Genomic DNA, 55,365 nt, shown 5'->3' with positions numbered 1-55,365 from the left:
TGTGGCGTGATTGCCAGCTGCATGTGAAGTTCAAGCATTTCAACGCCGGCCAGCGCTATCAGCTTGAGGCCGGCAGCATCGGTTTCCGCCCTTGGGCCAAGCTCTATGACGAACAGCGCAATGTGGTCGGCAAAGGCCTACCGGCGGGCTGCCAGCGTACCTGAAGGCGTGAATGGCGCTATGCTTGTGCTTTGTAGCCCGCACGCCGGAGTTCGCCATGCGCCAGCCTATGATGCTGCTCGCAATCAGTACCCTGGGAGCTTGCGCCAGCCCCCTGCCCCCTGTGGACAACAAGCAGGCCTGGGTCGACCTTTACACCATCACACCGGGCAAAGTGGTGATGGCCGAGCGGCTTGACGGAAAGCGCCTGACTGATGGTCGGTTCTTTCAGGTTACGCCCGGTGCCCACGAGCTGGTGGTGAGGTTCGATTATGAAATCTATTCCGGTGGGTTCAGTACCGACCCGACCGAGCGCACCTGCTACCTGACGATCAAGTTCGCTCACTTCAAGGCAGGGCAGCGCTACCGTCTGGAAGCCCGCGCCCCAGCCATGCAGCCCAGCGCCTACCTCTATGACGCCCAGCGCAACGTCGTGGCCGAAGAGTCGAACGACGTGTTCTGCACACCCTGACGCCTAGCGATCATTGTTCTGGTAGATGATCTTCTTGGTGCCGTTTTCGCAGCTGCCGACCACCATGTTCTGGTCTTTGACTTCATCATTGCTGACGATTTCCAGGGTGTAGGAACTCACGTTGTTAGCCTGGATCTTGGCTTCGATCTCAGCCTTGAGCTCTTCACAGTCTTTCGTCGCGGCCAGCGCGGACGTTGCCAGCAGCGAAGCCAGCACAGCGATTGCAACACGGATCATGGAACAGCTCCTTGTGACAGCAGACGTTTTAGCGACCCTCATTTGACCACAACAAGCGCACTACGGTTCTGCCTTAGCTCAGCAGCATCGCGTCCAGGCTGACCCTCGACGCGGGACGGATTACAACGCCTGGCATTGATTCCTGCAGATGTGCCCATACAGAGCTAGAAAGGCCGTTGGATTATTTCGGCCAATCGACTGCCCTGGAGGCTCAAACGCCCATGAAGCAACTTGCGGATATCAAGATCTCTACCCTTGACCTGGTGCCGGTACGTGCCGACAGCGGCCCAGCGCAGTCTCTACGCAACTCCCTGGACCTGGCGCAACACGTCGAAAAATTCGGCTACAACCGCTTCTGGGTGGCCGAGCACCACAACATGGACGGCATCGCCAGTTCCGCAACTTCAGTGCTGCTCAGCTACCTGGCCGGTGGTACGTCAACCATTCGTGTGGGCGCCGGCGGGGTGATGCTGCCCAACCATGCACCGCTGGTGATCGCCGAACAGTTCGGCACCCTGGCCAGCCTGTATCCCGGGCGTATCGACCTGGGCCTGGGCCGCGCGCCGGGCTCCGACCAGATGACGGCCCGCGCGCTACGCCGCGAACGCTCTGGCAGTGCCGACGATTTCCCCGATGATGTCGAAGAACTGGTGCGCTACCTGGGGCCGCGCACGCCCGATCAGAAGGTCATCGCCGTACCCGGGTACGGTACCGAGGTGCCCATCTGGTTGCTGGGTTCGAGCTTGTTCAGCGCGCAACTGGCCGGCATGCGCGGTTTGCCCTACGCCTTCGCCTCGCATTTCGCTCCGCGTTACCTGCACGAAGCGATTCGCGTGTACCGCAACCACTTCCAGCCTTCGGCCGTGCTCGACAAGCCCTACGTTATGCTCGGCGTGCCGCTGGTGGCTGCCGAGACGGATGAACAGGCTGATTACCTGGCCACCTCGGTGTATCAGCGCATCCTCGCCCTGATGCGCGGGCAAAGCCTGGTGCAGCGTCCGCCGGTAGCGACCATGGACGGCCTGTGGCTGCCCCATGAGCGTGAAGCGGTGGGCAGTTTCCTTGGCCTGGCGATGGTCGGGAGCCCGCAGAAGATCCGCGCCAAGCTTGAGGTGTTGCTGGAGCAGACCGAGGCGGATGAGCTGATCTTTACCTGCGACCTGTATGAGCATGCGGACCGGATTCGGTCGTATGAGCTGCTTGCCCAAACGGTTTTGGGCAGCTGAAAGCCCTATCGCGGGGCAAGCCCGCTCCTACGTTGGAGCGGGCTTGCCCCGCGATGGCTTCAACACAGTCACCCGCGCTTGTAGACGATTTCCTTGGTGCCGCCTTCGCAGCTACCCACGACCTTGCCATCCGCGGCTGCGCCCTTATCGACGATTTCCAGGGAATAGCCGCTGACACCCTTGGCATCGAGCTTGGCGGCTATTTCAGCCTTGAGTTCTTCACACGGCTTGCCAGCAGCCAGCGCAGTACCCGCCAACGTCATCAAACCAATCGCTACTACCAACTTCTTCATCGATCGCTTTCCTTGTTCAGATCAAAATAGAGAAGGGCGCCAGGCAGGCCGGGCGCCTCAGGACTGTGTAACGCAATTGACCCGCACAAGCCAGTATCACCGCTTCAGCTGTTGACGATGCGAAAACCCACCTTGAGCGTGACCTGAAAATGCGCGGCCTTGTTGTCCTTGATATGGCCACGGGTATCGACCACCTCGAACCACTCAAGATGCTTGATGCTCTTGCCTGCCTCGGCCAGGGCGTTGTTGATCGCCTCTTCAATGGAGGTAGGCGAGGAGCCGACGAGTTCGATTTTCTTGTAGGTGTGGTGATCAGACATGGGCAATCTCCTTTTTGAATGTCAGATAGAGCCTAGCAGCGCTGGGCTGTTTTACCTGCGAAGGGTAAATGCCACTAAAAGTTCGACTGCACTTTCTCAACACCCTGTAGTCGGAATCTACACAGCTCAACTCAACCTTGAAGGAGAGTCACCATGGCCAACACCTCGCTGCGTAAAGCTTCACTGCAAAGCATGGAAGCGGAAATCGAAAGCCTGCTCAAGTCACTGGAAAGCCTCAAGGACGATGCCTCGGATGAGTCGCGCAAAACCCTGAAGGCGCTCAAGAGCAATGCCGAGAATGCCCTGCGCCATTCACGCCACCTGCTCAGCGATGCCTACGAAGAAGTCAAAACCAAAACCCGCGAGACCAGCCTGGCGACCCGCGACTATGCCCAGGAACACCCGTGGACCACCGCCGGTGTCGCTGTCGGTGCCCTCGGCTTGCTGGCGGCGTACCTGCTGTGCAGACGCGGTAACTAAGCGGCCTGGCGCGCAAGTTCCGCGCGCAACCAGCCAGCCAATTGCTCGGCGCGCCCATCTGCGGCGCGTCGCGGCACCCACAGGGCCAGCGCCGCCTGGGTTTCACAAAACCCCCAGGGCGCAGCCAGGCGCCCGCCACGCAAGTCATCAGCGACCAGCGGCTGCGGCGCTATCGCCACCCCCAGCCCCGCCACTGCCGCCTCCAACAAGTAATACAGATGCTCGAAATCCTGCCCATAGCGCAGCGCCTGGGGGTCGATACCCTGCTGCACGGCCCAGTTTGGCCAGGCTTGTGGGCGCGAGGTGGTCTGCAGCAGCGTTTCCGCCAGTAGCGCCTGCGCAGGCGCCCGCTGCAAGCGGTTGAACCCGGGAAAGTGCGGGCTGAGCACCGGGCCGATGCGCTCTTGGGCCAGCACGTGCACCTGCATATCCGCAGGCCACGGCGGCTCGGCAAACACCAGTAGCGCATCCAGCCCGGGGCGGCGCGGGTCGAGATCACCTTCACCGGCGGACAGGTGCAGGCGCAGTTCTGGCAAGTCCGCCTTGAGCCGGCCCAGTCGCGGGATAAACCAGCGCGCCAGCAGGCTGCCGGAGCAACCGAGGACAAACGGCGCATCGGCGCTGCTCTGGCTGATTTCTGCACAAACCCCGCGCAAGCGCTCAAAAGCATCGCTGCTGGCATCGCGCAGGCGCACGCCGGCATCTGTGAGTTTAAGGCCGCGTCCTTCTTTGACGAACAGCGCCACGCCAAGATGCTCTTCAAGCACCTTCAACTGGCGGCTCACTGCGCCATGAGTAACATGCAGCTGCTCGGCTGCCTGGCTGACACTGTTGAGCCGGGCGGTGGCTTCAAAGGCCCGAAGGGCATTGAGGGGAGGCAGGTCCTGGCGCATAACGTGTGAGTTTTCCTGACATGTTGTCGCAATCTTATCGGTTTTCAGCTGCGCGTGTCGTGGTTAGAGTAAAGCCATTGACGACTTAACTACCGCCCTGGAGCGACCCATGACCCAGACCAACTTCCGCGCCGGCCCTGATGCCAATGGCCTGTTTGGCGCATTCGGCGGCCGCTACGTGGCAGAAACCCTGATGCCGCTGGTGCTGGACCTTGCCCGCGAGTACGAAGCGGCCAAGGCCGACCCGCAGTTCCTCGAGCAACTGGCGTACTTTCAGCGCGACTACATCGGCAGGCCCAACCCGCTGTACTTCGCCGAACGCCTGACCGAACACTGCGGTGGCGCGAAGATCTTCTTCAAGCGTGAAGAGCTCAACCACACCGGCGCGCACAAGGTGAACAACTGCATCGGCCAGGTGCTGCTGGCCAAGCGCATGGGCAAGAAACGCCTGATCGCCGAAACCGGCGCCGGCATGCACGGCGTGGCCACTGCCACCGTCGCCGCGCGTTTCGGCCTGCCTTGCGTGATCTACATGGGCGCCACCGACATCGAGCGCCAGCAGGCCAACGTGTTCCGCATGAAGTTGCTGGGCGCCGAAATCGTCCCGGTAACCGCCGGCACCGGCACCCTCAAGGACGCGATGAACGAGGCCCTGCGCGACTGGGTCACCAACGTCGACGACACCTTCTACCTGATTGGCACTGTAGCCGGCCCGCACCCGTACCCGGCAATGGTCCGCGACTTCCAATCGATCATCGGCAAAGAGACCCGCGAACAGCTGCAGGCCAAGGAAGGGCGCCTGCCCGACAGCCTGATCGCCTGCGTCGGCGGCGGCTCCAACGCCATGGGCCTGTTCCACGACTTCCTCGATGACGCCAGCGTGCAAATCATCGGCGTTGAAGCCGGGGGCCATGGCGTCGACACCGACAAGCATGCCGCCAGCCTCAACGGTGGCGTACCGGGCGTACTGCACGGCAACCGCACCTACCTGCTGCAGGATGCCGACGGCCAGATCACCGACGCCCACTCGATTTCCGCCGGCCTCGACTACCCCGGCATCGGCCCTGAACACGCCTGGTTGCACGAAGTGAAGCGGGTCGAATACGTCAGTATCACCGACGACGAAGCCCTGGCCGCGTTCCACACCACCTGCCGCCTGGAAGGCATCATTCCGGCCCTGGAAACCTCCCATGCCCTGGCCGAAGCGATCAAACGCGCGCCGACCTTGCCCAAGGATCACCTGATGGTGGTGTGCCTGTCCGGGCGCGGCGACAAAGACATGCAAACCGTGATGAGCCATATGGCTGCCCAGGAGAAACAGGCATGAGCCGTCTTGAACAACGCTTCGCCGAGCTGAAGGCCGAAGGCCGCTCGGCACTGGTCACCTTCATCACTGCTGGCGACCCAGGCTACGACGCCTCGCTGCAAATTCTCAAAGGCCTGCCCGCCGCTGGCGCCGACGTGATCGAGCTGGGCATGCCGTTCACCGACCCGATGGCCGACGGCGTGGCGATTCAGCTCGCCACCCTGCGCGCCCTGGAGGCCGGCCAGACCCTGGCAAAGACCTTGCAGATGGTGGGCGAGTTCCGCGTCGACAACCAGACCACGCCGATCGTGCTGATGGGTTACTACAACCCGATCCACCGCTTTGGCGTCGAGGCCTTCGTTGCCCAGGCCAAGGCAGTGGGCGTGGATGGCCTGATCATCGTCGACCTGCCACCGGAGCATGACGCCGAGCTGGCCACCCCGGCCCAGGCCGCGGGTATCGACTTCATCCGCCTGACCACCCCGACCACCGATGACGTGCGCCTGCCACGCGTGCTGGAGCGCAGCTCGGGCTTTGTCTACTACGTGTCGGTTGCCGGTGTGACCGGTGCCGGCTCCGCGACGACCGAACACGTCAGCAGTGCCATCGAGCGCCTGCGTCGCCACACCGACCTGCCGATCAGCGTCGGCTTCGGTATCCGCACCCCGGAGCAAGCCGCGGCAATTGCCAAACTGTCGGATGGTGTCGTGGTCGGTTCGGCGCTGGTCGACAAGATTGCCACTGCCAAGACTGCCGAGCAGGCCGTGGGTGATGTGCTTGAGCTGTGCTCGGCACTGGCCCAGGGTGTGCGAGGTGCGCGCAAGGCTTGATACCTGTGGGAGCGGGCTTGCCCCGCGATTGCGGTCCATCAGACAGATCGCAATCGCGGGGCAAGCCCGCTCCTACCCCGGAGCCGTAAACTACTTGAAGATCGAAAGATCCAAAGGCCGCACCGCCCCCATCCAGATCGCATGATCACGATGATCGGCCAATTCATCGCCGGTCAGCGGATGCAGAAACACCACCAACCCTCGGCGATACAACGCCAGCCAGGGCAACACCACCCCCACCACCTCAGGCCCGAACGCCAGTTGGCAGCTCCAGTCCGGATGCGGCCCGACCGGCTTCTGATGCATGCGCCCCATGGTCACCGGAAACAGCCGCGCGGCTTCTTCACACAGTTGCCGGGCCTGCTCCATGGTGCTGGCGTCATAGTAGATATGGGCGTGATAGCCTTTGATCCTTTGCACGAAAACTCCTGAATTACAACGAACCCGCAGGGTCTACACGGGTCAAATGATCACCCGCTGCCAATGGAGTGATCTGGTGAAAAATGCCGAAACCCCAGCGTTCAAACTGGTCCTGCTGGGAGGTTTGAGCAGCCTGGGCAGCGCCCTGATGGCCGAATTGCTCAAGCGCCAGCATGAGGTGATCGCCGTGGTCGATAACCTCAACAGCCTGGCGCCACGCCCCGGCTTGCACTTCAAGACTGGCGGCCTGGACAACCCCGATCAGGCCGAGCAAAGCGTGGCCGGTGGCTCGGCAGTGGTCTGCCTGCTGCCTGCACTGGCGCCCGACGACTTTGCCGCACAACTGCGCATGAGCCAGGCGCTGATCGCAGGCATGACCCGCACCACTATACGCCGGCTGTTGCTGGTGGGCGATTTCAGCGTGCTCGATCAGGGCGAAGGGCACAGCGAGCAGCAACGGGCCTGTGCCGACCAGATCGTCGACCTGTTGCAACGCAGCCCGCTGCACTGGACCCTGATCAACAGTCCGCAGCAAGTCGCCGGCCTGGGCATCGAGCACTTCCACCAGACGCATGGCACCCTCGAACCCGGTCTGGCCGAACCACTGCAGCGCCTGGCACGGGTGGCAGCCGCCATGGTCGATGCCCTGGAGCTGAAACTGCACCACGGTGAGCACGTGAACTTTGTCTTCTGACACGGCTTGCACCCGAGCGTCGGACATCGCACCCTGAACAGCTTCTGCCTGCGATAGAGAGTCTTCATGGCCTGGCCTGATCGCCACCGACTGCTGCCGTTTCTCACCTGGCTGCCGCGCCAGACCCGAGCCAGCGCGCGCCGTGATCTGTTGGTGGGTCTGAGCGGGGCGATCCTGGCACTGCCACAATCGATCGCCTACGCCCTGATCGCCGGGCTGCCCGCCGAGTACGGGCTGTACGCGGCGATTGTGCCGGTGATGGTCGCCTGTTTGTGGGGTTCGTCCTGGCACCTGATCTGCGGGCCAACGGCGGCGATCTCCATCGTTCTCTACGCCAGCGTCAGCCCGCTGGCGGTCGCTGGCAGCAGCGACTACATCACCCTGATCCTGCTGCTGACCTTCCTCGCTGGGGTGTTTCAATGGTTGCTGGGGCTGCTGCGCTTTGGCGCGCTGGTCAATTTTGTCTCGCAATCGGTGGTGCTGGGCTTCACCCTGGGTGCTGCGGTGGTGATCGCGCTTGGACAACTGCCCAACTTGCTGGGGATGAACCTGCCCAGCCAGGCCACGGCCTTGAAGACCCTGCAACACCTGCTGGAGCACGCCGGGGAGGTGGATTGGCCTTCGTTATTGCTCGGCCTGGGCACTGTGCTGCTGGGTGCTGCGGTAAAGATGCTGCGCCCGCGCTGGCCCGGCCTGTTGATAACGTTGACGCTCGCCAGCTTGCTGGCCTGGTCGCTACCAGGGCTATTTGGCCATGTGCAGTTGGTACCCGGCTTCATCGGCCAGTTGCCACCGTTGAGTCCGTTGCCACTGCTGGACCTGGAATTGATCCTGCGTCTGCTGCCCAGCGCCGTGGCGGTCGGCATGCTCGGCCTGGTCACCAGCCTGTCGATTGCCCGCTCGCTGTCATCGCACTCTGAACAGCTCATCGACGCCAATCAGGAGATTCGCGCTCAGGGCCTGTCGAACATGGTCGGCGGATTCTTCTCCGGCTATCTGTCGTCCGGTTCCTTCACCCGCTCCGGGCTCAGCTATGACGCTGGCGCCCGCTCGCCCCTGGCGGGGGTGTTTGCCGCCCTGTGGGTAACCTTGTTTGCGGTGACCGGGGCGGGGTTGATCGCGCATATCCCGATCCCGGCCATGGCTGGCAGTATCCTGCTGATCTGCTGGGGCCTGGTTGATCATCGGGCGATACGTGCGCTATTCCGGGTCAGCCGTTCGGAATTCCTGGTCATGGCCCTGACGGGCGCCGCCACCTTGTTGCTGGAACTGCAAACGGCCATCTACGCCGGGGTGCTGGCGTCGCTGTTCTTTTACCTCAAGCGCACCTCGCGACCACGGGTACAGCAGTCCCGGGAGGGCGATGCCGATGTACTGCGTGTAGGCGGTTCAATCTTCTTTGGCGCCAGTCATTACCTGCAGGTACGCCTGCAACGTTGCCAGGGCCCGCAGGTGGTGATCGATGCGCGGCAGATCAATTTCATCGACTATTCCGGGGTCGACATGCTGCACCGCGAGGCACGACGGCTAGGTCGCGCAGGCGGCAGCCTGACGCTGCAACGGGCGCGCCCGCAAGTGATCGAGGAATTGCACAAACTCGAAGGGGCAGCGAACTGCCCGATCCGCTTCGAGGATTAGCCGCGCGCCAGTTGGCGGCGCAATTCGTCCAGCACCGGGGCGGTGTCGGGACGCACGCCACGCCAGATGAAGAACGCCTCGGCGGCCTGTTCGGCGAGCATGCCCAGGCCATCCAGGACCTTGGCGGCCTTATGCTCGCTGGCCCAACGGCAGAAAGGCGTCGGCTCCTTGCCATACATCATGTCGTAGCACACGGTGTTACCCGGCTCGATCAGGCTGGCGGAGATGGGCGGCAGCTCACCGGCAAGGCTGGCAGAAGTCGCATTGATGATCAGGTCGACCGGCTCTTCAAGCCAGTCGAAACCGCTGGCAGCCACCGGCCCCAGGTCGGCGAACTCACGGGCCAGTTGTTCGGCTTTTTCCACCGTGCGGTTGGCGATCACCAGCGATGCCGGGTTGTGTGCCAGCAACGGCTCCAGCACCCCGCGCACGGCCCCGCCGGCGCCGAGCAGCAGGATGCGTTTGCCGGTCAGTTGCACACCGGCATTGACGGTAAGATCGCGGACCAACCCGGCGCCATCGGTGTTATCGCCCTGCAGGCTGCCGTCGACCAGCTTGCTCAGGGTGTTCACCGCCCCGGCGCGCTTGGCCCGCGGCGTCAGGCTATCGACCAGGCGATAGGCTTCTTCCTTGAACGGCACAGTGACGTTGGCACCCAGGCCCTGCTTGAAAAAGCCCTGGGCACACATGCTGAAATCATCCAGCGGCGCCAGCAAGGTGCTGTATTCCAACTGCTGGCCGGTCTGGTCGGCGAACAGACGGTGGATCAGCGGCGACTTGCTGTGGCCGATCGGGTTGCCGAATACAACGTACTGGTCCATTCACGCGGTTCCTGGGTCAAGGCCGGGCAGGCCCGGAAAGTTATCCACAGCAGCTCAATGGCTGGTCTTGGCCTCGCCAAGCCAGTCACGATCCTGCAGGAAATACTCGGTCAGGCGCGCTTCTTCGCTGCCTGGCGCGGCCTTCCAATCGTACCCCCAACGCACGTGCGGTGGCAGCGACATCAGGATCGATTCGGTGCGCCCGCCCGATTGCAGGCCGAACAGGGTGCCACGGTCGTAGACCAGGTTGAACTCGACATAACGGCCGCGACGGTATTCCTGGAACTCACGCTGCTCGGCGGTGTAGGGCTGATCCTTGCGGCGCTGGACGATCGGCAGGTAAGCCTCGACATAGGCATCGCCAATGGCACGGATGAAGGCAAAGCAGGTATCGAAGTCCCACTCGTTCAGGTCATCGAAGAACAGGCCGCCAATACCCCGTGGTTCGCCGCGGTGCTTGAGGTGGAAGTAGCGGTCGCACCAGGCCTTGTAACGCGGATAGACGTCGGCACCGAAAGGCGCACAGGCGCGCTCGGCAACCCGGTGCCAGTGCACGCAGTCTTCTTCGTTACCGTAGTAAGGCGTCAGGTCAAAGCCACCGCCGAACCACCAGACGGCTTCTTCACCTTCTTTCTCGGCAATGAAGAAACGCACGTTGGCGTGTGAGGTCGGTACATGCGGGTTATGCGGGTGGATCACCAACGACACGCCCAACGCTTCGAAGCCACGCCCGGCCAGCTCCGGCCGGTGGGCACTGGCCGATGGCGGCAGACCGCTGCCGAAAACGTGAGAGAAGTTCACCCCACCTTTCTCGATGACCTTGCCATCACCGATCACCCGGGTCCGCCCACCGCCGCCGGCCTCGCGCGTCCAGGCATCCTCGACAAAGCGGGCACCACCGTCTTCGTTTTCGAGGGCGGTGCAGATACGGTCTTGCAGGTCGAGCAGGTAGGCTTTCACGGCCTCGGTGCGGCTAGTCATCAGGTCACCTGGAAGCGGGCTAAGGCAAATTCGGCGCGTAGCATACCACCGGCGGCAGGCTGGCCGCAGTTGACGGCGATCAAGCAAAGGCGTCCGATAGGGGTTTTCCCGGTACCTTCAGGAGAGTGCAGATGGCCAAGCGTATTCAGTTCAGCCAGCATGGCGGCCCCGAAGTCCTCACCCTGGTCGACTTCGAGCCGGCGGCGCCCGGCCCGCAGCAAGTTCGCGTGCGTAACCAGGCAATCGGCCTGAACTTCATCGATACCTACTTTCGCAGCGGCCTCTATGCGCCGCCATCGCTGCCCTCGGGCCTGGGCACTGAAGGCGCCGGGGTGGTCGAGGCAGTGGGTGAGCAGGTCTCTGGGCTGAAAATCGGCGACCGCGTCGCCTATGCCGGCGGCCCGCTGGGTGCCTACAGCGAAGTGCATGTGCTGCCTGAAGCCAATCTGGTCAAGCTCCCCGACAGCATCAGCTTTGAGCAAGCGGCGGCAGTGATGCTCAAGGGCCTGACCGTGCAGTACCTGCTCAAGCAGACCTACGCGGTGCAGCCGGGCGATACCATTTTGTTCCATGCCGCCGCCGGGGGCGTCGGCTCGCTGGCCTGCCAATGGGCCAAGGCATTGGGAGCCAGGTTGATCGGTACGGTCAGCAGTGCCGAGAAGGCTGAACGGGCCAAGGCCCTGGGTGCCTGGGCAACCATTGATTACAGCCGCGAAGACGTGGTCCAGCGGGTACTGGAACTGACCGACGGAAAGAAATGCCCGGTGGTGTACGACGGCGTTGGCCAGGACACCTGGCTGACCTCGCTGGACTGCCTGGCGCCGCGCGGGTTGATGGTCAGCTTCGGCAATGCCTCTGGCGCGGTGAGCGGCGTCAACCTTGGCATCCTGGCGCAGAAGGGCTCGTTGTATGTCACCCGGCCAACCCTGGCCAGCTACGCCAACAATGCACAAAACACCCAGGCGATGGCGGATGACCTGTTTGCGATGATCACCAGCGGCAAGTTGACTGTGGATATCCAGCAACGCTATCCACTGAGCGAGGCGGCCAAGGCGCAGAGCGAGCTGTCGGCGCGCAGGACGGTGGGGTCGACGGTGTTGCTGCCTTGAATCGGTGATGAATTCATCGCCGGCAAGGCCGGCTCCCACAGGGCTCTCGGTAAACCTTGTGGGAGCTGGCTGGCCAGCGATCAGAGCATCAACCGGCCCGCACAACCTCGCCGGTCACCAGGTCACGAATCACACTCGGATTACGCCGCCCACCCAAGGCGCCACCGAGCACCATGTCCAGCTGCCCACGGAAGTACTGCTCGACCCGCAAGCGGGTCTTGGCGGCTGGGCGGCCTTGCGGGTTGGCCGACGTGGAAATCAGCGGCCCGACCAGCGCGCACAAGTCGCGTACCACCGGATGATCGCTGACGCGCAGGGCCACTGTGTCATGCACCCCGGTAATCCACTCTGGGAGCAGGTTCTGATGCGGCACCAGCCAGGTGTTCGGTCCCGGCCAGGTCGCAGACATGCGGTCCAGCCAGGTTTCGGGGAAATCCTCGAAAAGGAAGTCGAACTGGCGGATATTATCGGCGATCAGGATTAATCCCTTGTCGACCGAGCGCGACTTGATTGCCAGCAGGCGATCCACGGCTTCTTCGTTCCACGGGTCACAGCCCAGGCCCCAGACCGCCTCGGTCGGGTAGGCAATCACCGCACCGGCCCGAATTTCACGCGCGGCTTGTTGCACACGCCAACTGCTCACCATTGCTTTCACTCCGCATAAAGGCAGATAGCAGTGTACTTAGCCAGGCCGGGCAAACCAACGCCCAGCTTCATTGCAGACGCTGCCCGCCAGCTCCAGCTCAGTCAGCGCCGCCAACACCCTGGGCAACGGCCAGCCACTGCTGCTGGCCAGCCCCTCGGTGGTTTGCGGCGCAGCCAGCAACAGATCGACCAGTTCATGGCGGGGGGTGGCGGCCGCCTGCAAGGGCGGCAAGCGCTGCCAACCCTGCAAGGTCTCGACGATCTGGTCGACGGTTTCCACCAGCAAGGCGCCATCGCGGATCAACTGGTGACAACCCTTGGACCCTGGGTGATGAATCGAGCCTGGAATCGCATACACCTCCCGGCCTTGCTCGGCGGCCAGGCGTGCGGTGATCAGCGAGCCACTGGCAAGACTCGCCTCGACCACCAGCACGCCCAGTGACAGGCCGCTGATGATCCGGTTACGCCGGGGAAAGTTGCTGGCTGTCGGCCCGGCATCCAGCGGAAACTCGGAAATCACCGCGCTACCTTGCGCGATCATTGCGGCCGCCAGCGCCCTGTGACGCTGTGGATAAAGTTTTTGCAGCCCGGTACCCAACACGCCGATGGTCTGCCCGCCAGCATCCAGGGCAGCCTGATGCGCGGCGCCATCGACCCCCAGGGCCAGGCCGCTGGTAATGACAAAACCACCCCGGGAAAGACTGCGAGAGAAAGCCGCAGCGGTATCCAGCGCCGGCCTGGAAGCCCGGCGACTGCCGACGATCGCCAGCTGTGGTTTTTCCAGGATGGCCGGGTTGCCGGCAATGAACAGCAGCGGCGGGGCGTCCCCCAGTTCGGCCAGCAAGCCAGGGTAGCAGGGCTCGTCCCACATCAACAAATGCTGGTCACAAGCCTCTAGCCAGCGCATTGCAGCCGCCGCGCCATCGCGCACGCCAAGGCTGCGCCGGGCATCGCTGCTCTCTGCCGGTACCTGCAGCGCGCGCCAGGCCGAGGCCGGCGCGCTGAGTGCCGCCGAGGCATTGCCGAAGGCCTGGATAAGGGTGTGAAAACGCCGCGGCCCCAGGGACGGCAGCAAATGAAGACGCAAGCGCGCTTCGAGTTCGGCGGGTGAACACGCCGACGATAAGGGTTGCGACATAACGATCATCCTTGATCGGGCAGCCCGGGTCTGCCGTGAAGAAGCTGTGGATAACTCTGTTGATAATACTTTGACAACCGGTTGAAGGATTTCCCTCAAGGGCATTCCTTCAGGCTTGCAGGCACGGGTGCGAAAGCCCCCTGAAACCTTAGCTGACCTTTGCCAGGTGCCGAATGCGCCGAATCCCTTTATTATGTGTACTCATGTTTGTAATTCATCGCACAGTGCAGCTCATACGCTTATGGCCATTCTGAACATCCTCGAATTCCCGGACCCGCGCCTTCGTACCATCGCCAAACCGGTGAGCGAAGTCGACGACGGCGTTCGCCAGTTGATCGATGACATGTTTGAAACCATGTACGAAGCCCCTGGCATCGGTCTCGCCGCCACCCAGATCAACGTGCACAAGCGCATCGTGGTCATGGACCTGAGCGAGGATCGCAGCGAGCCACGGGTGTTCATCAACCCCGAGCTCGAGATGCTGACCGACGAAATGGATCAGTACCAGGAAGGCTGCCTGTCGGTGCCCGGCTTCTACGAGAACGTCGATCGCCCGATACGGGTCAAGGTCAAGGCGCTGGATCGCGACGGCAAGCCGTACGAGCTAGTCGCCGAAGGCCTGCTGGCAGTGTGCATCCAGCATGAGTGCGACCACCTCAACGGCAAGCTGTTCGTTGACTACCTGTCGACGCTCAAACGCGACCGAATCAAGAAGAAGCTGGAAAAACAGCATCGCCAGCAAGCTTGATCTCCTCTTCCCAAAGGCTTGCTCCGGCAAGCCTTTTTCTTTTTAAGCGAGAACTCCATGCGCATTGTCTTCGCAGGCACCCCAGAGTTTGCCGCCGAACACCTCAAGGCCCTGATCGACAGCCCCTATGACGTGGTGGCGGTCTACACCCAGCCGGACCGCCCGGCCGGTCGTGGGCAAAAACTGATGCCAAGCGCGGTCAAGCAACTGGCTGTGGATAACGGCATCCAGGTCCTGCAACCGCCGACCCTGCGCAACGCCGAGGCGCAAGCGGAACTGGCAGCCCTGCAACCGGACCTGATGGTGGTGGTCGCCTACGGCCTGATCCTGCCGCAGGCGGTGCTGGATATTCCGCGCCTGGGCTGCATCAACAGTCACGCTTCGCTGCTGCCTCGCTGGCGTGGCGCCGCGCCGATCCAACGTGCGGTCGAAGCCGGCGACAGCGAAAGCGGCGTCACCGTAATGCGGATGGAAGCAGGCCTGGACACCGGGCCGATGCTGCTCAAGGTCAGCACCCCGATCAGTGCCAGCGACACCGGCGGCACCTTGCATGATCGCCTGGCCGAAATGGGCCCGCCAGCCGTACTCGAGGCCGTTGCCGGTCTTGCTGCTGGCACCTTGCAGGGTGAAGTTCAGGACGACAGCCTGGCCACTTATGCACACAAGCTGAACAAGGACGAAGCGCGCCTGGACTGGAGCCGCCCGGCGGTTGAGCTGGAGCGCCTGATTCGCGCCTTCAACCCGTGGCCGATCTGCCACAGCACCCTCAACGGGGAAGCGGTGAAGGTCCTCGCTGCGAACTTATCCACAGGCTCGGGCGCCCCGGGTGAAATTCTCTCTGCCAGCAAGGACGGGCTGATCGTCGCCTGCGGTGAACAGGCGCTGTGCCTGACCCGTCTGCAGTTGCCTGGCGGCAAGGCACTGAACTTCAGCGACCTGTTCAACAGCCGCCGCGAAAAATTCGCCACCGGCACGGTGCTTGGCCAATGAATCCACGTCTGGCAGCCGCCCGCGCCCTGGCGGCAGTACTCAGTGGCAAGGCGTCGCTGAACAGCTCGCTGCCAAGCCAGCTGGACAAGGTCGAAGCACGTGACCGCGGCCTGACCCAGGACCTGGCCTTCGGCACCGCGCGCTGGCAACCACGCCTGTCGGCCCTGGCCGAGCGCCTGTTGCAGAAGCCGTTCAAGGCCGCCGATGCCGACGTCGAGGCGCTGCTGCTGGTCGGTCTGTACCAACTGCTCTACACGCGCGTCCCCGCGCACGCCGCCATCGGCGAAACCGTAGGCTGTGCCGAGAAACTGAAAAAGCCCTGGGCCAAGGGCTTGCTCAACGCCGTATTGCGCCGTGCGCAACGGGAAAGCAGCGAGATCTTCGCCGAACTCGAACGCGACCCGGTCGTACGCACCGCGCACCCGCGCTGGCTGCAAAAGTCGCTCAAGGCCTTCTGGCCCGAGCATTGGGAAGCCATCTGCGCCGCCAACAACGCCCATCCGCCGATGATCCTGCGGGTCAACCGCCGCCATCACAGCCGCGATGCCTACCTCGAACTGCTGCGTGAAGCCGGCCTTGAAGCGGCGCCCTGCCAGTTCAGCGGCGACGGCATCCTGCTCGCCGAAGCCTGCGATGTCCGCGGCCTGCCCGGTTTCGACCAGGGCTGGATCAGCGTCCAGGACGAAGCCGCACAACTGGCCGCCGACCTGCTCGACCTGGCCCCCGGCCAGCGCGTGCTCGACGCCTGCTGCGCCCCGGGTGGCAAGACCTGCCACCTGCTGGAAGCCCAAGCCGGGCTCGATGCCGTCGTTGCCATTGACCTGGAAGCCAAACGCCTGACCCGCGTGCGCGAGAACCTCGATCGCCTCGGCCTCGACGCCCAGTTGATCGCCTGCGACGCCCGCGACACCGCCAGCTGGTGGGACGGCAAGGGCTTCCAGCGCATCCTGCTCGACGCGCCGTGCTCAGCCACCGGGGTGATCCGCCGCCATCCTGACATCAAGCTGACCCGCCAGGCCGACGACATCGCCGCCCTGGCCAGCCTGCAAGGCGAGCTGCTCGACGCCCTGTGGCCAACCCTCGAGGTCGGCGGCATCCTGCTCTACGCCACCTGCTCGACCCTGCCGACGGAAAACACCGAAGTGATCGAGGCGTTCCTCGCCCGCACCCCCGGTGCGCGTGAGCTGGACCTGGCGACCCAGGCCGGTATCCGCCAGCCCCATGGCCGCCAGCTGCTGGCCCAGGAAGGCGGGCACGACGGCTTCTACTATGCCAAGCTGATCAAAATCGCCGCCGCGCGCGGATAACAAGAGAAGGGAACAGCGGATGAAGATCATCATCCTCGGCGCAGGGCAGGTCGGCGGTACGCTGGCTGAACACCTGGCCAGCGAAGCCAACGACATCACCGTGGTCGACACCGATGGCGACCGTCTGCGCGACCTCGGCGACCGCCTGGACATCCGCACCGTGCAAGGCCGCGCCTCCTTTCCAACCGTGCTGCGCCAGGCCGGTGCCGATGACGCCGACATGCTGGTGGCGGTGACCAACAGCGACGAGACCAACATGGTCGCCTGTCAGGTTGCCCATACCCTGTTCCACACCCCGACCAAGATCGCCCGGGTGCGCGAATCGGCCTACCTGACTCGCGCCGGCCTGTTCGACAACGACGCCATTCCGGTCGACGTGCTGATCAGCCCCGAGCAGGTGGTCACCCACTACATCAAGCGCCTGATCGAACACCCCGGCGCCCTGCAGGTGATCGACTTCGCCGAAGGCAAAGCCCAGCTGGTAGCGGTCAAGGCCTACTACGGCGGGCCGCTGGTAGGCCAGCAACTGCGCCAGATCCGCGCGCACATGCCCAATGTCGACACCCGCGTGGCGGCGATCTTTCGCCGTGACCGGCCGATCCTGCCGCAGGGCGACACGGTTATCGAAGCCGACGACGAAGTGTTCTTCATCGCCGCCAAGGCGCACATCCGTGCGGTGATGGGCGAGCTGCGGCGCATCGACGAGACCAACAAGCGCGTAGTCATCGCGGGCGGCGGGCAGATCGGCGAACGCCTGGCCGAGGCCATCGAAAGCCGCTACCAGGTGAAAATCATCGAGATGAACCCGGCCCGTTGCCGGCACCTGTCCGACACCCTGGAAAGCACCGTGGTACTGCAGGGCAGCGCCTCGGACCGTGACCTGATGCTGGAAGAGAACATTGCCGAAGCCGACATCTTCCTGGCCCTGACCAACGATGATGAAGCCAACATCATGTCCTCGCTGCTGGCCAAGCGCCTGGGCGCGCGCAAGGTGATGACCATCATCAACAACCCGGCCTATGTCGACCTGGTCCAGGGTGGCGAAATCGACATCGCCATCAGCCCGCAGCTGGCCACCATCGGCACCCTGCTGGCCCACGTGCGCCGCGGCGATATCGTCAGCGTGCACTCGCTGCGCCGGGGTGCGGCCGAGGCCATCGAGGCCATTGCCCACGGTGACTCGAAGTCGAGCAAGGTAATCGGCAAGGCCATCGAAGACATCGCCCTGCCACCGGGCACCACCATCGGCGCGATCATCCGCGACGAAGAAGTACTGATCGCCCATGACGACACGGTGATTGAAGCCGGCGACCACGTGATCCTCTTCGTTGTGGATAAAAAGTACATCCGTGACGTCGAGAAGCTGTTCCATGTAGGGTTGAGCTTCTTCTAAGGGGGGCCTGGAATGCGCGAATCACTGGAAAAGATGCTGGCCAAGGGTGTGGATAACGCCCTGTTGCGTTTCGGCCTGGGCAAGGCCTGGCTCGATGAGGGCAATGGCGCCGAGGCGGCCGTGCACTTGCAGCGCTGCGTCGAGCACGACCCGAAGTACTCGGCGGCGTGGAAGCTGCTGGGCAAGGCGCATCAGCTACAGGGTGACCTGGCGGCGGCGCGCAAGGCCTGGGAGCAGGGGCTGGAAGCGGCTCGCGCGCATGGCGACAAGCAGGCCGAGAAAGAGATGACGGTATTTCTGAAGAAGCTCGACAGGGCTGTTTAGGACCGCTTCGCGGTCCATCGCCGACAACGCCGCTCCCACAACTGATGGCCAAACTCGATCCTGTGGGAGCTGGCTTGCCAGCGATAGGGCCCTCAATACCAGCGTGGCTCACCCGCCGGGCGCTTCTTGAAGCGCTTCATGCTCCACATGTATTGGCTCGGATACGCCCGCACATAGCGCTCGACCACCTGGCTCATGGCCGCCGCCGAGGTTTCGGTGTCTTCGCTGTACATCGCCTCGGGCGCCGCTTCCAGAATGACCTTGAAACCGGAACCGTCCGGCAGGCGCAGGGCATGCAGGAACACCCCGACCGCCTTGCCGCCCGCGAGCATGTTCGGCACGAACTTGCTGGTCAGTGCCTTGGTGGCAAAGAATGGCACGAAGATGCCCGCCGATTCGGCCGGCTCCGGGTCGGCCGGAATCCCCACCTGACCGCCTTTGCGCACTTCCTTGATGATGCTCAGGATGCCTTCCTTGGTCGACGCCGCCACGCGGTTGCCCAGTTGCACGCGCTGTTCGCGCAGCAGGTCATCGACCGCCTTGAGCTTGGGCGGGCGGTAGAAAATGATCGGTTTGCACTGGCTGCAATAGAAGTGGTTGAGCACTTCCCAGTTACCCAGGTGGCTGGTAATGCCGACCACGCCCTTGCCCGAAGCCAGGGCAGCTTCAAGCACTTCCAGGCCTTCGACCTCACGCACCAGGTCGAGCGAGCGCTGGGCCGGCCAGATCCAGGCGCAGGCACTCTCGGTGAAGGATTTGCCGATGTCCATCAGGGTCCGGCCCACCAGTCGCTCACGGGCAACCGGGTCCATTTCCGGGAAGCATTTGGCCAGGTTGATGCGCACCACGTTGCGCGAACTGTTCGGCACCTTCCACATGATCCAGCCGATGGCCGCGCCGACCCGCTGTACCGCGCCCCAAGGGAGCTTGGCAAACAACCGCAACGCCCCGACCATCAAGGCGCCCTTGAATTTATCCACAGGCTGGTTCCTCTTTCTGCAAGCCGGCCATTGTAACCCTCAGCGCAGCAGAGCGGCGTAGCGATCACAATCGGTGGTGTGGTCCATGACCATGCCGGTGGCCTGCATGAAGGCGTAGCAGATGGTCGGGCCGACAAAGGTGAAACCGGCTTTCTGCAAGGCCTTGCTCATTGCCGTGGCTTCCTCGGTGACTGCTGGCACCTCGCTACGCTGAACGAAATGATTGATTTTCGGCGCACCGCCGACGAACGACCAAAGCCAATCAGCGGGGTGTTCCAGCTCCAGCCAGGCCCGCGCATTGCGCCGTGCGGCATTGAGCTTGAGGCGGTTGCGGATGATGCCCGGGTCGAGCATGCGCTCCTCGATTTCTTCATCGCTCATCTGCGCCAGGCGCTGCGGGTCAAAGCCGAACAGTACCTGGCGGTAGCGTTCGCGCTTTTTCAGCACGGTGATCCACGACAACCCGGCCTGGAAGCCTTCCAGCAGCAACATCTCGAACAGCTGGCGCGGATCACGCTGCGGCGTGCCCCACTCCTGGTCGTGGTAAGCCTGGTAAAGCGGATCGTCGGTACACCAAAAGCAACGTGGCATAAGGCTCCAAGGGTAGAGGCCTGCGCGAATCGGGTTATACTCCCGCTCTTTATATTCGCAGCCCTAGAAACAGGTGAATTTCGTGAGCCAGCCTACGCCAGCCGTGCGTACCTTCCAAGACTTGATCCTCGCCCTGCAGAACTACTGGGCCGAGCAAGGTTGTGTGGTGCTTCAGCCCTACGATATGGAAGTAGGCGCCGGCACTTTCCATACTGCCACGTTCCTGCGCGCCATCGGCCCGGAAACCTGGAACGCCGCCTATGTGCAGCCTAGCCGTCGTCCGGCGGATGGCCGTTATGGCGAAAACCCGAACCGCCTGCAGCACTACTATCAGTTCCAGGTGGTGCTCAAGCCGAACCCGGCGAACTTCCAGGAACTGTACCTGGGCTCGCTGAAAGCCATTGGCCTCGACCCGCTGGTGCACGACATCCGTTTCGTCGAAGACAACTGGGAATCGCCGACCCTCGGCGCCTGGGGTCTGGGTTGGGAAATCTGGCTCAACGGCATGGAAGTCACCCAGTTCACCTACTTCCAGCAAGTAGGCGGCATCGAGTGCTTCCCGGTCACCGGTGAAATCACCTACGGCCTGGAACGCCTGGCCATGTACCTGCAGGGCGTTGATTCGGTCTACGACCTGATCTGGACCGACGGCCCATTCGGCAAGGTGACCTACGGCGACGTGTTCCACCAGAACGAAGTGGAGCAGTCGACCTACAACTTCGAGCACGCCAACGTCGAGAAGCTGTTCGAGCTGTTCGACTTCTACGAGAGCGAAGCCAACCGCCTGATCGAGCTGGAGCTGCCGCTGCCGACCTATGAAATGGTCCTCAAGGCCTCGCATACCTTCAACCTGCTCGATGCCCGTCGCGCCATCTCGGTGACCGAGCGTCAGCGTTACATCCTGCGTGTACGGACCCTGGCCCGCGCCGTGGCCCAGAGTTACCTGCAAGCCCGCGCCAAGCTGGGCTTCCCGATGGCGTCCCCTGAATTGCGTGATGAAGTGTTGGCTAAGCTGGAGGCTGCACAATGAGTGCTCAAGATTTCCTGGTTGAACTGGGCACCGAAGAACTGCCACCCAAGGCCCTGAGCAGCCTTGCTGATGCCTTCCTCGCCGGTATCGAAAAAGGCCTGCAGGCCGCAGGCCTGAACTACACCGACAAGCAGGTGTTCGCCGCGCCGCGCCGCCTGGCCGTACTGATCCGCAACCTCGACACCCAGCAGCCGGACCGCAGCGTCAACCTTGACGGCCCGCCACGCCAGGCGGCCTTCGACGCTGAAGGCAACCCGACCCAGGCCGCCCTGGGCTTTGCCAAGAAGTGCGGGGTAGAGCTGTCGGATATCGACCAGAGCGGCGCCAAGCTGCGCTTCTCCCAGCACATCCCGGGCAAGGCCACCGCCAGCCTGCTGCCAACCATCGTCGAAGACTCGCTCAACGACCTGCCGATCCCCAAGCGCATGCGCTGGGGTGCACGCAAGGAAGAGTTCGTGCGTCCGACCCAGTGGCTGGTCATGCTGCTCGGTGACGACGTGGTCGACTGCACCCTGCTGGCGCAGAAAGCCGGTCGCGAATCCCGTGGCCACCGCTTCCACCACCCGGAAAACGTGCGCATCAGTGCCCCGGCCAACTACCAGGAAGACCTGCGCAAGGCCTATGTCCTGGCCGATTTCGCCGAGCGCCGCGAGCTGATCAGCAAGCGCACCGCCGAACTTGCCCTGCAACAGGAAGGCAGCGCCATCGTGCCGCCAGCCCTGCTCGATGAAGTGACCGCCCTGGTTGAATGGCCGGTGCCGCTGGTGTGCTCGTTCGAGGAACGCTTCCTTGAAGTGCCTCAGGAAGCGCTGATCACCACCATGCAGGACAACCAGAAGTACTTCTGCCTGCTGGATGCCGACGGCAAGCTGCTGCCGCGCTTCATCACCGTGGCCAACGTCGAGAGCCGCGATCCGAAGCAGATCGTCGAAGGCAACGAGAAGGTCGTGCGCCCACGCCTGACCGACGCCGAGTTCTTCTTCAAGCAAGACAAGAAGCAGCCGCTGGAAAGCTTCAACGAGCGCCTGCAGAACGTGGTGTTCCAGGCCCAGTTGGGCAGCGTTTTCGACAAGGCCGAGCGGGTTGCCAAACTGGCCGCCTTCATCGCCCAGCGTATCGGCGGCGATGCCCAACGCGCGGCGCGTGCCGGTTTGCTGTCGAAGTGCGACCTGGCCACCGAGATGGTCGGTGAGTTCCCTGAGATGCAGGGTGTTGCCGGTTACTACTACGCCCTCAACGACGGCGAGCCGCAAGACGTCGCCCTGGCCCTGAACGAGCAGTACATGCCGCGCGGTGCCGGTGCTGAGCTGCCGTCGACCCTGACCGGTGCGGCCGTGGCTATCGCCGACAAGCTCGACACCCTGGTCGGTATCTTCGGTATCGGCATGCTCCCGACCGGCAGCAAGGACCCCTACGCCCTGCGTCGTGCGGCACTGGGCGTACTGCGCATCCTGATCGAGAAGCAACTGGACCTGGACCTGAACGAAGCGGTGAACTTCGCCGTGACCCAGTTCGGCGCCAAGGTCAAGGCCGCAGGCCTGGCCGAACAGGTACTGGAGTTCGTCTTCGATCGTCTGCGTGCCCGTTACGAAGACGAAGGCATCGACGTTGCCACCTACCTGTCGGTACGTGCCCTCAAGCCAGGCTCGGCCCTGGACTTCGACCAGCGCGTGCAGGCCGTCCAGGCCTTCCGCCAATTGCCGGAAGCCGCAGCCCTGGCCGCGGTGAACAAGCGCGTGTCGAACCTGCTGAGCAAGGCCGAGGGCGCTGTCGCCACCACGGTCGAACCAAAGTACTTCGACAATGCCAACGAGTTCTCCCTGTACTCGGCGATCCAGCAAGCCGACCAGGCCGTGCAGCCAATGGCCGCCGCGCGCCAGTACAGCGAGTCGCTGGCGCGCCTGGCAGCCCTGCGTGAGCCGGTCGACGCCTTCTTCGAAGCGGTGATGGTCAACGCCGAGGACGCCAAAGTCCGCGCCAACCGTTATGCCCTGCTCAGCCGCCTGCGCGGTCTGTTCCTGGGCGTGGCTGACATTTCGCTGCTGGGGTAAGTCTTGAAGCTGCTGATTCTCGATCGGGACGGGGTGATCAACCAGGACTCCGACGCTTACATCAAGTCGCTGGACGAGTGGATTCCGATCCCCGGTTCGATCGAAGCGATTGCGCAGTTGAGCAAGGCCGGCTGGACGGTGGCGGTGGCCACCAATCAGTCCGGCATTGCCCGCGGCTACTACGACCTGGCGACCCTCGACGCCATGCATGCGCAGTTGCGCAGGCTGGTGGCCGAGCAGGGTGGCGAGGTCGGGCTGATCGTCTATTGCCCGCACGGGCCCGATGAGGGCTGCGCCTGCCGCAAACCCAAGCCGGGCATGCTCACCGCCATTGCCACGCACTACAACGTGAATCTGGCTGGCGTGTGGTTTGTCGGTGATAGTAAGGGTGACCTGGAAGCCGCTTTGGCCGTCGATGCTCAACCGATTCTGGTAAAAACCGGAAAAGGCGAGAAGACCCTGAGCAAGGGAATTCCTGAAAAAACGCTGATTTTCGATGATCTGGCAGCCATCGCCAGAGAACTTATCCACAAATAGCGCGCCTGCACAACAGGCGCACTTTTACTAGGCGGGCAAGCCCGCAACGGTACATGCCGCTATGTCGATCTTGCAGGCGATCAGAATTTTTCTTTTTTACCTGCTGCTGGGTACCAGCTCCTTGCTGTGGTGCACCCTGAGCTTTTTTATCGCGCCGTTTCTGCCATTCAGCGCCCGATATCGCTTTATCAACGTCTACTGGTGCCGCTTTGCGCTGGTGCTGGTACGGGTGTTTCTCAACATCAAGGTCAAGGTCACCGGGGCTGAGAACATCCCCAAGCAACCCTGTGTGATCCTCTCCAATCACCAGAGCACCTGGGAAACCTTTTTCCTTTCCGCCTATTTTTCGCCCTTGAGCCAGGTGCTCAAGCGTGAACTGCTGTACGTGCCGTTCTTCGGCTGGGCCATGGCCATGCTGCGGCCGATCGCCATCGATCGCGACAACCCCAAGGCCGCCTTGAAGCAAGTCGCCAGCAAGGGCGACAAGCTGCTTAAAGAGAACGTCTGGGTACTGATCTTTCCGGAAGGCACCCGCGTGCCGTTTGGCCAGATCGGCAAATTCTCGCGCAGCGGTGCCGCTTTGGCGGTAAACGCTGGCTTGCCGGTACTGCCGATCGCTCACAACGCCGGCAAGTTCTGGCCCAAGCAGGGCTGGGGCAAGCGCGCTGGCACCATCGAGGTGGTGATTGGCGCCCCGATGCATGCCGAAGGCAGCGGCCCACGGGCCATTGCCGAGCTCAACGACCGCGCTGCGGCATGGAACGAACAAACCCAGCGCGACCTCGGCTCACTGCCTGCAGCAGCGCCAAATCAAGCGCAGGGCGTGGCCTGACCGATCTGTGGATAACTTGTGTACAGTATTTGGATTTCTCAGCAGAAAATTCGCTAAGTGATTAATTTAGCTACTTATTTCTCTGTATGACTGTTTTTTGAAAATCGTGCATAAGTTTTTTCGCGGCATAAAAAAACCGGCGCTTACGCCGGTTTTTTTGTGCCTGTAGATCCTTACACCTTGTCGATATCCACATCACGGGTTTCTTTCAGGCAGAACAGCCCCACCACCAGGCTGATGCCGGTGATCAGTACCGGGTACCAGAGCCCGTAGAAAATATCGCCGGTGTACACCACCAAGGCAAAGGACACCGTGGGCAGGAAGCCGCCGAACCAGCCGTTGCCGATGTGATAGGGCAGCGACATCGAGGTATAGCGGATGCGGGTCGGGAACAATTCGACCATCACCGCCGCCAGCGGGCCGTAGGTCATGGTCGCGATCAGGATCATCGCCACGATCAGCACCACCACCATCGGCTGGTTGACGCTGGCAGGATCCGCCTTGGCCGGGTAGCCGGCCTTGTCGATGGCCGCGCGCATGGCCGCTTCGTCGAAGCCGCTGATTTTCCGCTCGCCAATGCTCACCACTACCTCGGTGCCGGCAGCCGCCTCAGCCGAGCTGTAAGGCAGGCCCTGTTTGACCAGGAAGGTTTTGACCTTGTCGCACGGGCTGTCAAAACGCGCCTTGCCCACCGGGTCGAACTGGAAGGTGCAGCCCTGCGGGTCGGCCATCACCACGATCGGCGCCTGACGGCTGGCGGCGTCGATCTGCGGGTTGGCGTAGTGGCTCAGGGCCTTGAACAGCGGGAAGTACAGCACCGTGGCCAGCAGCAGGCCAAGCATCAGGATCGGCTTGCGCCCAACCCGGTCCGACAGCCAGCCGAAGAACACGAAGAACGGCGCGCCGATCACCACGCTGATGATCAGCAGGGTGTTGGCCTGGGCCGGGTCCATCTTGAGCATCTGGGTAAGGAAGAACAGCACATAGAACTGTGCGGTGTAGAAGGTCACCGCCTGGCCGGCGTTGATACTGAACAGTGCCGTGAGCACCACCTTGAGGTTGGGCCAGGAGCCGAACGACTCGCGGATTGGCGCTTTACTGGCCTTGCCCTGGGCCTTCATTTTTACGAAGGCTGGCGACTCATGCATGCTCATGCGGATCCAGGTGGAAATCCCCAGCAGCACGATCGACAGCAGGAACGGCAGGCGCCAGCCCCAGACTTCGAACTGGTCACCACTGATGTAGCGGCTACCGAGTACCACCAGCAACGACAACAGCAAGCCGAGGGTTGCGGTGGACTGGATAAAACCGGTGTGGAAACCGCGTTTGCCGGGCGGTGCATGTTCGGCAACATAAGTGGCCGCGCCACCGTACTCACCGCCCAGAGCCAGGCCCTGCAGCATGCGCAACCCCACCAGGATGATCGGTGCGGCAATGCCGATGCTGGCGTAGGTCGGCAACAGGCCAACGGCAAAGGTCGACAGGCCCATCAGCACGATGGTCACCAGGAAGGTGTACTTGCGCCCGATCATGTCGCCCAGGCGGCCGAACACCAGCGCGCCGAAGGGCCGCACCAGAAAACCGGCGGCGAAGGCCATCAAGGCGAAGATAAAGGCAGTGGTGTCGTTCACCCCGGCAAAAAACTGCTTGCTGATGACCGCCGCCAGCGCCCCATAAAGAAAAAAGTCATACCACTCGAAAACCGTCCCGAGGGATGACGCGAAAATGATCTTGCGTTCTTCCCGGCGGCTGTTGCTCACCGTTGCAGCGCCCTGCTCTTGAATGTAATCCGACATCGTTGCTGTCCTCGGCCTGCAGGCCCCAGTGATTATTCTTGTTGTTCCACTGTCGACGCCGGCAGACTGCGTCCGGCGTCGTTGTTGCTACGCACCCTGGTCAGGGCGTCGGTACTGCGGTGTTTTCGATGCTGGTTGTGGATAACGTCCCCTGGCGAATCAGTTGCGCGGCCTTTTCGGCAATCATCAGGGTAGGGGAGCAGGTATTGCCGGAGACGATTTGCGGCATGATCGAGGCATCGGCGATGCGCAGCCCCGGCACACCGTGCACGCGCAGCTGATTGTCGACCACATCCAGTGGCCCGTTGCCCATGCGGCAGGTGCCCACAGGGTGGAAGATCGTAGTGCCGATCTGCCCGGCGGCTTCATGCAATTGCTCTTCGCTTTGCAGGTCCGGGCCCGGCAGGTATTCGCGCGGGCTGAAGGCAGCCAGGGCAGGGGCCTGAACGATCTTGCGGGTCAGGCGAATGGCCTGGGCGGCAACCCGCAGGTCTTCAGGATCGCTCAGGTAGTTGGGATCGATCAGCGGCGCATCGTCCGGGTTGGCCGAACGGATATCGATACGCCCGCGGCTGGCCGGGCGCAGGTTGCACACCGAAGCGGTAAAAGCCGGGAAGCGGTGCAGTGGCTCGCCGAAGCGTTCCAGCGACAAGGGCTGCACGTGGTATTGCAGGTTGGCTGAAGCCTGTTCCAGCCCGGAACGAACAAAAGCGCCCAATTGGCTCGGCGCCATCGCCAGCGGTCCACTGCGGTCGTACAGGTAACGCAGGCCCATGCCAAGCTTGCCCCAGGGGCTGTTGGCGACCTGGTTGAGGGTTCGCGCCTGGGTAACCTGATAGATCAAACGCAATTGCAGATGGTCCTGCAGGTTGCCACCAACGCCGGGCAGCTCGTGACGAACAGTTATCCCCAGGCTCTCGAGCAAGCCGCGCGGGCCGATGCCGGAGCGCTGCAGGATCCCGGGCGAACCCACGGAGCCTGCACACAGGATAATCTCCCGGCGTGCGCTGAAGTGCTGCCAATTGCCCTGCCAGCGGGCACGTACCGCGCACGCGCGGCCATCTTCCAGCAACACCTGATCAACCAGCACATCGGTCAGCACGGTCAGGTTGGGACGATTGCGGATCGGGCGCAGAAAGGCTTTGGCCGAGTTCCAGCGAATGCCGGCGCGCTGGTTGACCTGAAAGTATCCACAGCCCTGGTTATCCCCGGTGTTGAAGTCAGCAACGCTGGCAATGCCGCTCTGCGCCGCCGCTTCGCGGAACGCATCGAGTATCGGCCAGGCGTAGCGCTGTTGCTCGACCCGCCACTCGCCTTGATTGCCATGCGCTTCGCTGGCGCCGCCGAAGTGGTGCTCGCTGGCCTTGAACAGTGGCAGCACGTCCTTCCAGGCCCAACCGGCATTGCCCTGCTCGGCCCAGCGATCGTAATCGCCAGCCTGGCCGCGCATGTAGATCATGCCGTTGATGGAGGAACAGCCCCCGAGCACCTTGCCTCGCGGATAACCCAGGGTGCGGCCATTGAGGCCGGGTTGCACTTCGGTCTTGAAGCACCAGTCGGTACGCGGATTGCCGATGCAGTAGAGGTAGCCCACCGGAATGTGAATCCAGGGGTAGTTGTCGCGCCCACCGGCTTCGAGCAGCAGCACCCGGCAGCCTGGGTCGGCAGATAAGCGGTTGGCCAATAGGCATCCGGCAGGGCCGGCACCCACCACCACATAGTCGTAGACAGGATCGGCTGATGGCATGGGCAACCTCGCGCCTGATTATTATTCTTGTCCCAGCCCATGTTATTGATTAATTTCGGGATGAAAACGTTAGATTTCACTCAAGTGCTGTGCGTTTTAACACAACGTCCGTGAACACCTGATTCACAAGGAAAAGCATGTTCGACTGGAATGATCTGCGGTTTTTTCTCGAGTTGCAGCGTAGCGGCCGCCTGCTGACCGCGGCCAAACGCCTCAACACCACCCACAGCACCGTGGCCCGGCACATCGACAATATCGAGCAGAGCCTGGGCACCGCGCTGTTCGTTCAACATGCCCAGGGCTACGAATTGACACCGTCCGGGCAGGCCCTGCTCAAGCACGCCGAAGCGATGGAAAACGTCGCCCTGCTGGCCCAGGAAGAGATCACCCAGGCCATCACCCCGCTGGGCAAGATTCGCCTGGGGGTGACCGAAGGCATCGGCATCATGTTCTTCACCCCGCGCATGGGCAGCCTGTTCGAACGCTATCCGGGCCTTGAGGTAGAGCTGGTGGCGGTGCCGCGCTTTGTCAGCATTCTCAACCGCGAAGCGGAGATCAGCATCCACCTGGAGCGGCCGAACGCCGACCTGTTGATAACTCGCAAACTCACCGACTACCGCCTGGCGCTGTACGCCAGCCCCGAATACCTGGCCCAGGCGCCGGCCCTCAATTACCGTGAAGACCTGGCCAAGCACAGCTGGATCGGCTACGTCGACGACCTGCTGTTCAGCCAGGAATTACTGTTTTTGAACAGCTTCTGCCGCGCACCCAATGTGGTGTTTCGCAGCACCAGCGTGATCGCCCAGCAACAGGCCGCTCGCGCCGGCCTGGGCATCGCCGTGCTGCCCAACTACATGGCCCGCCACGATCCGGCATTGGTGCGGGTATTGCCCAGCGAAACCATCCAGCGCAGCTACTGGATCTGTACCCGCCGCGAGCTGCACAAATCAGTACGCCTGCGCGTGGTCTGGGATTTTCTCCTGGCCCTGTGCGCGCAGGAGCAGGATGCCTTGCTGGCGGAGTAGGGCGTCAGCTGCCCAAGGTTTTGACCGCCAGCAGCAAGGCTGCGCAGATCCCCACACCTGCAAACATTTGCTGCAAGCGCGGCCCGGCCAGCTTGCTGGCGAGCTGACGCGCCAGCAGCAGCCCGAGCACCGCGCCGCCGGCAAACGGCGCGCCCACCGCCCAATGCATGACGCCGCCGACTGTCGCGCTGACCACACTGCCAGTCGACACCAGGGCGATCACCGCCAGCGAAGTGGCAACGATGCTCTTCATGTCAAGGTTGGTGTAGCGGCTCAGCGCCGGGATGATCACGAAGCCACCACCGACACCGAGCAATCCCGAAAGCAAACCCGACAGTACACCGGTAAAGGCCAGGGCGCGGGCACAGGGCAGGGTCCAGCGCAGTCGCCCCTGCAAGGGGTTGAGCACGCAGGGCATGACGTGGCGCGGGCCCAGTGGCGGCTCGCCGCGAAGCTCCCGGCGAGCCTTGAGCAGCATGCGCGCACAAGCATAGACCAGCACCAGGGCAAAGCTCAGGGCCAATGGCCCGTTCGGCAGACGATGGGCAAGCATCAGCCCGAAGGGTGCGATAGCGATGCCAATCAACGCCACGAACAGCGCCGCGCGATAACGCACCAGGCCCTGGCGCAATCCCAGCAGGGCACCTACCGCCGCCGCCATGCCGACGGCCAGCAAGCCGACTGGCGCCGCCTCGACCATCGACAACCCCAAGCCAAACACCAGCAAGGGCACGGCCAGAATGCCGCCGCCAGCGCCGGTCAGCGCCAGCACCGCACCAATAATCGCCCCTAAACCTGCCGCCAGAAATTGATGCTCGATCACCGCAGGCCCTCGGCGGCAACCCGGGGTTTGGCCAGCCATTCGCGGCCCTTGAGCATGCAGCGCCAGTACAACGGCGGCAGGATCTGCGCCTTCAGCAGCCAGGCCAGGCGCGTCGGCCGGCGGCCGTCGAGCAGCCAGCGCGGGAAGCTCGGCGCCAGCTTGCCGCCGTAGGTGAACTCGGCGAGGACGATCTTGCCGCGCTCGACGGTCAGCGGGCAGGAGCCATAGCCATCATAGTGGGCGAGGTTGGGCAGGCGCCCCAGCGCCACCAGCACGTTGTTGGCCACCACCGGCGCCTGTTTGCGCGCCGCCGCCGCAGTCTTGGCGTTGCTGGTATTGATGCCATCACCCAGGGCGTGGATGTTGCTGTAGCGTTTGTGGCGCAAGGTAGCCGGGTCGACATCGAGCCAACCGGCCTGGTCAGCCAGCGGGCTGTTGCGGATGAAATCAGGCGCAACCTGCGGCGGCACCACATGCAGCATATCGAAGGGTTGAACCCGGGTCTCGCTGCTCCCATCGGGCAGGGTGCGCACAAAGGTGGCCCGCTTGCCCGGGCCATCGACAGCCACCAGGCGATGGGCGTACTGCAGGTCTACCGCGTACTTATCGATGTACTCCATCAATGCCGGAACGTAGTCGGGCACCCCGAACAGCACGCCCCCGGCATTGAAGAACTGCGCCTGAATGTTGCCCAGACGACCATTGCGCAACCAGTGATCGCAAGACAGGTACAAGGCCTTTTGCGGCGCGCCGGCACACTTGATCGGCATCGGCGGCTGAGTGAACAGCGCCTGGCCCTCACGCAGGTTCTGCACCAGTTGCCAGGTATAGGGGGCCAGGTCGTAGCGGTAGTTGGAGGTCACGCCATTGCGCCCGAGGGTTTCCCTCAGGCCTTCGATGGCATCCCAGTCGAGCTTCAACCCTGGGCAGACCACCAACTGCTCGTAACTGAGCAGCCGGCCGTCATCAAGAGTGACCGTTTGTGCCTGCGGGTCAAAGGTCTCGACCCGTGCCTTGATCCACTGCACGCCACCGGGAATGGTCGAGGCCATGGTGCGTGCCGTCGAAGGCGCCTGGAAGATCCCGGCGCCCACCATGGTCCAGCCGGGTTGGTAGTAGTGCACATCGGCAGGGTCGATGATCGCGACATCCAGCGAAGGGTCGCGACAGATCAGGCTGGAGGCGGCGGCGATACCAGCGGCACCGGCACCGACGATCAGCACTTTATGGTGGTCGCCTTTCGGCACCTCGGCAGGGGAGGGTTGAGCATGCATGGCAGGGTCCTTCTAATAATAATTCTGGGGTGAAGCTCAGAGCACGTTGAGCGGGATCTTCAGGTAGCGCACCCCGTTCTCTTCAGGCTCGGGCAACTGGCCACTGCGCATGTTGATTTGCACCGAGGGCAGGATCAGTACCGGCATCTCCAGGGTGGCGTCGCGGGCTTCGCGCATGGCGACGAAGCTGTCTTCGCTGATACCTTCATGGATGTGGATATTGCTGGCGCGCTGTTCGGCGACCGTGGTCATGTAACGTAGTTCGCGGCCACCCGGCAGGTAGTCGTGGCACATGAACAGGCGCGTCTCGGCGGGCAGGGCAAGGATGCGCTGGATCGAGCGGTACAGGGTACGTGCGCTGGCACCGGGAAAGTCGCAACGGGCGGTGCCGTAATCGGGCATGAACAAGGTATCACCAACAAAGGCGATGCTCTGCCCGCCGACCTCCACCACATAAGTCATGCACGCCGGAGTATGCCCGGGCGTGTGCAAGGCACGCGCCTGAAGGTTACCGATGCCAAAGGGCTGCTCATCGTCGAACAGCACATCGAACTGACTGCCATCGCGAGCGAAGCGGCCATCGGCGTTGAACAACGCACCGAAGACCTTTTGCACCTGGGTGATCTGGCTACCGATGGCAATCTGGCCGCCCAGGATCTGCTTGAGGTAGGTCGCCGCAGACAGGTGATCAGCATGCACGTGGGTTTCCAGAATCCACTGAACCTTGCCGCCCAGTTCAGTCACCCGGCCAATCAGCTTGTCGGCCGAAGCACTGCTGGTGCGCCCTGATTTCGGATCGTAATCGAGCACACTGTCGATCAAGGCACAGTCGCCGCTGCTACGGTCCATCACCAGATAGCTGATGGTCGAAGTCACACTGTCGAACAGTGCCTCCACATACAAATTGCCGCCGATGATCATTTACCACGCTCCGAATTCTTCGCAAGTGCCAACCACGCTTCAAGGCTGGCTGGCAGTGGAGAAGCTGTCATCAAGATATGTGCCACCGTATGGGTAGGCTGTTTCCCAATGGTTACGGCGATTTTCCGGGCGGCCTAAAACTCTGCGCTGCCAGACTGTCAGCATAGTTGGCAGTGACATGGCAGCACCTGACAGTTTTTGGCAGTCCTTGGCACCTTCAGTTAAGCTCTGCCCGAGCTTGCCCAGGTGTCGTCATGACCTTCTCTCCCGCTGTTGCTGCCGATCCTGCCGTGCAGGCATTGGTGTCCTACCTCGAACACGATGCCCAGCCGACCATCGTGCTGGACACCGACTACAACATCCTTGCCGCCAACGGCGCCTACCGACGCCAGTTCGGCATTGACGGTCAGCCACCCATTGGCGCCAAGTGCCATCGGGTCTCTCATCACTACGCTGTCCCTTGCGACCAGGCCGGTGAACACTGCCCGATGCGCAAGGCCTGGGACAGCCGGGTGCCTGAGCGTGTGTTGCATGTGCACCACACCCCTCGCGGGCCGGAACATGTGGATGTCGAGTTGCGTCCGATCCTCGACGAACAGGGTGAGGTGGTGGCTTTTGTCGAGCGGCTGACCAGCATCACCGTCGCCTCGGCTCAGCCCCAACAACACGGCTTGGTCGGGCGCTCGCCGGCGTTCCAGGACGCACTGGCCAGCCTGCAGCGTGCGGCACCTGCGCAAATCCCGGTATTGCTCCAGGGCGAATCCGGCACCGGCAAGGAGCTGTTTGCCCGCGCCCTGCACCTGGGCAGTCCGAGAGCCAGCGGCCCGCTAGTGGTGGTTGATTGCACCGGCCTGACCGAGTCGTTGTTCGAGAGCGAGCTGTTCGGCTACGAGAAGGGCGCCTTTACCGGCGCCCACCAGCGCAAGATCGGCCTGGCGGAAGCCGCCCATGGCGGCACCTTGTTCCTTGATGAAATCGGCGAAGTGCCGTTGGCGATGCAGGTCAAACTGCTGCGCCTGATCGAGTCCGGCAGCTTTCGTCCGGTTGGCAGCCTGCGTACGGTTCACTCAGATTTCCGGCTGGTCTCGGCTACCCACAAACCCCTCAAGGAAATGGCAGCGGCGGGCACCTTCCGTGAAGACCTGTACTACCGTATCAGCGGCTTTCCGATTCGCTTGCCGGCATTACGCGAGCGGGTCGATGATCTGCCGTTGTTGATCGAGAGTTTGTTGCAACGGATGGCGGGTGCGTCGGCCCCGCAGCTCGACCCACAGGCGATGAAACGGCTGAGCTTGTACGCCTATCCCGGCAACATTCGCGAGCTGCGTAATATTCTCGAGCGGGCACGGCTGTTCGCCGACGACGGACTGATTCGTGCCGAACATCTGCCTGCGGAGCTCGGTTCGGGACTTGAGCCGATGCCAAGCATGAGCCGTCGATCCAAAGACAACCTCGGGCAGTTGGCCCAGGCCCTGGACAGCTTCAATGGATCGCGCAGTGAGCTGGCGCGTCATCTGGGGATGAGTGAACGCACCTTGTACCGACGCCTGCGCGCATTGGGCCTTTGAGCCCGGCGCAGAAACAACAAACCCCGGCTTTTTCTTCTACGCTGAAACTGCTCACCCGCTGCGGAGAGCGTTCCATGCATCGATTGCCGAGTCGGTAACCAGGTGCCAGGGCGCCTGACGTTCCGCTCTGTCTTTTCTGCCACAGGAGCATCGTCATGTCTGCCTGCCTTCACAGGGCGATCCTGCTCACCATCGCCATGCTCGCGCTTTTTGGCTGTTCCGAAGAGGATGCGCAACCTAAGGCAAGCGCCACGGCGCCGGCAACAGCTGTACCGGCTGTATCGGCCGCTCCGACGGCGCCAAGCGAGGCGGTATTCAGCACCGAACAGCTTGATCAAATGCTTGCACCGTTGGCGTTGTATCCGGACGCTTTACTGGCTCAGGTGCTGATGGCCACCACCTATCCAGGCAATGTCGCCGACGCGGTTGTCTGGTCCAAGGCGCATCCGAACGTCAGCGGTGATGCCGCCGTCAAGCAGGTCGCCGACCAACCTTGGGACCCCAGCGTGCAATCGTTGGTGGCGTTTCCGCAGGTGCTGGCCACACTTGCCCAGGACCCGGTCTGGGTGCAACGCGTCGGTGATGCCTTTCTCGCCCAGCCCGACGCGGTGATGAACTCGGTGCAGCGCCTGCGCGCCAAGGCCAAGGCTGCTGGCCACCTAGAGTCCAACGATCAGCAGACCGTTATCGTGCAACCGGCAAGCGCCCCTGCTGGCGGCACGACCACGGTAGTGCAAGGTGCCGCGCCGGCACAGACTATCGTTATCCAGCCGACCAACCCGCAGGTTGTATACGTCCCAAGCTACAACCCCTCTGTGGTGTACGGCAGTTGGTCCTCACCATCCTATCCACCAGCGTATTATCCGCCACCACCGGGGTATGCCATCGGCACGGCGTTAGCGACCGGCCTGGCTTTCGGTGCTGGCGTAGCGATCGTCAATTCGTTGTGGGGGGATTGCGACTGGGACGATCATGACGTCGATATCAACGTCAATCGCTACAACAATATCAACAACGTCAACCGCAGGCTCGATGCCAACCAGAACAACTGGCGCCATAATCCTGCGTATCGCGACGGCGTCCCGTACCGCGACCAAGCCAGTCGAGCCCAGTTCGACCGACGCTTACCCGGCAGTGCAGAGCGCACAGCCTACCGCGGTGACACGCCGGCCCGGGTCGAAGATCGCGCGCGAGCACGTGAAACCCTGGCACAGCGCGGCATCGAAGCACCGGCAACCAGTAACCTTGAAGCCCGCCAACGGGTGCAGAGTGCCGACCGCGAGCGCGCCCAACAGAGCCTGGAAAAGCAGGGCATCAAGCCGTCCGGCAATGCACGCGAGCGCGCCCAGGTTGCCGATCGCCAACTGAAGAGTGACGGTCAGGCCCGTCAGCGTGCGCAGGCGCCCCAGAAGAACCGCCAGCCTCAGCAGACGGGGCGCAACCAACAAGCACGTCAGCAAGTCCGCCAGCAACATGTTAGCGCCCAGGCGCCCCGCAACAATGCGTTGGCCGGTGTGCGCAACCCTTCGCAGTCACGCATCGCGAGCAATCGTGGCCAGGTCAGCCAACGGAGCGCCAGCCGACCGTCCGCAGCGTCTGCGGGCCACCAGGTACAACGACCCGCGCGGATGCAACCCAGCGGTGGCGGCCGTCGCCGTTGAGAGGAGAGTCAGTCATGAATGCTGCTAGTCGAATTGCGCTGGTTCTGCTGCTGTTCTGGACGTCCAGCAGTTTCGCTCAGAAACACTTCCCAAACCCGCAGGCCGCCGGCGAAGCACTGGTGCAGGCGCTTGGTAGCGAGAAGGCCGATAGCCAACAGTTGGCGAACTTGCTTGGCAACGACTGGAAGAGCTATATCCCGACCAAGAACATCGATCGTAAAGATGTTGATGCCTTTCTCGCCCTCTACAAGGAAAAACATCAGGTTCAGTCCGACAGCCCGAAGCGCGTACATCTGGTTGTCGGCGACACGCCCTGGATATTCCCAATTCCCATCAGACACAGTACTGGCGGCTGGGCATTCGACACCAAAGCCGGCGCCGAGGAAATCCGTCAGCGCCGCATCGGACGCAACGAATTGGCGACAATGCAATCGGCGCGTGCCTATCACGACGCGCAGATGGATTACGCCGAGATTGATCGCAATGGTGATGGGGTCCTCGAATACGCACAGAAGCTCATCAGTAGCGACGGGCAGTTCGACGGCCTGTACTGGCCGGAAGAGGAAGGCGTCGAAGAAAGTCCGCTCGGACCGCTTTTCGGTGATACCACGACTGGTGATGACTGGCACGGCTATCACTATCGTATCCTCACTGCCCAAGGCCCTTCGGCGCCGGGCGGCGCCTATGACTACAAGATCGGCGATCGCATGACGCGCGGTTTTGCCGTTATTGCCTGGCCGGCGGACTACGGGGACACTGGCGTGATGAGTTTCATGATCAGCCACGACGGTGAACTGTTCGAGAAAGACCTCGGCCGTGACAGCGCCAAGCAAGCTGCTGCGATTACGCGTTTCGACCCCGACAGCAGTTGGAGCGAAGTAAAGGACGAGGAAGAGGCGCGCTGAACCAGAGCACCTCAACACATGGAAATCGACACAAAAAAAGCCCGCGTGAGCGGGCTTGATGATGCTGCTTTTCTTTGAACCTACACCTGATCAGAAGTCCAGGTTAGACACTGCCAGGGCGTTGCTCTCGATGAACTCACGACGTGGCTCAACGGCGTCGCCCATCAGGGTGTTGAAGATCTGATCGGCAGCGATCGCGTCTTCGATGGTCACCTTGAGCATGCGGCGCACCGTTGGGTCCATGGTGGTTTCCCACAGCTGATCCGGGTTCATCTCACCCAGACCTTTGTAGCGCTGGATGGTGTGGCGCTTGGTGCTTTCGGTCATCAGCCAGTCGAGGGCTTCCTTGAACTCGGTGATGGCTTTCTTGCGCTCGCCACGTTGCACGTAGGCGCCTTCACCCAGCAGGGTGCTCAGCTGTGCACCGAGGGCGGTGACGGTGCGGTAGTCGTTGCTGCCGAAGAAGTCACGGTTGAAGGTGACATAGCTGGCCAGGCCGTGGGAGGTGATTTCCACTTCCGGCAACCAGACGTTGCGCTCTTTGTCTTCGCGCAGGCTGGCCTTGTACAGCAGACCGGACTTCTCGCTGGTACGCAGGCGCTCTTCGAACTTGCCCAGCCATTCCTGCATGGCAGCGTGGTCGCCCAACTGCTCCAGCGATACCGCCGGCAGGTAGACGAAGTGCTCGGTCAGCTCCTGCGGGTACAGGCGCGACAGACGCTTGAGGGTCTTCATCACGGTACGGAATTCGTTGACCAGACGCTCCAGCTCGACGCCGGAAACAGGTGGTGCGGATTCGTCCAGGTGCAGGCTGGCATCTTCCAGAGCCGACTGAGTCATGTACTCTTCCATGGCGTCGTCGTCTTTGATGTACTGCTCTTGCTTGCCTTTCTTGACCTTGTACAGCGGCGGCTGAGCGATGTAGATGTAACCACGCTCGACCAGCTCCGGCAGCTGACGGAAAAAGAAGGTCAGCAGCAGGGTGCGGATGTGCGAACCGTCGACGTCAGCATCGGTCATGATGATGATGTTGTGATAGCGCAGCTTGTCGATGTTGTACTCTTCGCGGCCGATACCACAGCCCAGCGCAGTGATCAGGGTGCCCACTTCCTGGGACGAGATCATCTTGTCGAAGCGTGCTTTCTCGACGTTGAGGATCTTGCCCTTGAGCGGCAGGATCGCCTGGGTCTTGCGGTTACGGCCTTGCTTGGCCGAGCCACCCGCGGAGTCACCCTCCACCAGGTACAGTTCGGAAAGAGCAGGGTCCTTCTCCTGGCAGTCCGCCAGCTTGCCAGGCAGGCCGGCGATATCCAGCGCACCTTTGCGGCGAGTCATTTCCCGCGCTTTACGTGCAGCTTCACGGGCACGAGCGGCGTCGATCATCTTGCCGACAACCGCCTTGGCTTCGTTCGGGTTCTCCAGCAGGAAGTCGGAGAAGTATTTGCCCATCTCCTGTTCCACGGCAGTTTTCACTTCCGAGGACACCAGCTTGTCTTTGGTCTGCGAGCTGAACTTCGGATCCGGCACCTTCACCGAGATGATCGCGGTCAGACCTTCACGGGCGTCGTCGCCAGTGGTCGAAACCTTGTTCTTCTTGGCCAGGCCTTCTTGCTCGATGTAGTTGTTCAGGTTACGGGTCAACGCCGAGCGGAAACCGACCAGGTGGGTACCACCGTCGCGCTGCGGAATGTTGTTGGTGAAGCACAACAGGTTCTCGTTGAAGCTGTCGTTCCACTGCAGGGCAATTTCCACGCCCACGCCGTCTTCACGCTGAACATTGAAATGGAACACCTGGTTGACCGGCGTCTTGTTGGTGTTCAGGTACTCAACGAAGGCACGCAGACCGCCTTCGTACTTGAAGTACTCTTCCTTGCCCGAACGCTCGTCTTTCAGCAGGATGCCAACGCCGGAGTTGAGGAAGGACAGTTCACGAATCCGCTTGGCCAGGATGTCCCAGCTGAAGTGGATGTTCTTGAAGGTTTCAGCCGACGGCTTGAAGTGGATGTGGGTACCGGTGGTTTCACTTTCGCCAACGATCTTCATCGGCGCTTGTGGAACACCGTGGACGTAGGTCTGTTCCCAGATCTTGCCACTGCGGCGAACGGTGAGGATCAACTGCTCGGAAAGGGCGTTAACCACCGACACACCTACACCGTGCAGACCGCCGGATACCTTGTAGGAGTTGTCATCGAATTTACCGCCGGCGTGGAGGACGGTCATGATGACCTCAGCGGCGGAAACGCCTTCCTCTTTATGCACGTCAACCGGAATGCCGCGACCGTTGTCGCGAACACTGATGGATTCGTCCGGGTGAATAATTACGGTGATGTCATCGCAGTGGCCGGCGAGTGCCTCGTCGATCGAGTTATCGACCACCTCGAACACCATGTGGTGCAGGCCGCTACCATCATCGGTGTCGCCAATGTACATACCGGGACGCTTGCGCACGGCATCTAGCCCTTTCAGCACCTTGATGCTGGAGGAGTCGTACGTTTGATTTTCGCTCATGCCTTCACTCCCGATGGTCGTGGGTCTGGGTGATACGGCCCTGTTCCACGTGGAACAAAGCAACTGGCGTTTCCGTCTGCCAGCCTTCCCTCAATAATTCTTGATCTACACAGGTGATAAACACCTGGCAGCGTAAGTCTTCCAACAAGCGACAAAGTGCGCGGCGGTGCTGGTCGTCGAGCTCCGACGGCAAGTCATCCACCAGATAAATACATTGGCCGCGACGCGCCTGGCTAACCAAATGGCCTTGGGCGATACGCAATGCACAGACCACCAGCTTCTGCTGGCCGCGAGACAAAATGTCAGCCGCGTTATGGGCGCCGAGTCTCAGGCGCAGGTCCGCGCGTTGTGGGCCGGCCTGGGTATGGCCCATGTGCTGATCACGTTGCAGGGAGGAGGCGAGCACTTCACTGAGTTCGCGATCCTTGTCCCAGCCACGGTAATAGCTCAGGGTCAGCCCTTCGAGCTCGACCAAATCGCTCAGGGTTTGCTCAAAGACGGGCTTCAAGGCCTTGATGTAATTGCGACGGTATTCATCTATTTCCGCGCTGGCCAGGCACAGCTCCCGGTCCCAGGCCGCTTGCGAAACAGCGTCAAGTGTACCATGCCGCAACCATGAGTTCCGCTGCCGCAAAGCCTTCTGCAGGCGTTGCCATGTGGCCATGAAGCGGGGTTCCACGTGGAACACCCCCCAATCGAGGAACTGCCGGCGTATTTTCGGCGCACCTTCAAGCAGGCGAAAACTGTCCGGGTTGATCAGCTGCAGGGGCAGAATCTCTGCCAATTGCGCAGCGCTACGGGCGTTCTGCCCGTCAATGCGGATAGTGAATTCGCCTTGCCGATCCCGCGAAATCCCCAGGTTGCTCGACCCGCCTTCGCTTAACTCGACCTGGCCGAACACGGTACAAGCCAGCTGCTCGTACTGAATGACCGGGGTAAGCCGAGTGCTGCGGAAGGAACGGGCGAGGCCCAACAGATGAACGGCTTCCAGCACGCTGGTTTTACCGCTGCCGTTGGCGCCGTACAGAATGTTTATGCGGGGGGAGGGGGAGAAGGTCACCGGGTGCAGGTTACGCACCGCGGTGACAGAAACGCGACTGAGGGACATCTAGAGTCTGCTGGACAAATTACAGACGCATCGGCATGACAACGTAAGCGGAGTCGTCGTTGTCAGCTTCCTGCAGCAGGGCACTGCTGTTGGAGTCCGACAGGATCAGACGAACCTGCTCAGTGGTCATGACACCCAGTACGTCCAGCAAGTAGCTGACGTTAAAGCCGATTTCCAGCGAGCTACCGTTGTACTCGACGCTGATTTCTTCTTCCGCTTCTTCCTGCTCAGGGTTGTTGGCCTGGATCTTCAGCTGGGCATTGGCCAGTTGCAGACGGATGCCGCGGTACTTCTCGTTGGACAGGATCGCGGTGCGGCTGAAGGCTTCGCGCAGCGCCTGACGATCGCCGACCACCAGCTTGTCACCACCCTTGGGCAGTACACGCTCGTAGTCCGGGAACTTGCCATCGACCAGCTTGGAGGTGAAGGTGAATTCACCGGTAGTGGCACGAATGTGGTGCTGACCCAGGACGATGCTGACCATGCCGTCCGGCTCGGTGAGCAGACGCGCCAGCTCAAGGATGCCTTTGCGCGGTACGATGACCTGGTGGCGATCAGCTTGGCCGATATCGGCACGCATCGAGCACATGGCCAGACGGTGGCCATCGGTGGCGACGGCGCGCAGGGTGTCAGTGGACACTTCCAGCAGCATGCCGTTGAGGTAGTAGCGCACGTCCTGCTGGGCCATGGCGAAGCTGGTGCGCTCGATCAGGCGACGCAGACGGCTTTGCTCCAGGTTGCAGGTCAGCGAGCCCGGGCCTTCTTCCACTGTCGGGAAGTCGTTGGCCGGCAGGGTCGACAGGGTGAAGCGGCTGCGGCCTGCCTTTACCACCAACTTTTGCTCATCGAGCTTGATGTCGATCAGCGCATCGTTCGGCAGGCTTTTGCAGATATCCATCAGCTTGCGTGCAGGAACAGTGATCTCGCCAGGCTCGGCCGGCTCTTCCAGTTGCACGCGGCCAACCAGTTCCACTTCCAGGTCAGTACCGGTCAGCGACAATTGCTGACCCTGTACCACCAGCAGTACGTTGGACAGTACCGGCAAGGTCTGGCGGCGCTCGACGACGCCTGCGACCAGTTGCAGGGGTTTCAACAGGGCTTCGCGTTGAATGGTGAAATGCATGGTCTAGTCCCTTGCCTTTAATAAGCTGCGCTGACGTTCATCAAGTCGTCAGAGTCCGCAGCAGGTTCTTGTAGTCCTCGCGGATATCCGCGTCGGATTCCTTGAGTTCGTTGATCTTGCGGCACGCATGCAACACGGTGGTGTGATCGCGGCCGCCGAATACGTCGCCGATTTCCGGCAGGCTGTGGTTGGTCAGCTCTTTGGACAAGGCCATGGCGACCTGCCGCGGACGGGCTACCGAACGGGAACGACGTTTGGACAACAGATCGGAGATCTTGATCTTGTAGTACTCGGCAACGGTGCGCTGGATGTTATCCACACTCACCAGTTTGTCCTGCAGTGCCAGAAGATCCTTGAGCGACTCGCGAATCAGCTCGATGGTGATGTCGCGGCCCATGAAGTGCGAGTGAGCGATCACCCGTTTCAGGGCGCCTTCGAGTTCGCGTACGTTGGAACGAATCCGTTGGGCAATGAAGAAAGCAGCATCATGCGGCAGGTCGACCTTGGCCTGATCGGCCTTCTTCATCAGGATCGCTACCCGGGTTTCGAGCTCCGGGGGTTCTACCGCAACGGTCAGGCCCCAGCCGAAACGCGACTTCAGGCGCTCTTCCAACCCTTCGATTTCCTTCGGATAACGGTCGCTGGTCAGAATGACCTGCTGACCGCCTTCGAGCAGGGCGTTGAAGGTGTGGAAAAACTCTTCCTGGGAACGCTCTTTGCGGGCGAAGAACTGAATGTCATCGATCAGCAGCGCATCGACCGAACGGTAGAAGCGCTTGAACTCATTGATTGCATTAAGTTGCAGCGCCTTGACCATGTCGGCGACAAAACGCTCGGAGTGCAGGTACACCACCTTGGCATTCGGATTCTTCTTGAGCAGGTGGTTACCCACAGCGTGCATCAAGTGAGTTTTACCCAGGCCCACGCCGCCGTACAGGAACAACGGGTTGTAGCCATGCTTGGGGTTGTCGGCAACCTGCCAGGCCGCAGCGCGGGCCAGCTGGTTGGACTTACCTTCGACGAAGTTCTCGAAGGTAAAGGTGCGGTTCAGGTAGCTGGTGTGCTTGAGCGCACCCTCAACCTGCACAGTGCGTTGTTCGGTGCGACCGCTTGGCGCCGGGGCGGCATTGGCCTCGCCCATGGAATCGAAGCTGTCTCGCGAAGGCGCGTCCTCGACTTCAACCGTCGCGGCAGGGGCAGCAACAGGAGCGGCGACTGGTTCGTTGACCACCGCCGTTTGCGCCGCCTGGGCCTGGGATGCAGCCACGGCAGCGGCGAGCGGTGCATTGGGCGCGGCGCGCGGTGCCGAACTGCGTCTGCTGCCTATTAATAAGGAAAGCGCAGGTGCAATACCGTTGCCGTGTTCACCCAGCAGCTCGAGCAGACGGCTCAGGTACTTTTCATTGACCCAGTCGAGAACGAAACGGTTGGGCGCATAGACGCGCAACTCGTCGCCTTCGGCTTCGACCTGTAGCGGACGGATCCAGGTGTTGAATTGCTGGGCAGGCAGTTCATCGCGCAGAAGCTCCACGCACTGCTGCCAAAGTTCCACTGACACGGATATCCCCTGAGTTGAAAGCCGGTGAGGCAAAAACAAGCGCCCATTGTACCCAGCGCCAGCGCAGTTATCCACATGCAGGTGCGTCGAGGATGGCGATAAATCAGCACTTTAGTGACCAAAATGCCGTTTCGGACATGTGAATAAGCCCTGTGGATAACCGCACCTGAGGTCTTTGCACAACTGGGGGTCGAAATCGGTGGATAACCTTCCTGTGGATAACTGTCCATTTGATCCACAGCTTTTCCGAGGCTACAACACAGTCAGAACACCTCTTCTCGACAAGGTTTCTTTCCTCTGTACATAAGGTATTTAAAGGTCTGTAGCTTGTTATCCACAGAAATCTTCCACATAAGCTTTATAAGATTCACTAAAAAGCTTTAAATAAGTCCTCTCTTTTTTTCTATGTTTAAGTGATCCGTTGCTCGGGGTCTGTCAGGGCAAACCAGGTGAGCCACCGAATGAGGCCGATTTTCCGTCTATAAGGAAAAGCTGGTTGGAAATTGACCTACGGCCCTGCTTTCTCTAGAATCGCCGGTCTCTTAAAACGGGGGCCATTCCGGCCCGTTGTCGACGAACCAGGTAACACGCCATGAAACGTACTTTCCAACCAAGCACCATCAAGCGCGCTCGCACTCACGGTTTCCGTGCCCGTATGGCCACCAAGAACGGTCGTGCCGTTCTGTCGCGTCGCCGTGCCAAAGGCCGTAAGCGCCTGGCAGTTTGATTTTTCGGCACTGGTGGTGAGTCAGGACTTCAGTCGGGAAAAGCGTCTGCTTATTCCCCGACACTTCAAAGCGGTCTTCGACTCCCCAACCGGCAAGGTTCCAGGGAAATGCCTGCTGATCCTTGCTCGCGAGAACGGTCTTGATCATCCCCGCCTGGGGCTAGTGATCGGGAAAAAGAGCGTCAAGCTCTCCGTTCAACGCAATCGCCTGAAACGCCTGATGCGCGATTCGTTTCGCCTGAACCAGCATTCACTTGCCGGTTGGGATATCGTGATCGTCGCGCGCAAAGGGTTGGGCGAGATTGAAAACCCAGAATTGCACCAACATTTTGGCAAGCTCTGGAAGCGCCTTGCACGCAGTCGGCCCGCTCCAGTGGTTAACACCGACTCTGTGGGGGTAGACAGTCAAGATGCGTAAACTGGCGCTCGTTCCGATCCAGTTTTACCGTTATGCCATTAGTCCTCTGATGGCCAGTCACTGTCGTTTCTACCCCAGTTGCTCCTGCTACGCGATCGAAGCCATCGAAACACATGGCCTATTGCGCGGTGGGTGGCTTACCGTTCGTCGCCTGGGGCGTTGTCATCCGTGGAATGCCGGTGGTTTTGACCCGGTTCCACCTGCCTCCTCTTCCCGTACTTCTTCGATAGCCGAGTAATCATGGATATTAAACGCACGATCCTGATCGTCGCCCTGGCAATCGTGTCCTACGTCATGGTCCTTAACTGGAACCAGGACTATGGCCAGGCTGCCCTGCCGACTCAGAATACTGCTGCCAGCAACGTTGCCCCGGCCCTGCCGGACACCGCGCAGGCCGGTAACACTGGCGCCAGCGCCGATGTACCGAGCGCCAACGCTGAATCCAGCCCCGCAGAACTTGCCCCGGTAGTGGTTAGCAAGGATCTGATTCGGGTCAAGACTGATGTCCTCGATCTGGCTATCGATCCAAACGGTGGTGACGTCGCCCAGCTGATGCTGCCGAAGTACCCACGCCGTCAGGACCATCCGGACATTCCGTTCCAGTTGTTCGACAACGGTGGTGAGCGTACTTACCTGGCACAGAGCGGTCTGACTGGCGTCAACGGTCCGGATGCCCGTTCGTCTGGTCGTCCGCTGTATGCCGCTGATCAGAAAAGTTATCAACTGGCCGATGGTCAGGACCAACTGGTCGTCGACCTGAAGTTCAGCGATGCCGGCGTCAACTACATCAAGCGCTTCAGCTTCAAGCGCGGTGAGTACGACCTGACCGTCACTTACCTGATCGACAACCAGAGCGCACAGCCCTGGACCGGTAACCTGTTCGCGCAGCTCAAGCGCGATGCCAGCTCGGATCCTTCCTCGAGCACCGCAACCGGTACCGCGACCTACCTCGGTGCAGCCCTGTGGACAAGTTCGGAACCCTACAAAAAGGTGTCGATGAAAGACATCGACAAGGGAAATCTGAAAGAAAATGTTTCCGGCGGCTGGGTAGCCTGGCTGCAGCACTACTTTGTAACTGCCTGGATTCCAAACAAGTCTGAAAACAACATCGTTCAGACCCGTAAGGACAGCCAAGGCAACTACATCATCGGTTTCACCGGTCCGGCGCTGAACGTTGCCGCTGGCGGTAAAGGCGAAACCAGCACCACGCTGTACGCAGGTCCGAAGATCCAGGAGAAGCTCAAAGAGTTGTCCCCAGGTCTGGAACTGACCGTCGACTACGGCATCCTGTGGTTCATTGCCCAGCCAATCTTCTGGCTGCTGCAACATATCCACAGCCTGCTCGGCAACTGGGGCTGGTCGATCATCGTCCTGACCATGCTGATCAAGGCGCTGTTCTTCCCGCTGTCGGCTGCCAGCTACCGTTCCATGGCGCGCATGCGTGCCGTTGCACCGAAACTGGCTGCACTGAAAGAACAACATGGCGACGACCGGCAGAAAATGTCGCAAGCCATGATGGAGCTGTACAAGAAAGAGAAGATCAACCCACTGGGCGGCTGCCTGCCGATCCTGGTGCAGATGCCGGTCTTCCTCTCGCTGTACTGGGTTCTGCTGGAAAGCGTCGAGATGCGTCAGGCGCCATGGATGTTCTGGATCACTGACTTGTCGATCAAGGATCCGTTCTTCATCCTGCCGATCATCATGGGCGCGACCATGTTCATCCAGCAGCAGCTGAACCCGACTCCGCCGGATCCGATGCAGGCCAAGGTGATGAAGCTGATGCCAATCATCTTCACCTTCTTCTTCCTGTGGTTCCCGGCAGGTCTGGTGCTGTACTGGGTTGTGAACAACTGCCTGTCGATCGCACAGCAGTGGTACATCACTCGCAGCATCGAAAAGGCTACCAAGAAAGCCGCTGCTTGACGGGTTAGCCAGCTAACCTGTGGATAAACGCCCCCTCGTGGGGCGTTTTGCTATCTGTCGTTTTTGTCGTGAGGCCCTCGAGCATGAACACTGTGCGTGAAACCATTGCCGCCATCGCTACCGCCCAGGGACGTGGGGGCGTGGGGATCGTGCGGCTATCCGGCCCCCTGGCCCAACAAGCCGGGCTGGCCATCTGTGGAAAAGCACTGACACCGCGGCACGCCCATTACGGAGCGTTCCGCGCTGAAGATGGCCTGGTGCTGGATGAAGGCATTGCGCTGTTTTTCCCTGGGCCCAACTCCTTTACCGGCGAAGACGTGCTTGAGCTGCAGGGCCACGGCGGCCCGGTAGTCCTCGATATGTTGCTGCAGCGCTGTGTACAACTGGGTTGCCGCCTGGCGCGCCCGGGTGAATTCAGTGAGCGGGCATTCCTCAACGACAAGCTCGACCTGGCCCAGGCCGAGGCGATCGCCGACCTGATCGAAGCCAGTTCTGCACAAGCTGCGCGCAATGCCTTGCGCTCGCTGCAGGGCGAATTTTCCCGCCGTGTGGATAACCTCACCGAGAAGTTGATCAGCCTGCGCATCTACGTGGAAGCTGCAATCGATTTCCCCGAAGAAGAAATCGACTTTCTTGCTGACGGTCACGTGCTGAGCATGCTCGATGAGGTGCGCAACAATTTATCCACAGTGCAGCGCGAAGCCGGGCAGGGCGCCTTGCTGCGCGACGGCATGACGGTGGTGATCGCTGGTCGGCCGAATGCCGGCAAGTCGAGCCTGCTTAACGTTCTGGCCGGCCGCGAGGCGGCGATTGTCACCGATATCGCCGGCACCACCCGGGACATCCTGCGCGAACATATCCACATCGACGGCATGCCGCTGCACGTTGTCGACACGGCTGGATTGCGCGATACCGATGACCATGTGGAAAAGATTGGCGTGGAACGCGCACTCAAGGCCATCAACGAAGCCGATCGGGTGCTGTTGGTGGTCGACTCGACTGCACCGGAAGCCAGTGATCCGTTTGCCCTGTGGCCGGAATTTCTCGACCTGCGTCCGGATCCGGCCAAGGTTACGCTGATTCGCAACAAGGCAGATTTGAGTGGCGAAGCCATCGCCATGGAACAGAGTGAAGATGGCCACGTCACCATTACCCTCAGTGCCAAGGACACCGACATGGGGCTTGAGCTGCTGCGCGAGCACCTGAAGGCCTGCATGGGTTATGAACAGACTGCTGAAAGCAGCTTCAGCGCCCGCAGGCGCCACCTGGAGGCATTGCGTCAGGCAGGTGCGCACCTGGAGCATGGACACGCGCAACTGACCCTCGCCGGTGCCGGTGAGCTGCTGGCAGAAGATTTGCGCCAGGCGCAACACGCCCTGGGCGAGATTACCGGTGCATTCAGTTCCGACGATCTGCTCGGACGCATCTTCTCCAGCTTCTGCATCGGCAAGTAAGCGTCCTTATCCACAGTCGGGTCTGCAACGGACCCGACTGCAGTAGCCTTTTTCTCCAATCCCTTCTCCCGGTCAGGACAGCCACAGTGCTCGTGCTGCACTGACTCCTGCGCGTCTATCCACATTCTGGTGAAATAAGCCCTGTGGAAAACCCACCTTCAGCTCCGTTGATAACTGGCCCTCAAGGCTGAAGATAACTCCCCTTGTGGGTAACTGGCCATTTCATCCACAGGCTTAAAGCGCTTATCCAGAACGCTCATCCCCGGTAGGCCACAGGGTTTTGAATCTCTGTACATAAGGTAAATAAAGGCCTGTAGAACCTTATCCACAGAAAGGTGCCTGACTAAGAATAAACATAAAAACAAAGCTTTAATAAATTTCTCTCTTTTAATTTCTATTACCTGCCATTCATCCACAGCCTGGTTAAATTTTGTGCAAAAGGTTCCTTTAGAGGGGGGTAAGTCCCTATACTTGTGCGTTATCCCTATCTATTCCCGAAACAGGCACGAGGTGCGTGGTGGATTTCCCTTCCCGTTTTGAAGTGATCGTCATCGGCGGCGGCCATGCCGGTACCGAGGCTGCGCTTGCGTCTGCACGCATGGGGGTGAAAACCCTGCTGCTGACCCACAACGTGGAAACCCTCGGTCATATGAGTTGCAACCCGGCCATCGGTGGCATCGGCAAGAGCCACCTGGTCAAGGAAATCGATGCGCTCGGCGGTGCAATGGCACTGGCCACTGACAAGAGCGGTATCCAGTTCCGTGTATTGAACAACCGCAAAGGCCCGGCGGTGCGCGCTACTCGCGCCCAGGCCGACCGCGCCATCTACAAATCGGTGGTGCGCGAGATTCTCGAGAACCAGCCCAACCTGTGGATATTCCAGCAGTCGTGCGACGACCTGATCGTCGAGCAGGACCAGGTACGCGGCGTGGTAACGCAAATGGGTCTGCGTTTTCTCGCCGACTCCGTGGTACTGACCACCGGGACCTTCCTCGGCGGACTTATCCACATCGGTTTGCAGAATTACTCCGGTGGCCGTGCCGGCGATCCGCCGTCGATTGCCCTGGCGCGCCGCCTGCGTGAACTGCCGCTGCGCGTTGGCCGCCTGAAAACCGGTACACCGCCACGCATCGACGGGCGCTCGGTGGATTTCTCAGTGATGACCGAGCAACCGGGCGACACGCCGATCCCGGTGATGTCGTTCATGGGGTCCAAGGAACAACACCCGCGTCAGGTCAGTTGCTGGATTACCCACACCAACGCCCGTACCCACGAGATCATTGCCTCGAACCTCGATCGTTCGCCGATGTACTCCGGGGTGATCGAAGGCATCGGCCCGCGCTACTGCCCGTCGATCGAAGACAAGATCCACCGCTTTGCCGACAAGGAAAGCCACCAGGTATTCATCGAGCCAGAAGGCCTGAACACCCACGAGCTGTACCCGAACGGCATTTCCACGTCGTTACCGTTCGATGTGCAGTTGCAGATCGTGCGATCGATCCGCGGCATGGAAAACGCCCACATCGTGCGCCCGGGCTACGCCATCGAGTACGACTACTTCGATCCGCGCGACCTCAAGTACAGCCTGGAAACCAAGGTGATTGGCGGCCTGTTCTTTGCCGGCCAGATCAACGGCACCACGGGCTACGAAGAAGCCGGTGCTCAGGGCCTGCTCGCCGGTACCAACGCCGCACTGCGCGCGCAGGGCCGTGAAAGCTGGTGCCCGCGTCGCGACGAAGCGTACATCGGCGTGCTGGTCGACGACCTGATTACCCTGGGGACCCAGGAGCCGTACCGCATGTTCACCTCGCGGGCCGAGTACCGCCTGATCCTGCGCGAAGACAACGCCGACCTGCGCCTGACCGAAAAAGGTCGCGAACTGGGCCTGGTCGATGACCAGCGTTGGGCCGCGTTCAGCGCCAAGCGCGAAGGCATCGCCCTGGAAGAACAGCGTCTGAAATCCACCTGGGTACGCCCGGATACCGCGCAAGGTCAGGCCATTGCTGAAAAATTCGGTACGCCGTTGAGCCATGAATACAACCTGCTCAACCTGCTGACACGCCCGGAAATCGATTACGCCGGGCTGATGGCAGTGACCGGCGGCGCCGAGATCGACCCGCAAGTGGCCGAGCAGGTCGAGATCAAAACCAAATACGCCGGTTACATCGACCGGCAACAGGAAGAAATCGCCCGGCTGCGCGCCAGCGAAGACACCCGCCTGCCCGACGATATCGATTACAGCGGTATTTCCGGGCTGTCCAAGGAAATCCAGAGCAAACTCGGCCAGACCCGGCCCGAGACCCTGGGCCAGGCTTCGCGTATCCCCGGTGTGACCCCGGCGGCGATTTCCCTGTTGCTGATTCATCTGAAAAAACGCGGCGCAGGCCGCGAGTTGGAGCAAAGCGCTTGAGTTCTCAGGTCACCCCTCAACATGCCGAAGAGTTGTCCACAGGCGCCCGCCAGCTCGGTGTCGAGCTGAGCGAGGTCCAGCATGCACAACTGCTGGCCTACCTGGCCTTGCTGATCAAGTGGAACAAGGCCTACAACCTGACCGCCGTGCGCAATCCGGACGAGATGGTGTCCCGCCACTTGCTCGACAGCCTCAGCGTCATGCCGTTTATCCACAGCGAGCGCTGGCTGGATGTCGGCAGCGGCGGTGGCATGCCGGGTATTCCTTTGGCTATCCTGCATCCGGACAAGCACGTCACGGTGCTCGACAGCAACGGCAAGAAAACTCGCTTCCTGACCCAGGTAAAGCTTGAGCTCAAACTGGATAACCTCACAGTTATCCACAAGCGGGTCGAGGAGTTCCAGCCGGAGCTGCCTTTCACCGGAATTGTTTCCCGTGCTTTCAGCAGCATGGAGAACTTCACCAACTGGACGCGCCACCTCGGTGACGCCCAGACGCAGTGGCTGGCAATGAAAGGGCTGCATCCTGCCGATGAGCTGGTAGCATTGCCGGCAGATTTCAGAGTGGATAGCGAGCAGGCCTTGACCGTTCCGGGTTGCCAAGGCCAACGCCATCTGCTGATACTGCGCCGCACGGCATGACTGGGAACACAAGCAAGAATGGCTAAGGTATTCGCAATCGCGAACCAGAAAGGTGGTGTGGGCAAAACCACCACCTGTATCAATCTCGCAGCATCGCTGGTGGCAACCAAGCGCCGCGTGCTGCTGATCGATCTCGATCCACAGGGCAACGCCACCATGGGTAGCGGTGTGGATAAACACGTCCTGGAACATTCGGTCTATGACCTGTTGATCGGTGAATGCGACCTGGCCCAGGCCATGCACTTCTCCGAGCACGGCGGCTATCAGCTGCTGCCGGCCAACCGCGACCTGACCGCCGCCGAAGTGGTCCTGCTGGAAATGCAGATGAAGGAGAGCCGCCTGCGCACCGCGCTGGCGCCGATCCGCGAGAATTACGACTACATCCTGATCGACTGCCCGCCGTCGCTGTCGATGCTGACGCTCAACGCCCTGGTCGCCGCCGATGGCGTGATCATTCCGATGCAATGTGAATACTTTGCCCTGGAAGGGTTGAGCGACCTTGTGGATAACATCAAGCGGATCGGCGAGCGGTTGAACCCGCAGCTCAAGGTCGAAGGCCTGCTGCGGACCATGTACGACCCGCGCCTGAGCCTGATCAACGATGTTTCCGCACAGCTCAAGGAACACTTCGGCGACCAGCTGTACGACACCGTGATTCCACGCAACATCCGCCTGGCCGAGGCCCCGAGCTTCGGCATGCCGGCCCTGGCCTACGACAAGCAATCGCGTGGCGCCCTGGCGTACCTGGCCCTGGCCGGGGAACTGGTTCGTCGCCAACGTCGTCAAACCCGCACTGCACAGACAACTTAAGGAATCCGCATGGCCGTTAAGAAACGGGGTCTCGGACGTGGGTTGGATGCACTGCTCAGTGGTCCGACCGTCAGCGCACTCGAAGAGCAGGCTGTCCAGGTCGACCAAAAGGAACTGCAACACCTGCCGCTCGACCTGATCCAGCGCGGCAAGTACCAGCCGCGCCGGGACATGGACCCGCAGGCACTGGAAGAACTCGCCCACTCGATCAAGAGCCAGGGCGTGATGCAGCCGATCGTGGTGCGCCCGATCGCGGACAACAAATTCGAGATCATCGCCGGTGAGCGCCGCTGGCGCGCCAGCCAGCAGGCCGGCATGGACACCATCCCGGCCATGGTCCGCGATGTGCCCGATGAAGCGGCCATCGCCATGGCCCTGATCGAGAACATCCAGCGCGAAGACCTCAACCCGGTGGAAGAGGCCATTGCCCTGCAGCGTCTGCAGCAGGAGTTCCAGCTGACCCAGCAACAGGTCGCCGACGCTGTGGGCAAGTCGCGGGTTACCGTGGCCAACCTGCTGCGCCTGATCTCGTTGCCGGAAGTGATCAAGACCATGTTGTCCCACGGCGACCTGGAAATGGGTCACGCCCGGGCATTGCTCGGATTGCCGGATGAACAGCAGGTCGACGGGGCGCGTCACGTTGTCGCACGTGGCCTGACCGTGCGCCAGACCGAGGCACTGGTACGCCAGTGGCTCAACGGCAAACCCGAGCCTGCGGAACCTGCCAAGCCGGACCCGGACATCACCCGCCTTGAACAGCGTTTGGCAGAGCGTCTGGGCTCTGCCGTACAGATCCGCCACGGCAACAAGGGCAAAGGCCAGTTAGTTATCCGTTACAACTCACTAGATGAGTTGCAAGGTGTCCTTGCTCACATCCGCTGAAACAATTCCTTTTGTAGCGCGTAGTCGGAAATCACTACCCGGCAGTTGAATAGGGGTTAAACCGCCCCTATACTCTGCGCGCATTTTGTCGGCACAAATTATGCCAAGTCATAGCTGACTGGTTGGTCGACTTTCGAGGAGCAGTTGTGATGGAAACCCGCACGCCAAACCGCTTGCCTTTCCATCGCTGGGCGGTTTTTCCGGTACTGTTGGCTCAATGTGTCGTGTTTCTGCTGGCAACTTTGGCGTTGTGGCAGTGGCATGGGGCGGTCAGTGGATATTCGGCACTCTGCGGGGGGCTGATTGCCTGGCTGCCGAATGTGTATTTCGCCTGGAAGGCTTTTCGTTACACGGGAGCCAGGGCAGCGCAGGCCATCGTCAAGTCGTTTTACGCGGGCGAGGCAGGCAAATTGATTTTGACGGCAGTGCTTTTTGCACTGACGTCCGCAGGAGTGAAGCCATTGGCGCCGCTAGCAGTCTTCGGTGTCTTTCTGCTGACCCAGTTGGTCAGCTGGTTCGCGCCCCTGCTGATGAATATAAGACTTTCGAGACCTTAGGGCGTTTGAGGCAACCATGGCAGCAGAAACCGCTTCGGGCTATATCCAGCACCACTTGCAGAACCTGACCTTCGGTCAACTACCAGACGGCGGTTGGGGTTTTGCCCATTCCGCAGCAGAAGCCAAGGCAATGGGCTTCTGGGCTTTCCACCTGGACACCCTGGGTTGGTCGGTCGCACTGGGTCTGCTGTTCGTATTCCTGTTCCGCATGGCAGCCAAGAAGGCGACTTCCGGCCAGCCTGGCGGCCTGCAGAACTTCGTAGAAGTGCTGGTTGAGTTCGTCGACGGCAGCGTCAAGGACAGCTTCCACGGCCGCAGCCCGGTGATCGCCCCACTGGCGCTGACCATTTTCGTCTGGGTCTTCCTGATGAACGCCATCGACCTGATCCCGGTCGACTGGATTCCTCAGCTGGCCATCCTGATCTCCGGTGATCCGCACATTCCGTTCCGTGCCGTTTCGACCACCGACCCGAACGCGACCCTGGCCATGGCCTTCAGCGTGTTCGCCCTGATCATTTTCTACAGCATCAAGGTCAAGGGTATCGGCGGTTTCCTCGGCGAACTGACCCTGCACCCGTTCGGCAGCAAGAACATCTTCGTTCAGATCCTGCTGATTCCGGTCAACTTCCTGCTCGAATTCGTCACCCTGATTGCCAAGCCAATCTCGCTGGCCCTGCGTCTGTTCGGCAACATGTACGCCGGCGAGCTGGTGTTCATCCTGATTGCCGTGATGTTCGGCAGCGGCCTGCTCTGGCTCAGCGGCCTGGGCGTGGTGCTGCAATGGGCGTGGGCTGTGTTCCACATCCTGATCATCACCCTGCAAGCGTTCATCTTCATGATGCTTACCATCGTCTACCTGTCGATGGCTCACGAAGATAACCATTAAGACCGCCTGGCGTGTCTGATGACCCTTTTGCCGGTACGGGGAAGGGTCGAAAAAGTCCGCAAGGGCAGCTGTACCAAACGATTTTGTTTTACCGCTTCAAACTAAAAAACCTAACCAATACGACGTAAAAGTCGGGAGGAAAGATGGAAACTGTAGTTGGTCTTACCGCTATCGCTGTTGCTCTGCTGATCGGCCTGGGTGCTCTGGGTACCGCCATTGGTTTCGGCCTGCTGGGCGGCAAGTTCCTGGAAGGCGCTGCTCGTCAGCCAGAGATGGTTCCAATGCTGCAAGTTAAAATGTTCATCGTTGCCGGTCTGCTCGACGCCGTAACCATGATCGGTGTTGGTATCGCTCTGTTCTTCACCTTCGCTAATCCCTTCGTTGGTCAAATCGCCGGCTAATCACTCGAATTCTCGAGTGGTTTGGTGTGATGGACAAAGAACGAGCGAGGTGTTGGCGTGAACATTAATGCAACCCTGATTGGTCAGTCCGTTGCGTTCTTCATTTTTGTGCTGTTCTGCATGAAGTTCGTGTGGCCTCCGGTCATCGCGGCATTGCAAGAACGTCAGAAGAAGATCGCGGATGGACTGGACGCTGCCAACCGAGCAGCTCGCGACCTGGAGTTGGCCCAAGACAAAGCGGGTCAGCAACTGCGCGAAGCAAAAGCTCAGGCAGCCGAAATCATTGAGCAAGCCAAGAAGCGCGGTGCTCAGATCGTCGAGGAAGCCCGTGATCAGGCCCGCGTCGAAGCTGACCGTGTGAAGGCTCAGGCTCAGGCCGAGATCGAACAGGAAATTAACGGTGTCAAAGACGCCCTGCGTGCCCAAGTGGGTCTGCTGGCTGTCGGCGGTGCTGAAAAGATCCTTGGCGCCACAATCGATCAAAACGCGCATGCGGAGCTGGTTAATAAACTGGCCGCTGAAATTTAAGCGAGGGCGATCATGGCAGAACTGACCACGTTGGCCCGACCTTACGCTAAGGCGGCCTTTGAGCACGCCCAGGCCCATCAGCAACTGGCCAATTGGTCAGCCATGCTCGGCCTGGCTGCTGCAGTGTCGGAAGACGACACGATGCAGCGCCTGCTCAAGGCCCCGCGACTGACGAGCGCAGAAAAGGCCGCCGCGTTTATTGACGTGTGCGGTGACAAGTTCGATGCACAGGCACAGAATTTCATTCATGTTGCCGCGGAAAACGACCGTCTCCAGCTGTTGCCGGAGATTTCGGTTTTGTTCGACCAGTACAAGGCTGAACAAGAGAAATCCGTGGACGTGGAAGTCACCAGTGCTTTTGCGTTGAACCAAGAACAGCAAGACAAACTCGCCAAGGTTCTCAGTGCACGGCTCAGCCGGGAAGTGCGCCTGCATGCGACGGAGGACGCCTCCCTTATCGGTGGTGTCGTGATCCGCGCCGGCGACCTGGTAATCGATGGCTCGGTTCGCGGCAAAATCGCGAAACTGGCCGAAGCATTGAAATCTTGAGTTTGAAGGGGCAGCAGAGCAATGCAGCAACTCAATCCTTCCGAAATTAGTGAAATCATCAAGGGTCGCATCGAGAAACTCGACGTGACCTCCCAAGCCCGCAACGAGGGTACCGTCGTCAGCGTTTCTGACGGTATCGTGCGGATTCACGGTCTGGCCGACGTCATGTACGGCGAAATGATCGAGTTTCCAGGTGGCGTGTTCGGTATGGCCCTCAACCTGGAGCAAGACTCCGTTGGTGCGGTAATCCTGGGCGCCTACGACACCCTCGCTGAAGGCATGAGCGCCAAGTGCACCGGCCGCATCCTCGAAGTTCCAGTTGGTAAGGAACTGCTGGGTCGCGTAGTCGACGCACTGGGTAACCCAATCGACGGCAAAGGCCCACTGGGCAACACCGAGACCGACGCGGTCGAGAAAGTTGCTCCGGGCGTGATCTGGCGTAAGTCGGTAGACCAGCCTGTACAGACTGGCTACAAATCTGTCGACGCCATGATCCCGGTCGGCCGTGGCCAGCGTGAGCTGATCATCGGTGACCGTCAGATCGGTAAGACCGCCATGGCGATCGACGCCATCATCAACCAGAAAGACTCCGGTATTTTCTGTGTTTATGTTGCTGTCGGCCAGAAGCGTTCCACCGTTGCCAACATCGTTCGCAAGCTGGAAGAAAACGGCGCCCTGGCCAACACCATCGTGGTTGTTGCCAGCGCTTCGGAATCC

Annotated in this window: 57 protein-coding genes (2 of these 57 running past the window's edge); 37 read left to right on the top strand and 20 right to left on the bottom strand. The window is 61.2% G+C overall.

From position 1 onward, the window contains the following. Positions 1-164 carry the final stretch of a PA0061/PA0062 family lipoprotein gene (locus tag KHO53_RS10800; protein ID WP_010222662.1) on the top strand. Its footprint begins 250 nt before the window's first position, so only the last 164 of its 414 coding nucleotides appear in the window; the start codon falls outside the window, past its left edge; it ends in the stop codon at positions 162-164. Between the two features lie 53 nt (positions 165-217). Continuing rightward, positions 218-631, top strand: a complete 414-nt coding sequence (locus tag KHO53_RS10795; RefSeq protein WP_010222663.1) for a PA0061/PA0062 family lipoprotein — start codon at positions 218-220, stop codon at positions 629-631. Between the two features lie 3 nt (positions 632-634). Here KHO53_RS10795 and KHO53_RS10790 read toward each other — a convergent pair whose 3' ends face one another. Then, complete coding sequence (locus KHO53_RS10790) at positions 635-868, bottom strand: DUF1161 domain-containing protein (RefSeq protein ID WP_010222664.1); 234 nt, start codon at positions 866-868, stop codon at positions 635-637. Positions 869-1,089: 221 nt separating this feature from the next. On the opposite strand from KHO53_RS10790, the gene KHO53_RS10785 reads away from it, so the two are divergent. Beyond that, positions 1,090-2,094 carry an LLM class flavin-dependent oxidoreductase gene (locus tag KHO53_RS10785; protein ID WP_010222665.1) on the top strand — a complete coding sequence of 335 codons (1,005 nt, stop codon included), beginning with the start codon at positions 1,090-1,092 and terminating at the stop codon, positions 2,092-2,094. A gap of 68 nt (positions 2,095-2,162) precedes the next feature. Here KHO53_RS10785 and KHO53_RS10780 read toward each other — a convergent pair whose 3' ends face one another. After that, the gene (locus KHO53_RS10780; RefSeq protein WP_010222666.1) at positions 2,163-2,387 is read right to left on the bottom strand and encodes a DUF1161 domain-containing protein; all 225 of its coding nucleotides are present in this window, start codon (positions 2,385-2,387) and stop codon (positions 2,163-2,165) included. 104 nt (positions 2,388-2,491) lie between these two features. Further along, complete coding sequence (locus tag KHO53_RS10775) at positions 2,492-2,707, bottom strand: dodecin (protein WP_010222667.1); 216 nt, start codon at positions 2,705-2,707, stop codon at positions 2,492-2,494. A 153-nt stretch (positions 2,708-2,860) separates the two neighbouring features. On the opposite strand from KHO53_RS10775, the gene KHO53_RS10770 reads away from it, so the two are divergent. Further along, positions 2,861-3,187 (top strand): ElaB/YgaM/YqjD family protein, encoded by a 327-nt coding sequence (locus tag KHO53_RS10770; RefSeq protein ID WP_010222668.1) that lies wholly within the window; start codon positions 2,861-2,863, stop codon positions 3,185-3,187. On the opposite strand, the gene KHO53_RS10765 is transcribed toward KHO53_RS10770, so the two are convergent. Next, the gene (locus tag KHO53_RS10765; protein WP_036995300.1) at positions 3,184-4,080 is read right to left on the bottom strand and encodes a LysR family transcriptional regulator; all 897 of its coding nucleotides are present in this window, start codon (positions 4,078-4,080) and stop codon (positions 3,184-3,186) included. The genes KHO53_RS10770 and KHO53_RS10765 overlap by 4 nt on opposite strands. A 109-nt stretch (positions 4,081-4,189) precedes the next feature. On the opposite strand from KHO53_RS10765, the gene trpB reads away from it, so the two are divergent. Continuing rightward, entirely contained in the window at positions 4,190-5,407 is a 1,218-nt protein-coding gene (gene trpB / locus KHO53_RS10760) for a tryptophan synthase subunit beta (RefSeq protein WP_010222670.1), read from the top strand. Continuing rightward, the gene (gene trpA / locus KHO53_RS10755; protein ID WP_036995299.1) at positions 5,404-6,216 is read left to right on the top strand and encodes a tryptophan synthase subunit alpha; all 813 of its coding nucleotides are present in this window, start codon (positions 5,404-5,406) and stop codon (positions 6,214-6,216) included. Before trpB ends, trpA begins: the two co-directional genes overlap by 4 nt. A 90-nt stretch (positions 6,217-6,306) precedes the next feature. Here trpA and KHO53_RS10750 read toward each other — a convergent pair whose 3' ends face one another. Continuing rightward, positions 6,307-6,636, bottom strand: a complete 330-nt coding sequence (locus KHO53_RS10750; protein ID WP_036995298.1) for a DOPA 4,5-dioxygenase family protein — start codon at positions 6,634-6,636, stop codon at positions 6,307-6,309. 76 nt (positions 6,637-6,712) lie between these two features. Here KHO53_RS10750 and KHO53_RS10745 point away from each other — a divergent pair, with 76 nt between their 5' ends. Together KHO53_RS10745 and KHO53_RS10740 are read left to right on the top strand one after the other, a co-directional pair. Beyond that, positions 6,713-7,330: an NAD(P)-dependent oxidoreductase gene (locus KHO53_RS10745; protein ID WP_010222673.1), complete on the top strand. Its 618-nt coding sequence runs from the start codon at positions 6,713-6,715 to the stop codon at positions 7,328-7,330. Positions 7,331-7,396: 66 nt separating this feature from the next. Further along, complete coding sequence (locus tag KHO53_RS10740; protein ID WP_010222674.1) at positions 7,397-8,968, top strand: SulP family inorganic anion transporter; 1,572 nt, start codon at positions 7,397-7,399, stop codon at positions 8,966-8,968. Here KHO53_RS10740 and aroE read toward each other — a convergent pair. Together aroE and hemF are read right to left on the bottom strand one after the other, a co-directional pair. Further along, the gene (gene aroE, locus KHO53_RS10735) at positions 8,965-9,789 is read right to left on the bottom strand and encodes a shikimate dehydrogenase (protein ID WP_100781893.1); all 825 of its coding nucleotides are present in this window, start codon (positions 9,787-9,789) and stop codon (positions 8,965-8,967) included. The two genes, KHO53_RS10740 and aroE, sit on opposite strands and share 4 nt — an antisense overlap. A 54-nt stretch (positions 9,790-9,843) precedes the next feature. Continuing rightward, complete coding sequence (hemF, locus tag KHO53_RS10730) at positions 9,844-10,770, bottom strand: oxygen-dependent coproporphyrinogen oxidase (RefSeq protein ID WP_036995297.1); 927 nt, start codon at positions 10,768-10,770, stop codon at positions 9,844-9,846. Positions 10,771-10,901: 131 nt separating this feature from the next. On the opposite strand from hemF, the gene KHO53_RS10725 reads away from it, so the two are divergent. Then, positions 10,902-11,879: an NADPH:quinone reductase gene (locus KHO53_RS10725; protein WP_036995296.1), complete on the top strand. Its 978-nt coding sequence runs from the start codon at positions 10,902-10,904 to the stop codon at positions 11,877-11,879. A gap of 88 nt (positions 11,880-11,967) precedes the next feature. Here KHO53_RS10725 and tsaC read toward each other — a convergent pair whose 3' ends face one another. Together tsaC and dprA are read right to left on the bottom strand one after the other, a co-directional pair. Then, positions 11,968-12,525 carry an L-threonylcarbamoyladenylate synthase type 1 TsaC gene (gene tsaC, locus KHO53_RS10720; RefSeq protein WP_010222680.1) on the bottom strand — a complete coding sequence of 186 codons (558 nt, stop codon included), beginning with the start codon at positions 12,523-12,525 and terminating at the stop codon, positions 11,968-11,970. Between the two features lie 36 nt (positions 12,526-12,561). Continuing rightward, a complete protein-coding gene (gene dprA, locus KHO53_RS10715) occupies positions 12,562-13,662 on the bottom strand; it encodes a DNA-processing protein DprA (RefSeq protein ID WP_036995295.1) in 1,101 nt (366 codons plus the stop codon). A 241-nt stretch (positions 13,663-13,903) separates the two neighbouring features. Here dprA and def point away from each other — a divergent pair, with 241 nt between their 5' ends. The 5 genes from def to KHO53_RS10690 are packed head-to-tail and all read left to right on the top strand — an operon-like array spanning position 13,904 to position 18,424. Then, positions 13,904-14,410, top strand: a complete 507-nt coding sequence (def, locus tag KHO53_RS10710; protein WP_010222682.1) for a peptide deformylase — start codon at positions 13,904-13,906, stop codon at positions 14,408-14,410. Positions 14,411-14,467: 57 nt separating this feature from the next. Further along, positions 14,468-15,400: a methionyl-tRNA formyltransferase gene (gene fmt, locus KHO53_RS10705; protein ID WP_036995294.1), complete on the top strand. Its 933-nt coding sequence runs from the start codon at positions 14,468-14,470 to the stop codon at positions 15,398-15,400. Continuing rightward, positions 15,397-16,707, top strand: coding sequence for a 16S rRNA (cytosine(967)-C(5))-methyltransferase RsmB (rsmB, locus tag KHO53_RS10700; RefSeq protein ID WP_010222684.1), 1,311 nt, complete (start codon positions 15,397-15,399; stop codon positions 16,705-16,707). Before fmt ends, rsmB begins: the two co-directional genes overlap by 4 nt. A gap of 19 nt (positions 16,708-16,726) precedes the next feature. Next, positions 16,727-18,100, top strand: coding sequence for a Trk system potassium transporter TrkA (gene trkA, locus KHO53_RS10695; protein ID WP_010222685.1), 1,374 nt, complete (start codon positions 16,727-16,729; stop codon positions 18,098-18,100). Positions 18,101-18,112: 12 nt separating this feature from the next. Then, positions 18,113-18,424 (top strand): tetratricopeptide repeat protein, encoded by a 312-nt coding sequence (locus KHO53_RS10690; RefSeq protein ID WP_010222686.1) that lies wholly within the window; start codon positions 18,113-18,115, stop codon positions 18,422-18,424. Positions 18,425-18,516: 92 nt separating this feature from the next. Here KHO53_RS10690 and KHO53_RS10685 read toward each other — a convergent pair whose 3' ends face one another. Both KHO53_RS10685 and KHO53_RS10680 read right to left on the bottom strand, forming a co-directional pair. Further along, positions 18,517-19,404: a lysophospholipid acyltransferase gene (locus KHO53_RS10685; protein WP_036995291.1), complete on the bottom strand. Its 888-nt coding sequence runs from the start codon at positions 19,402-19,404 to the stop codon at positions 18,517-18,519. Between the two features lie 39 nt (positions 19,405-19,443). Further along, positions 19,444-19,995, bottom strand: coding sequence for a DNA-3-methyladenine glycosylase I (locus KHO53_RS10680; RefSeq protein ID WP_010222688.1), 552 nt, complete (start codon positions 19,993-19,995; stop codon positions 19,444-19,446). Positions 19,996-20,077: 82 nt separating this feature from the next. On the opposite strand from KHO53_RS10680, the gene glyQ reads away from it, so the two are divergent. The 4 genes from glyQ (at position 20,078) to KHO53_RS10660 (ending at position 24,445) form a co-directional block, all read left to right on the top strand. After that, a complete protein-coding gene (gene glyQ / locus KHO53_RS10675; protein WP_010222689.1) occupies positions 20,078-21,025 on the top strand; it encodes a glycine--tRNA ligase subunit alpha in 948 nt (315 codons plus the stop codon). After that, entirely contained in the window at positions 21,022-23,076 is a 2,055-nt protein-coding gene (gene glyS / locus KHO53_RS10670) for a glycine--tRNA ligase subunit beta (protein WP_036995290.1), read from the top strand. The genes glyQ and glyS overlap by 4 nt, the downstream gene beginning before the upstream one ends. A gap of 3 nt (positions 23,077-23,079) precedes the next feature. Further along, a complete protein-coding gene (gmhB, locus tag KHO53_RS10665; RefSeq protein WP_010222692.1) occupies positions 23,080-23,613 on the top strand; it encodes a D-glycero-beta-D-manno-heptose 1,7-bisphosphate 7-phosphatase in 534 nt (177 codons plus the stop codon). A 61-nt stretch (positions 23,614-23,674) separates the two neighbouring features. After that, positions 23,675-24,445 carry a lysophospholipid acyltransferase family protein gene (locus KHO53_RS10660; RefSeq protein ID WP_010222693.1) on the top strand — a complete coding sequence of 257 codons (771 nt, stop codon included), beginning with the start codon at positions 23,675-23,677 and terminating at the stop codon, positions 24,443-24,445. 173 nt (positions 24,446-24,618) lie between these two features. Here the strand turns inward: KHO53_RS10660 and KHO53_RS10655 are convergent, their stop codons facing one another. Further along, positions 24,619-26,241, bottom strand: coding sequence for an MFS transporter (locus tag KHO53_RS10655; RefSeq protein WP_036995289.1), 1,623 nt, complete (start codon positions 26,239-26,241; stop codon positions 24,619-24,621). A 100-nt stretch (positions 26,242-26,341) separates the two neighbouring features. Beyond that, positions 26,342-27,988: a GMC family oxidoreductase gene (locus KHO53_RS10650; protein ID WP_036995288.1), complete on the bottom strand. Its 1,647-nt coding sequence runs from the start codon at positions 27,986-27,988 to the stop codon at positions 26,342-26,344. A 137-nt stretch (positions 27,989-28,125) separates the two neighbouring features. Between KHO53_RS10650 and KHO53_RS10645 the strand changes: the two genes are divergently transcribed. Next, a complete protein-coding gene (locus KHO53_RS10645) occupies positions 28,126-29,013 on the top strand; it encodes a LysR family transcriptional regulator (protein ID WP_010222697.1) in 888 nt (295 codons plus the stop codon). A 4-nt stretch (positions 29,014-29,017) separates the two neighbouring features. Here KHO53_RS10645 and KHO53_RS10640 read toward each other — a convergent pair whose 3' ends face one another. From KHO53_RS10640 to KHO53_RS10630, 3 genes are read right to left on the bottom strand one after another with little or no spacing between them, the layout of a single operon-like run. Further along, complete coding sequence (locus KHO53_RS10640) at positions 29,018-29,836, bottom strand: sulfite exporter TauE/SafE family protein (RefSeq protein ID WP_010222698.1); 819 nt, start codon at positions 29,834-29,836, stop codon at positions 29,018-29,020. Beyond that, positions 29,833-31,110 carry an NAD(P)/FAD-dependent oxidoreductase gene (locus KHO53_RS10635; protein ID WP_010222699.1) on the bottom strand — a complete coding sequence of 426 codons (1,278 nt, stop codon included), beginning with the start codon at positions 31,108-31,110 and terminating at the stop codon, positions 29,833-29,835. Before KHO53_RS10635 ends, KHO53_RS10640 begins: the two co-directional genes overlap by 4 nt. A gap of 36 nt (positions 31,111-31,146) precedes the next feature. After that, complete coding sequence (locus KHO53_RS10630; protein ID WP_036995286.1) at positions 31,147-32,031, bottom strand: MBL fold metallo-hydrolase; 885 nt, start codon at positions 32,029-32,031, stop codon at positions 31,147-31,149. 254 nt (positions 32,032-32,285) lie between these two features. Here KHO53_RS10630 and KHO53_RS10625 point away from each other — a divergent pair, with 254 nt between their 5' ends. From KHO53_RS10625 to KHO53_RS10615, 3 genes are all read left to right on the top strand, one after another. Then, positions 32,286-33,599 carry a sigma-54 interaction domain-containing protein gene (locus KHO53_RS10625; RefSeq protein ID WP_010222701.1) on the top strand — a complete coding sequence of 438 codons (1,314 nt, stop codon included), beginning with the start codon at positions 32,286-32,288 and terminating at the stop codon, positions 33,597-33,599. Positions 33,600-33,754: 155 nt separating this feature from the next. Further along, entirely contained in the window at positions 33,755-35,260 is a 1,506-nt protein-coding gene (locus KHO53_RS10620; protein ID WP_159387929.1) for a DUF3300 domain-containing protein, read from the top strand. 14 nt (positions 35,261-35,274) lie between these two features. Beyond that, the gene (locus tag KHO53_RS10615) at positions 35,275-36,165 is read left to right on the top strand and encodes a DUF2950 domain-containing protein (protein ID WP_159387928.1); all 891 of its coding nucleotides are present in this window, start codon (positions 35,275-35,277) and stop codon (positions 36,163-36,165) included. 90 nt (positions 36,166-36,255) lie between these two features. Here the strand turns inward: KHO53_RS10615 and gyrB are convergent, their stop codons facing one another. Genes gyrB through dnaA form a run of 4 tightly spaced genes read right to left on the bottom strand, consistent with a single transcriptional unit; the run spans position 36,256 to position 42,462 of the window. Beyond that, positions 36,256-38,673 carry a DNA topoisomerase (ATP-hydrolyzing) subunit B gene (gene gyrB / locus KHO53_RS10610; RefSeq protein ID WP_010222706.1) on the bottom strand — a complete coding sequence of 806 codons (2,418 nt, stop codon included), beginning with the start codon at positions 38,671-38,673 and terminating at the stop codon, positions 36,256-36,258. Between the two features lie 4 nt (positions 38,674-38,677). Continuing rightward, positions 38,678-39,781 carry a DNA replication/repair protein RecF gene (recF, locus tag KHO53_RS10605; RefSeq protein WP_010222707.1) on the bottom strand — a complete coding sequence of 368 codons (1,104 nt, stop codon included), beginning with the start codon at positions 39,779-39,781 and terminating at the stop codon, positions 38,678-38,680. A gap of 19 nt (positions 39,782-39,800) precedes the next feature. Further along, positions 39,801-40,904, bottom strand: coding sequence for a DNA polymerase III subunit beta (gene dnaN, locus KHO53_RS10600; protein ID WP_010222708.1), 1,104 nt, complete (start codon positions 40,902-40,904; stop codon positions 39,801-39,803). A 40-nt stretch (positions 40,905-40,944) separates the two neighbouring features. Next, on the bottom strand, positions 40,945-42,462 hold the full coding sequence (gene dnaA, locus KHO53_RS10595) for a chromosomal replication initiator protein DnaA (protein WP_010222709.1): 1,518 nt from the start codon (positions 42,460-42,462) through the stop codon (positions 40,945-40,947). A 592-nt stretch (positions 42,463-43,054) separates the two neighbouring features. Here dnaA and rpmH point away from each other — a divergent pair. From rpmH to atpA, 15 genes are all read left to right on the top strand, one after another. Further along, positions 43,055-43,189: a 50S ribosomal protein L34 gene (rpmH, locus tag KHO53_RS10590; RefSeq protein ID WP_002551315.1), complete on the top strand. Its 135-nt coding sequence runs from the start codon at positions 43,055-43,057 to the stop codon at positions 43,187-43,189. A gap of 13 nt (positions 43,190-43,202) precedes the next feature. After that, positions 43,203-43,607 (top strand): ribonuclease P protein component, encoded by a 405-nt coding sequence (gene rnpA / locus KHO53_RS10585; protein ID WP_010222710.1) that lies wholly within the window; start codon positions 43,203-43,205, stop codon positions 43,605-43,607. After that, complete coding sequence (gene yidD / locus KHO53_RS10580; protein ID WP_010222711.1) at positions 43,600-43,845, top strand: membrane protein insertion efficiency factor YidD; 246 nt, start codon at positions 43,600-43,602, stop codon at positions 43,843-43,845. The genes rnpA and yidD overlap by 8 nt, the downstream gene beginning before the upstream one ends. 2 nt (positions 43,846-43,847) lie before the next feature. Continuing rightward, the gene (gene yidC, locus KHO53_RS10575) at positions 43,848-45,530 is read left to right on the top strand and encodes a membrane protein insertase YidC (protein WP_010222712.1); all 1,683 of its coding nucleotides are present in this window, start codon (positions 43,848-43,850) and stop codon (positions 45,528-45,530) included. Between the two features lie 83 nt (positions 45,531-45,613). Beyond that, positions 45,614-46,984, top strand: a complete 1,371-nt coding sequence (gene mnmE / locus KHO53_RS10570; protein WP_010222713.1) for a tRNA uridine-5-carboxymethylaminomethyl(34) synthesis GTPase MnmE — start codon at positions 45,614-45,616, stop codon at positions 46,982-46,984. A 517-nt stretch (positions 46,985-47,501) separates the two neighbouring features. Continuing rightward, positions 47,502-49,394, top strand: coding sequence for a tRNA uridine-5-carboxymethylaminomethyl(34) synthesis enzyme MnmG (mnmG, locus tag KHO53_RS10565; protein ID WP_010222714.1), 1,893 nt, complete (start codon positions 47,502-47,504; stop codon positions 49,392-49,394). Continuing rightward, positions 49,391-50,035: a 16S rRNA (guanine(527)-N(7))-methyltransferase RsmG gene (rsmG, locus tag KHO53_RS10560; protein ID WP_010222716.1), complete on the top strand. Its 645-nt coding sequence runs from the start codon at positions 49,391-49,393 to the stop codon at positions 50,033-50,035. Before mnmG ends, rsmG begins: the two co-directional genes overlap by 4 nt. Positions 50,036-50,053: 18 nt before the next feature. After that, positions 50,054-50,845 carry a ParA family protein gene (locus KHO53_RS10555; RefSeq protein ID WP_010222720.1) on the top strand — a complete coding sequence of 264 codons (792 nt, stop codon included), beginning with the start codon at positions 50,054-50,056 and terminating at the stop codon, positions 50,843-50,845. 9 nt (positions 50,846-50,854) lie between these two features. Then, complete coding sequence (locus KHO53_RS10550) at positions 50,855-51,727, top strand: ParB/RepB/Spo0J family partition protein (protein WP_010222721.1); 873 nt, start codon at positions 50,855-50,857, stop codon at positions 51,725-51,727. A gap of 149 nt (positions 51,728-51,876) precedes the next feature. Then, positions 51,877-52,284, top strand: a complete 408-nt coding sequence (locus KHO53_RS10545) for a F0F1 ATP synthase subunit I (RefSeq protein ID WP_213570279.1) — start codon at positions 51,877-51,879, stop codon at positions 52,282-52,284. A gap of 16 nt (positions 52,285-52,300) precedes the next feature. Next, entirely contained in the window at positions 52,301-53,170 is an 870-nt protein-coding gene (atpB, locus tag KHO53_RS10540; protein WP_010222723.1) for a F0F1 ATP synthase subunit A, read from the top strand. Positions 53,171-53,313: 143 nt separating this feature from the next. Beyond that, entirely contained in the window at positions 53,314-53,571 is a 258-nt protein-coding gene (atpE, locus tag KHO53_RS10535) for a F0F1 ATP synthase subunit C (RefSeq protein ID WP_003097235.1), read from the top strand. A 57-nt stretch (positions 53,572-53,628) separates the two neighbouring features. Then, the gene (locus KHO53_RS10530; protein ID WP_010222733.1) at positions 53,629-54,099 is read left to right on the top strand and encodes a F0F1 ATP synthase subunit B; all 471 of its coding nucleotides are present in this window, start codon (positions 53,629-53,631) and stop codon (positions 54,097-54,099) included. Positions 54,100-54,111: 12 nt separating this feature from the next. After that, entirely contained in the window at positions 54,112-54,648 is a 537-nt protein-coding gene (locus KHO53_RS10525; protein ID WP_010222734.1) for a F0F1 ATP synthase subunit delta, read from the top strand. A gap of 21 nt (positions 54,649-54,669) precedes the next feature. Then, positions 54,670-55,365, top strand: the start of a protein-coding gene (gene atpA, locus KHO53_RS10520; protein WP_010222735.1) for a F0F1 ATP synthase subunit alpha. 849 nt of this gene lie beyond the right edge of the window; the window shows 696 of its 1,545 coding nt (coding positions 1-696); it begins with the start codon at positions 54,670-54,672; its stop codon lies off the right edge, out of view.

Origin of the sequence: Pseudomonas sp. RC2C2, assembly GCF_018390435.1 — a bacterium.
Classification (GTDB): Bacteria; Pseudomonadota; Gammaproteobacteria; order Pseudomonadales; family Pseudomonadaceae; genus Aquipseudomonas; species Aquipseudomonas donghuensis.
The sequence above is the reverse complement of the archived record's forward strand: the minus strand, read 5'-3'. Positions and strand labels throughout refer to the sequence as shown.

Excerpts from the sequence above, each read along its gene's own strand:
- KHO53_RS10795 (WP_010222663.1), top strand. The coding sequence starts at position 218 with ATGCGCCAGCCTATGATGCTGCTCGCAATCAGTACCCTGGGAGCTTGC.
- KHO53_RS10790 (WP_010222664.1), bottom strand. The coding sequence starts at position 868 with ATGATCCGTGTTGCAATCGCTGTGCTGGCTTCGCTGCTGGCAACGTCC.
- KHO53_RS10785 (WP_010222665.1), top strand. The coding sequence starts at position 1,090 with ATGAAGCAACTTGCGGATATCAAGATCTCTACCCTTGACCTGGTGCCG.
- KHO53_RS10780 (WP_010222666.1), bottom strand. The coding sequence starts at position 2,387 with ATGAAGAAGTTGGTAGTAGCGATTGGTTTGATGACGTTGGCGGGTACT.
- KHO53_RS10775 (WP_010222667.1), bottom strand. The coding sequence starts at position 2,707 with ATGTCTGATCACCACACCTACAAGAAAATCGAACTCGTCGGCTCCTCG.
- KHO53_RS10770 (WP_010222668.1), top strand. The coding sequence starts at position 2,861 with ATGGCCAACACCTCGCTGCGTAAAGCTTCACTGCAAAGCATGGAAGCG.
- KHO53_RS10765 (WP_036995300.1), bottom strand. The coding sequence starts at position 4,080 with ATGCGCCAGGACCTGCCTCCCCTCAATGCCCTTCGGGCCTTTGAAGCC.
- trpB (WP_010222670.1), top strand. The coding sequence starts at position 4,190 with ATGACCCAGACCAACTTCCGCGCCGGCCCTGATGCCAATGGCCTGTTT.
- trpA (WP_036995299.1), top strand. The coding sequence starts at position 5,404 with ATGAGCCGTCTTGAACAACGCTTCGCCGAGCTGAAGGCCGAAGGCCGC.
- KHO53_RS10740 (WP_010222674.1), top strand. The coding sequence starts at position 7,397 with ATGGCCTGGCCTGATCGCCACCGACTGCTGCCGTTTCTCACCTGGCTG.
- aroE (WP_100781893.1), bottom strand. The coding sequence starts at position 9,789 with ATGGACCAGTACGTTGTATTCGGCAACCCGATCGGCCACAGCAAGTCG.
- hemF (WP_036995297.1), bottom strand. The coding sequence starts at position 10,770 with ATGACTAGCCGCACCGAGGCCGTGAAAGCCTACCTGCTCGACCTGCAA.
- KHO53_RS10725 (WP_036995296.1), top strand. The coding sequence starts at position 10,902 with ATGGCCAAGCGTATTCAGTTCAGCCAGCATGGCGGCCCCGAAGTCCTC.
- tsaC (WP_010222680.1), bottom strand. The coding sequence starts at position 12,525 with ATGGTGAGCAGTTGGCGTGTGCAACAAGCCGCGCGTGAAATTCGGGCC.
- dprA (WP_036995295.1), bottom strand. The coding sequence starts at position 13,662 with ATGTCGCAACCCTTATCGTCGGCGTGTTCACCCGCCGAACTCGAAGCG.
- def (WP_010222682.1), top strand. The coding sequence starts at position 13,904 with ATGGCCATTCTGAACATCCTCGAATTCCCGGACCCGCGCCTTCGTACC.
- fmt (WP_036995294.1), top strand. The coding sequence starts at position 14,468 with ATGCGCATTGTCTTCGCAGGCACCCCAGAGTTTGCCGCCGAACACCTC.
- rsmB (WP_010222684.1), top strand. The coding sequence starts at position 15,397 with ATGAATCCACGTCTGGCAGCCGCCCGCGCCCTGGCGGCAGTACTCAGT.
- trkA (WP_010222685.1), top strand. The coding sequence starts at position 16,727 with ATGAAGATCATCATCCTCGGCGCAGGGCAGGTCGGCGGTACGCTGGCT.
- KHO53_RS10690 (WP_010222686.1), top strand. The coding sequence starts at position 18,113 with ATGCGCGAATCACTGGAAAAGATGCTGGCCAAGGGTGTGGATAACGCC.
- KHO53_RS10680 (WP_010222688.1), bottom strand. The coding sequence starts at position 19,995 with ATGCCACGTTGCTTTTGGTGTACCGACGATCCGCTTTACCAGGCTTAC.
- glyS (WP_036995290.1), top strand. The coding sequence starts at position 21,022 with ATGAGTGCTCAAGATTTCCTGGTTGAACTGGGCACCGAAGAACTGCCA.
- KHO53_RS10660 (WP_010222693.1), top strand. The coding sequence starts at position 23,675 with ATGTCGATCTTGCAGGCGATCAGAATTTTTCTTTTTTACCTGCTGCTG.
- KHO53_RS10655 (WP_036995289.1), bottom strand. The coding sequence starts at position 26,241 with ATGTCGGATTACATTCAAGAGCAGGGCGCTGCAACGGTGAGCAACAGC.
- KHO53_RS10650 (WP_036995288.1), bottom strand. The coding sequence starts at position 27,988 with ATGCCATCAGCCGATCCTGTCTACGACTATGTGGTGGTGGGTGCCGGC.
- KHO53_RS10645 (WP_010222697.1), top strand. The coding sequence starts at position 28,126 with ATGTTCGACTGGAATGATCTGCGGTTTTTTCTCGAGTTGCAGCGTAGC.
- KHO53_RS10635 (WP_010222699.1), bottom strand. The coding sequence starts at position 31,110 with ATGCATGCTCAACCCTCCCCTGCCGAGGTGCCGAAAGGCGACCACCAT.
- KHO53_RS10630 (WP_036995286.1), bottom strand. The coding sequence starts at position 32,031 with ATGATCATCGGCGGCAATTTGTATGTGGAGGCACTGTTCGACAGTGTG.
- KHO53_RS10625 (WP_010222701.1), top strand. The coding sequence starts at position 32,286 with ATGACCTTCTCTCCCGCTGTTGCTGCCGATCCTGCCGTGCAGGCATTG.
- KHO53_RS10620 (WP_159387929.1), top strand. The coding sequence starts at position 33,755 with ATGTCTGCCTGCCTTCACAGGGCGATCCTGCTCACCATCGCCATGCTC.
- KHO53_RS10615 (WP_159387928.1), top strand. The coding sequence starts at position 35,275 with ATGAATGCTGCTAGTCGAATTGCGCTGGTTCTGCTGCTGTTCTGGACG.
- gyrB (WP_010222706.1), bottom strand. The coding sequence starts at position 38,673 with ATGAGCGAAAATCAAACGTACGACTCCTCCAGCATCAAGGTGCTGAAA.
- recF (WP_010222707.1), bottom strand. The coding sequence starts at position 39,781 with ATGTCCCTCAGTCGCGTTTCTGTCACCGCGGTGCGTAACCTGCACCCG.
- dnaN (WP_010222708.1), bottom strand. The coding sequence starts at position 40,904 with ATGCATTTCACCATTCAACGCGAAGCCCTGTTGAAACCCCTGCAACTG.
- rpmH (WP_002551315.1), top strand. The coding sequence starts at position 43,055 with ATGAAACGTACTTTCCAACCAAGCACCATCAAGCGCGCTCGCACTCAC.
- yidD (WP_010222711.1), top strand. The coding sequence starts at position 43,600 with ATGCGTAAACTGGCGCTCGTTCCGATCCAGTTTTACCGTTATGCCATT.
- yidC (WP_010222712.1), top strand. The coding sequence starts at position 43,848 with ATGGATATTAAACGCACGATCCTGATCGTCGCCCTGGCAATCGTGTCC.
- mnmE (WP_010222713.1), top strand. The coding sequence starts at position 45,614 with ATGAACACTGTGCGTGAAACCATTGCCGCCATCGCTACCGCCCAGGGA.
- KHO53_RS10555 (WP_010222720.1), top strand. The coding sequence starts at position 50,054 with ATGGCTAAGGTATTCGCAATCGCGAACCAGAAAGGTGGTGTGGGCAAA.
- KHO53_RS10550 (WP_010222721.1), top strand. The coding sequence starts at position 50,855 with ATGGCCGTTAAGAAACGGGGTCTCGGACGTGGGTTGGATGCACTGCTC.
- KHO53_RS10545 (WP_213570279.1), top strand. The coding sequence starts at position 51,877 with ATGGAAACCCGCACGCCAAACCGCTTGCCTTTCCATCGCTGGGCGGTT.
- atpB (WP_010222723.1), top strand. The coding sequence starts at position 52,301 with ATGGCAGCAGAAACCGCTTCGGGCTATATCCAGCACCACTTGCAGAAC.
- atpE (WP_003097235.1), top strand. The coding sequence starts at position 53,314 with ATGGAAACTGTAGTTGGTCTTACCGCTATCGCTGTTGCTCTGCTGATC.
- KHO53_RS10525 (WP_010222734.1), top strand. The coding sequence starts at position 54,112 with ATGGCAGAACTGACCACGTTGGCCCGACCTTACGCTAAGGCGGCCTTT.